Here is a 55771-nt window from a genome sequence, read left to right on the forward strand (position 1 = left end):
TTCACGCCTCGCAAAGACGGTTTTCCCTTGCGCTCGGCCACGCTTTGGCCGAATTGCCCGCGTGAATGGCGTGCGAACGCCGCAGTTCGGCGAAAGAGAGGAATGAGATGACGGTCAAGGTGGCGATCAACGGCTTCGGCCGCATCGGACGCAACGTTCTGCGCGCGATCATCGAGTCGAAGCGCAAGGATATCGAGGTCGTGGCGATCAACGATCTCGGCCCGGTCGAGACCAATGCCCATCTCTTCCGCTTCGACTCGGTGCACGGCCGCTTCCCCGGCACGGTGACCGTCTCCGGCGACACGATCGACGTCGGCCGCGGGCCGATCAAGGTCACCGCCGTGCGCGATCCCAAGGACCTGCCGCACAAGGCGCTGGGCGTCGACATCGCGCTGGAATGCACCGGCATCTTCACCACCAAGGAGAAGGCCTCGGCCCATCTCGCCGCCGGCGCCAAGCGCGTGCTGGTCTCGGCCCCCTGCGACGGCGCCGACCTGACGGTCGTCTTCGGCGTCAATGACGGCCAGCTGACGAGCGAGCATGTCGTCGTCTCGAACGCCTCCTGCACGACGAACTGCCTCGCGCCGGTCGTGCGCGTGCTCCATGACGCCGTCGGCATCGACAAGGGCTTCATGACCACGATCCACGCCTATACCGGCGACCAGCCGACGCTGGACACCATGCACAAGGATCTCTACCGCGGCCGCGCCGCCGCGCTCTCGATGATCCCGACCTCGACTGGCGCCGCCAAGGCGATCGGCCTCGTCATTCCCGAGCTCAAGGGCCGTCTCGACGGCTCCTCGGTGCGCGTGCCGACCCCGAACGTCTCGATGGTCGACTTCAAGTTCATCGCCAAGCGCAAGACCACGGTCGAGAAGATCAACGAGGCTATCGTCAAGGCCAGCAAGCGCGGCGCGCTGAAGGGCATCCTGGCCGTCACCGACCAGCCCAACGTCTCGATCGACTTCAACCACGACCCGGCCTCCTCGACCTTCGCGCTCGACCAGACCAAGGTCATGGACGACAAGTTCGTCAGCGTCGTCGCCTGGTACGACAATGAGTGGGGCTTCTCGAACCGCATGAGCGACACCGCCGTCGCCATGGCCAAGCTGCTCTGAAGCTAGCCACGAGGCGTAAGCCGTCTTATCAAGGCCACGTTCCTCCCGCAGGGCCGTGGCCTTGTTCTTATTTCAGCCAGGAACGGACCGAACATGGCCAAGATCGAGCCCACCGTGGCGCCTCCGCCGCCTCCCGCATCAGAGCCGGAGCCGACATCCGCGTCGCCGGTCGTGACGCAGTCCTCCCCGCCGGCCGCGCCATCCTACGCCGCGCCGCAGCCCACCCTGGCCCCGGCCCCTCCGATCAAGGACGCTCCGGCTTCGGCCGTCGAGCCCCGCCAGCTCGACCAGCTCTCCCGCATCGAGGAGAAGGCTGCGCGCATCGAGGAGAAGTTCGCCCGCTACGAGGCCGTCCTGACCCGCGCCGAAGCCTCGCTTGAGCGCTCCGCCGGCAAAGTCGACAGCGCGGTCGGCGCGCTCGACATCGGCGGCATCCGCAACGAGATCGCGGCGCTCCGCCAGCGCGTCGATGCGACGCCGCGCGCCGGTACGCTCTTCACGACCGCGATCGTCACCGCGGTCCTCACCGTTCTTCTCACCATCCTGGTGCTGAAGTTCGGCGTGCCGGGTCTGTTCGGGGGCTTGCTGCCGCAATGAGCTTCCGCACGCTCGACGACGCCGACCTCGCCGGCAAGCGCGCCCTCGTGCGCGTCGACCTCAACGTCCCGATGGAGGACGGCAAGGTCACCGACACCACTCGCATCGACCGCATCCTGCCGACCATCCGCGAAATGTCGGCGAAGGGCGCCAAGGTCGTCCTCCTCGCCCATTTCGGCCGTCCCAAGGGCCGCGACGAGAAGAACAGCCTGAAGCAGGTCGTCCCGGCCCTGGCGCATGCGCTGGGTCAGCCCGTCACCTTCCTGGCCGACTGCATCGGCGAGGACGTCGCCAAGGCCGTCGCAGCGGCGAAGAACGGCGAGGTCCTGCTGCTGGAGAACACCCGCTTCCACGCCGGCGACGAGAAGAACGACCCCGAATTCGTCAAGGCGCTCGCCGCCAATGGCGACCTCTTCGTCAACGACGCTTTCTCGGCCGCCCACCGTGCCCATGCCTCGACCGAGGGCCTCGCCCATCTGCTGCCTGCCTATGCCGGGCGCACCATGCAGGCCGAGTTGGAGGCACTCTCCGCCGGTCTCGACAACCCGGCCCGCCCGGTCATGGCGATCGTCGGCGGCGCCAAGGTCTCGACCAAGCTCGAGCTGCTCGGCAACCTCGTCAAGAAGGTCGACATCCTCGTCATCGGCGGCGGCATGGCCAACACCTTCCTCGCGGCGCGCGGCGTCGATGTCGGCAAGTCGCTCTGCGAGCACGACCTCGCAGTCACCGCCCGCGAGATCGAGCAGAAGGCCCAGGCCGCCGGCTGCGAGATCATGCTGCCGGTCGACGCCATGGTCGCCCGCGAGTTCAAGGCCCATCCCGGTCATCGCGTCGTCCAGATCGGCGAAGTCGCGGCCGACGAGATGATCCTCGATGCCGGCCCGCTCAGCGTCGCCGAGGTCGTGCTCAAGCTCGATGCGGTGAAGACGCTGGTCTGGAACGGCCCGTTCGGCGCCTTCGAGCTGCCGCCCTTCGACACCGCGACGGTGACCGTCGCCAAGGCCGCGGCCAAGCGCGTCAAGGCGGGCGACCTCGTTGCGGTCGCCGGCGGCGGCGACACCGTCGCGGCGATGAACCATGCCGCCGTCGCCGACGACCTCACTTACGTCTCGACGGCCGGCGGCGCCTTCCTCGAATGGATGGAAGGCAAGCCGCTGCCCGGCGTCGAGGCGCTGCGGAAGGCGTGAGCCGCTCGCTCTTCATCTTCCTGGTCCATTTAGGTGCGGCGGCGCTTGCAGGCGCCGCCGTCTTCGGCTTCCTAGCCCTCTCGGGCGCCACGATCCCGGCCTGGCTCCTGATCGGCGCCGTCGCGCTCCTCGCCACCGGCCCGGTCAACAGCGTTGCCACCGGTGCCTGGCAGCGCTGGTTCGGCTGACCAGCGCTGCCCTTGCGGCAGGGAATGTTTTGCGATGTTCTCGATCATGAGCGAGAACATCAAAGACGTTGTCCCGCAGAATCTGGTAAAAATTCAGAAGAATTTTGCTGCGTTCCGTCGCGATGTCACGGATCGCCTCGGTTGGCTCGAAACCATCCGGAAGCAGGCGCGTCGCAACATGGCTGCGATGCTGGTGATGATGCACGGCACGGCAGGCGTGTATGAGGAGCGTCTGAATCAGCTCGAGATCGATCGTATCGTGAAGCTGGAAGACCGCATGGTCGCCGTCGAAGCGCGGTTGCGCTGACAGCATTCGCGTTTTCGCCTCTTTCGCTTTGCCTCCGCCACAGTTCAGCACTAAATCCCTTCGGACAAGTCGAAACCAATCCGGAGGATCATCGTGGCCCGTATCACGCTTCGCCAACTGCTCGACCATGCCGCCGAGAACGACTACGGCGTGCCCGCCTTCAACATCAACAACATGGAGCAGGCACTGGCGATCATGGCGGCGGCCGATGCGACCGATGCACCGGTCATCATCCAGGCCTCGCGCGGCGCGCGCTCCTACGCCAACGACATCATGCTCAAGCACATGATGGACGCCGTCACCGAGATCTATCCGCATATCCCGGTCTGCGTGCATCTCGACCACGGCAACGAGCCGGCGACCTGCATGACCGCGATCCAGGCCGGCTTCACCTCGGTGATGATGGACGGCTCGCTCAAGGCCGACGGCAAGACCCCGGGCGACTGGGACTACAATGTCGGCGTGACCAGGCAGGTCACCGAGATGGCCCATCTCGGCGGCATCTCGGTCGAGGGCGAGCTCGGCGTGCTCGGCTCGCTTGAATCCGGCGAAGGAGAGAAGGAGGACGGCCACGGCTTCGAGGGCAAGCTCTCCCACGACCAGCTCCTGACCAATCCCGACGAGGCCGTGAAGTTCGTCGCCGAGACCAAGGTCGATGCGCTCGCCATCGCCATGGGCACCTCGCACGGCGCCTACAAGTTCACCCGCAAGCCCGATGGCGCGATCCTGGCGATGAACGTGATCGAGGAGATCCACAAGAAGCTGCCGAGCATGCATCTCGTGATGCACGGCTCGTCCAGCGTCCCGCAGGACCTTCAGGACATCATCAACCAGTACGGCGGCAAGATGCCCCAGACCTGGGGCGTGCCGGTCGAGGAGATCCAGCGCGGCATCAAGCACGGCGTCCGCAAGATCAACATCGACACCGACAACCGCATGGCGATGACCGGCCAGATCCGCAAGATCCTGTCCGAGCATCCCGGCGAGTTCGATCCGCGCAAGTATCTCAAGCCCGCCATGGAGGCGATGACCGCCCTCTGCAGGAAGCGGCTGGAGGAGTTCAACACCGCCGGCCAGGCCTCGAAGATCAAGCGCGTCGCGACCACCGCCGAGATGGCCAAGCGCTACGCCAAGGGCGAGCTCGACCCGACCTTCGGCAAGCAGAAGGCGGCCTGAAGACGCCAGGACCGCCAACGCAAGACCAGCCGCCGGAGCGATCCGGCGGCTTTTTTGTTGCACGGAGCCTCAATAGCCCACCGTGAAGCGACGCCTGGAGTGCTTGGCCTGCTCCAGCTCATCGACCAGCGCGACCGCATAATCCTCGGTCGAGATCGCGCTGTTGCCCTTCGCATCGACCAGCAGCTGATCGGTGCCGAGGCGGAACGTGCCGGTGCGCTCGCCCGGCTGGATCAGCGCCGAGGGCGACAGGAAGGTCCAGTTCAGCGCCGGCTCGGCCTTGAGCAGGTCGAGGAAGGCACCGCCCGCCCTCGCCTCGTCGAGATAGAGCGCGGGAAATTCCGGGGTGTCGAACAGCTTCACGCCCGGAGCCACTTCGAGGCTGCCGGCGCCGCCGACCGCGAGATAGCGCGGCACGCCGCTGTCCTTGACCGCGCCGATCAGCAGCGACGGATCGCTCGCCGAGAAATGCACGGCGCTGATCGCCACATCATGCCCGGTCAGCAGCGCTGCGAGCCCGGAGCGGTCGAAGACGTCGCCCTTCACCGCGGTGACCTGCGGCCCCGCCGGCACCTTCTCGGGGTTGCGGACGATGGCGCTGACCGCGTGGCCGCGGCTGACGAGTTCGGCGAGAATCCGCGAGCCGACATGGCCGGTGGCCCCGATCAAAGCAACTTTCATGGCACTGCCCTTTCTGGTATCCAACAGTTACTAGAGAACCGATGGAAACTAGATGGACGCGAAGACCGGAGCCGTAAAGACGGCACTTTCGCGACACCTGGTCACTTGCAGGAAACCCGCCATGCTGCACCGCCCGGACCCCTTCAACGCCCGCTGCCCGACGCGCCTGGTACTCGACCGGGTCGGCGACAAATGGGCGGTTCTGGTCATGATCCTGCTGGAGGATGGGCCATTGCGCTTCAACGCCTTGCGGCGGCGCATCGAGAACATCTCGCAGAAGATGCTGTCGCAAACTTTGAAGAGCCTGGAGCGCGACGGGCTGGTGACGCGCACGGTCTACCCGACCGTGCCGGTCACGGTGGAATACGCCCTCACCGATCTCGGCCGAACCCTTTCGGCGACCGTCGACGCGCTGAGGGTCTGGGCCGAGACCCATATCGGGGAGGTCGTCGCGGCGCAGGAGCGTTACGACCGCACAGGCTGACGGCTCTCGCGCCGATTGATCTTACGTGCCGATCTTGCCTCCGCCCTTCCGGGTGATCGCGACCACAGAAGGACGCACCGGCATGTCCGGCTTGAAGTCCGGCCAACGGGTCGAGAGATCCTCGTAATAGGAGCGTCGGCCGAATTCCGGCCAGTCCGGGCCGTCATCACCGGGATGCTGCACGGCGACGAAAGCGGTGGTGTCGTCCGGCGTGAAGCAGGGCCCGCAAAGCTCGGCGCCGTGCGGCACGCGGTAGAACAGCTTCGAGGTGCGGCGCGCCCCGCCCTCGGTGTCCACTGCCCAGAGCCCGTCGGTGCGCCCGGTCACGTCCGGCCCGTTGCCGTCGGTGGAGACCCAGAGCCGCCCGGCCGCATCGACCACGGCATTGTCCGGCATGCCGAACCAGCCATTGCGCGTCGTGTCGGTGGAGAAGCTCGCCCCGACCGCAGCGACCGAGGGGTCGCCGCAGGTCAGCAGGATCTCCCAGCGCCCGGTCGAGGCGGTGTGGTCGCCATCGGCCTCGATGATCTCGACGATATGGCCGAAGGCGTTCTTGGCACGTGGATTGGCGCCGTCGACCTGGTCGTCCTTGCGGCTCGTATTGTTGGTGAGCATCACATAGACCTTGCCGGTCACCGGGTTGGGTGTGATGTCCTCGGGCCGGTCCATCTTGGTCGCGCCCAGCAGGTCGCCGGCGCGCCGCGTCTCGATCAGCACATCGGCCTGGCTCGCGAATCCGTTGGCGGCCGTCAGCGGCCCCTGGCCGAAAACCAGCGGCAGCCAGGCAAGCGAGCCGTCCGCCGCGAATTTCGCGACGGAGAGCGTGCCGGAATCGAGCAGATCGAGATTGGCCGCGCGGTTATCGGGATCGAAGCGCCCCGCCGTGACGAATTTGTAGACATAGTCGAAGCGCTCGTCGTCGCCGAGATAGACAACGACGCGCCCGTCCTTCGCCACGATGTTGTCGGCGCCCTCATGCTTGAAGCGGCCGAGCGCAGTGCGCTTCTTCGGCACCGAATTCGGATCAAAGGGATCGACCTCGATCACCCATCCGAAGCGGTTGGCCTCGTTCGGCTCGCGGCCGAGGTCGAACCGGTCCTCGAAGCGGCCCCAGGCGTAAGGCGAGGACGGCACGGCGAGGCGCTTGTAGTTGGCCTCCTCGCGATGGCCTTCCGGCAGCTTGCCGGAGAAATAGCCGTGAAAATTCTCCTCGCCCGAGACGAAGGTGCCCCAGGGCGTCATCGCGCCCGAGCAGTTGTTGAGCGTGCCGAGCACCTTGCGGCCGCTGGAATCGGCGCCCGTCCGCACCCGCTCGGTCCCGGCGACGGGGCCGGAGAGCTGCATCTCGGTCGCGGCGGTAATCCGCCGATTATAGCGCGAGCCCTGCACCAGCGCCCATGTGCCGTCGGTGCGGCGGATCTCGGCGACCGTCGCGCCATGCGCCATCGCCTCGATGCGGAAGCGCTCCAGCGTCGCGTTCTTCATCACCGGCTTGCCGTCCTTGACCTCGACGACGCCGGGAAACATCAGATGCGGGTTGGTGTATTCGTGATTGACGAAGAGCACGCCATGAGCCGACGGATCGGCCGCGCCGGGCATCGGCAGGTAGCCGACGAAGTCGTTGTTGTAGCCGAACTGCTTGGCCTGTGCCTCCGGCGTCTGCTTCGCCGGGTCGAAGGCAGGAGCATCCGCCGTGATCGGATCGCCCCAGCGCAGCAGCACCTGCGCCTCGTAGCCCTCGGCGACATGGTGGTCGGCATCGACCCCGGCCTCGACCTCCTTGAAGGAAAAGGCAGAGGCAGCGCCCTGCGCCCTCGCCTCATCCGCAGTCTTCAGCGCCAGTGTACCGACCGTCGCCGAGATCGCCGACACGGCGAGCGCGCCTTTCAGCATGCCGCGGCGCGAGAAGCGCTGCGAGATCAACTCGCCCATGGTCGGGTTGTCGGTCGGGTTCCGCGGCTCGGCATCCTCATGCTCGAGCATGCTGGCGCCAAAGGTCGATTCGTAGCTGGTCTCGTCGCTCATCGGCGCAACTCCGCGGCAAGGACAGATTGGCATTGGAGAAAGTCGAGACATAGCCGTCGGCAGTGACGTCGGCGTGACGAAGCCCCATGCGGGCGCCGCGATCATGCCGGCAGGCTTTCCGGGGTCTTCCGGGCGGAGGCGGTTTCTGGTTGAAGGAGAGGTCTGCTTCCCCTCCCCGGCCGTTCCCGCCGCAGGTTCTCGATGTCGATCGTCTTCTCAGCGCTGGTCGCGGTCTTCGTCGGCTTCGCCGCCTCCGTCGCCGTCATCCTCGCGGCCGCACAGGCACTCGGGGCCACGGCCGACCAAACCGTGTCCTGGGTTGCTGCGCTCGCCATCGGCACCGGCCTGCCGAGCATCTGGCTGTCCTGGCGCTACCGCATGCCGATGATCTGCGCCTGGTCGACGCCAGGCGCGGCGCTGATCGCCGCCGCGAGCGGCTTCGACATGGCATCGGCAGTCGGCGCCTTCCTCGTCGCCGCCGTGCTGATGATGCTGACCGCAGCCTTCCGCCCCCTCGGCCGGCTGATCGAGCGCATCCCGATGCCGATCGCCTCGGCGATGCTGGCGGGCGTCATCTTCCGTTTCGTCGTCGCGGTTTTCGACGAGATGCGCGTATCGCCATTGATGGTGCTGTCCTTGCTCGCGATCTTCCTGGTCGCGCGGCTTCTCAATCCCTTCCTTGGCGTCATCGCGGCATTGATCGCCGGCATTGCCATCAGCTTCGCGGCCGGGTTGGCGCAATGGCCGGCGGGAGAGATCGCGCTCACCAGCCTCGAATTGGTCACGCCCCGCTTCGATATTGCCGCCATGCTCGGAATCGGCGTCCCGCTCTATCTCGTCACCATGGCTGCCCAGAACCTGCCCGGCTTCGCCGTGCTGCGCGCCGCCAGCTACCAGCCGCCGACGGCGCCGGCCCTGTTCGCGACCGGGCTCGCCTCGCTGGTCACCGCCCCCTTCGGGGCGCATATGTCCAACATGGCGGCGATCAGCGCCTCGATCTGCACCGGCGGCGATACCCACCCCGACCCGGCACAGCGCTGGAAGGCGGGCGTGATCTACGGCTTCGCCTACCTCGTCATCGCCGGCTGCACCGGGCTGCTGATCGCGCTGCTGCTGGCCCTGCCGAAGGCTCTGATCGTCGCCGTAGCGGGGCTCGGCCTCGTCGGCTCGCTCACCGGCGCGCTCGGCCAAGCGATGTCCTCGGACCGCGAGCGCTTCGCGGCCGTCATCGCCTTCGCCGTGGCCGCCTCCAGCCTGACATTGTTCGGCGTCGGCTCAGCCTTCTGGAGCCTCATTGCGGGCCTTAGCGTCTTGACATTGGACGCCGTCACGGGCCGTTTGCGCGCGAGATCATGACCATGCACAACCCCACCACCCGCCTGATGCTCGTGACGCCGCCCGTGGCGGATGCCGACGCGATGGCCTTCAAGCTGATGCAGGCCCAGGCCGGCGGCGATGTCGCGGCGATCCTGCTGCGTCTCGCCGACGGCGACGAACGCACCCGCATCGAACGCGTCAAGCGGCTCGCCGGCCCGGTCCAGGCTGGCAATGTCGCCCTCGTCGTCGAGGCCCCGGCCCTGATTGCGTCCCGCGGCGGCGCCGACGGCGTGCATCTGACCGGCGGCGCCGAGGCCATCGCGGAGGCGCGCTCCAGCCTCAAGAGCGAGCGCATCATCGGTGCCGGCGGCCTGCGCTCCCGCCACGACGCGATGGATATCGGCGAGACGGGCGTCGACTACGTCCTGTTTGGAGAGCCGCGCCCCGACGGCTCGCTGCCGCCGCTGCCCGCGGTGATCGAACGCGCCTCCTGGTGGGCCGAGATCTTCGAGACGCCCTGCGTCGCCTATGCGCCGGACGCGGAATCCGTGCCTGCTCTCGTGGAGACCGGGGCCGAATTCCTGGCGCTGGGTGCCTGGGCCTTCGACGAAGGCAGCGACATCCGCGCCCTCGTCGGTGAGGCGAATGCGGCCATCGCCGCCCGTGCCGCCCGGAAAGCCGCGCGATGAGGCGGTTGGGCCGCGGCATCGCCGGCCTGCTGCTCGCCGGCCTGTCGCTCGTCAGTCTGGCATCGACGCTCCCGGCTCTCGCCGCCGAGCGTGACGACGCCTATGCCGCCTACCAGACCGGCCATTATCGCCGCGCGCTCGACGAGGCGCTGAAGCGCATCGAGGCCGACACCAAGGACGCCGCCGCCATGACGCTGGTCGGCGAACTCTACCGGCAGGGCCTCGGCGTCCCGCCCGACCAGAAGGTCGCAACGGAATGGTATGAGCGCGCCTCCGAGCGCGGAGACATCAACGCGACCTACGCACTGGCGATGGCCCTGCTCGACGACGCGAGCGGACGCCGCGACCCGGACCGCGCCGGCACCCTGCTGCGGCGCGCGGCGGAAGCCGGCCATCCGGCGGCCAACTACAACCTGGCCCTGGCCTTGCTCGCCACCGGACAGCCGGCCGACGACGCGCTCGCCACCAAGAGCCTGGAACGCGCCGCCGAGTACGGCATCGGCGACGCGATGTATGCACTCGGCACCCTCGCCAAGCAGGGCCGCGGCATGCCCAAGAGCGACGAGAAGGCCGCCGAGTGGATGGCCAAGGCTGTCGTCACCGGTAACATCGCCGCCGAGATCGAATATGCGATCATGCTGTTCAACGGCACCGGCGTCGCCGCCGACGAGCGGGCCGCGGCGACCTTGTTCCTGCGCGCAGCCCATAAGGGCAATCCGATTGCGCAGAACCGCATCGCGAGGCTCTACCAGATCGGCCGCGGCATCGCGCCGGACTCGATCGAGGCCGCCGCCTGGCATCTGGTGGCACGCACACGAGGCCTGGACGACCCGGCACTCGATCAGCTTTTCGACCGGCTGAATCCCGAGCAGCAGGGCCGGGCCGCGCGCCTCGCCGCCAGCCGCATCGAGGGCGCGGCCTTGACGGCGCCCTGACAGGCGCGCAAGTGACCGGTTGAATTTCGATCAACCCACCACTCCCTCATCCTTCGAGACGCCGCTTCGCAGCTCCTCAGGATGAGGGCTGTATCTACAATCCGGCCTCTCGCAACGGCTGGACTATGCGCCGCAGTGGCGCGCACGAGGTTTGACATGATCCGCTCCCCCCTGATGACCGTGATGACCGACGCCGTGATGAAGGCGTCCCGCTCGCTCAAGCGCGATTTCGGCGAGGTCGAGAACCTGCAGGTCCTGGCCAAGGGCCCCGGCGACTTCGTCTCGAAGGCCGACCACAAGGCCGAGGAGATCATCCGCGCTGCGCTCGAGAAGGCCCGTCCCGGCTACGGCTTCGTGATGGAGGAGAGCGGCGTCGTCCAGGGCACCGACGAGAGCAATCGCTGGCATATCGACCCGCTCGACGGCACCCACAACTTCCTGCGCGGCATTCCGCACTGGAACATCTCGGTGGCGCTGGAGCGCGACAACCAGTTCGTCGCCGGCGTGATCTACGATGCCGCCAAGGACGAGCTCTTCATCGCCGAGAAGGGCAAGGGCGCCTATGTGAACAACCGCCGCATGCGCGTCTCGGGCCGTCGCGAGCCGGCCGAGATGCTGATCGGCATGGGCGTGCCCCATATCGGCAAGGGAGGCCATCCGCTGTTCCTGCGCGAGCTCGGCGCCGTGATGCCGCGCTTCTCGAACGTCCGGCGCATGGGCTGCGCCGCGCTCGACATCGCCTATGTCGCGGCCGGGCGCATGGACGCCTATTGGGAGCGTGGCCTCAACACCTGGGATTTCGCGGCCGGCGCGGTGATGATCCGCGAGGCCGGCGGCACGTTCGGCACGCTCGACGGCAAGCAGCCGACAATGGCGCATGACGTCATCTGCGGCAACGAGATCGGCGAGCAGGCGTTGCGAGCCGCCCTCAAGGGCGCCTGAGCGACAGAAATCCGGCACAGGAGAGGCCCCGCGGGCTTCTCCTCATATGTCGTTGATCTTTCGTGCTTGATCATCGCGACACGGGAAGCGACAGTTCCCGCGTCGATACGCTGGCGAACGGAAAGACAAGCATGCCGAATGACGATCAGGCGGCCGAACACGAGACGGTCGCGCCCGTCCGGGACGAGGTCCGCTTCTCGCGCCCGCTGCGCTACGCCATCCGCTCGCTGCTCTTTCTGGCCCTGATCGGCTTCCTCGGCTTCATCCTGCAAGCCGGGCTCGTCTCGGCCTTCATGACCAATCCCGGCCTGAACGGCCTGATCCTCGGCGCGCTGTTGGTCGGTGTGCTGATCGCGCTGCACCAGCTCTGGGGCCTCCGGAGCGAGGCGCGCGCCGCGACAAGGCTTGCCGCCGCGCCCGCCCGGGCCGAGCTGCGCCGCAATCAGGTCATCTCCCCGCTCGGGCCGGTGCTGCCGGCGCTAGAGGCTCGCAGCCTTGCTCCGTTCCAGGCGTCGAGCGTGCTCGAATCGATCGCGATCAGGCTCGACGACGGGCGCGAGGTGCTGCGCTATCTCGCCGGCCTGCTGGTCTTCCTCGGCCTGCTCGGCACCTTCTGGGGCCTGCTCGAAACCGTCTCCTCGGTCGGCAACGTCATCAAGAGCCTGCGCACCGGCGCCGAGGCCGGCGTGCTGTTCGACGAGCTCAAGGCCGGCCTCGCCGCCCCGCTCGCGGGCATGGGCCTGTCCTTCTCCTCATCGCTCTTCGGCATCGCCGGCTCGCTCATCCTCGGCTTCCTCGAACTGCAGATCGCCCAGGGCCAGCGCCGCTTCCGCAACGAGATGGAAAACTGGCTCGGCACGCGCACCGCGACCGCCGAGCCGGCGGTCACCGCGTTCCAGCCGCTGGCCGGCAACCCGCTCGCCGACCGGCTCGACAAGCTCGGCGCCGCGATGGCCGAAAGCGGCGCCAACAACCGCGCAGCGACTCAGGCGTTGGCCAACCTCGCCGAGGGCGTCCAGGGCCTTGTCCAGCACATGCGCTCCGAGCAGCAGCTGATTCGCGACTGGGTCGAGGCGCAGGCCGCGCGCGAGAAGGATTTGAAGCGCCTGATCGAACGCCTCACCGCAGACAAGCTGATGGAGCCGTGATGGCGCTCCGTCCGTTTGTCGGCCCGCATGCAGGAGCCTGACCGCGATGGCCCTCTCCCGCTCCCACCGCCGCGACGAGTTGAACTACTGGCCGGGATTCGTCGACGCTCTGTCGACGATGCTGATCGGCATCGTCTTCCTGCTCTCGGTCTTCGTGCTCGGCCAGTTCTTCCTCTCGCAGGAGCTGACCGGCAAGGACACCGCGCTGGAGCGTCTCAACCAGCAGATTTCGGAGCTCACCGACCTTTTGGCACTGGAGCGCTCCTCCAACCGCCAGGCCCAGGAGAGCCTGAGCCTGCTGCAATCCTCGCTGACGCGAGAGCAGGCCGAGCGCGGCCGCATCCAGGACATGCTCAGCGCCCAGCCGGGCAATATGGGCGCGCAGCTCGGCGAGGCGCAGAAGGCGCTTGAGGCCGAGAAGCAGCTTTCTGCCCGCGCCCAGTCGACGGTCGATCTCGTCAACCAGCAGATCCTGGCGATGCGCCGCCAACTCGCGGCGCTCGAGGAGGCGCTCGGCGCTTCCGAGGCCAAGGAGAAGGACTCCCAGACGCGCATCGCCGATCTCGGCTCGCGGCTGAACGTGGCGCTGGCCCAGCGCGTCCAGGAGCTGGCGCGCTACCGCTCGGACTTCTTCGGCCGCCTGCGCCAGGTGCTGGGCACGAGGCCCGATATCCGCGTCGTCGGCGACCGGTTCGTCTTCCAGTCCGAGGTCTTCTTCGATGCCGGCCAGGCCGTGCTGAAGCCCGAAGGGCGGGGCGAGCTCGACAAGCTGGCGGCCATCCTGGTCGATCTTGGCCGCGAGATGCCGCCCGACATCCCCTGGATCCTGCGCGTCGACGGCCATACCGACAACCGGCCGATCCGCTCGGCACAGTTTCCGTCGAACTGGCACCTCTCCTCGGCGCGAGCCATCGCGGTGGTCGAATACCTGATCAGCAAGGGCCTGCCGAGCGACCGCATCGCCGCGACCGGCTTCGGCGAGTACCAGCCGCTCGACGTCGCCAACAACGACGATGCCTGGCGCCGCAACCGCCGCATCGAGTTCAAGATCACGGAACGCTGAAGACGACCATGGCCGACAATCCGAACCGTCACGGGCGCCCTGCCCGCTTTCCGGCGGCTGCCTTCCTGCTGGCCCTCGGCGCGGGCCCGGCGCTCGCCGAGCCGAAGACGAGCATCGTCGATAACTGCGCCTATTGCCACGGGATCGACGGCATCGCCCGCGACACCGAGGTGCCCCATCTCGCCGGCCAGAACGAGCGCTATCTCTACAACCAGATGATGGCTTTCCGCTCCGGCAAGCGCCCCCACAAGGAGATGCGCTTCATGGCCCGCGACATGACGGTGCCCGAGATCGCCGCGCTGGCGGCCTATTACGCCGCTATGTCGCCGCGCTGAGCGGCCCCGGCCACGAAATGGAGCGCGCCCATGTCGATCACGGAACCCGCTGACGCAGCCGAACGCCGCGCCAAGCCCGCCGTCATCTGCTATCCGGTGCAGGCCCTGCCGCAGCCGGACATGGCGCTGCTCGGCCGCGCCCGCGAGCGGCTGACGAAGACGGACGAGGTCATCGTCGCCCCGCGCGACGCCACGACCTTCCAGGTGCCGAAGGGGCATTTTTTCCGGATCGTCGGCATCGACGGCCCGCAGGTCGGCGATCTCAATCTCTGGAACGCCGCCGACCTGTCGGAGCGCTTCTTCAGCGGCAAGACACGCCAGCTCCATGCCACCCATGTCTCGACCGGGGACCGGCTCTGGAGCAGCCTGCCCTTCCTGCGGCCGATGGCGACGATCACACACGACACCCTGTCCTGGTACGGCTTCGACGCCGATGGCGGCGGCGTCCACGACGTCATCGGCACGCGCTGCGACCCCTATACCAACCGGCTGCTGAGCGGCGGCGACTACCACAATTGTTGCCATTCCAACCTGACGCGCGCGCTCGCGAAGGCGAAGGGGCTGCCGCCGGCCGAGGTCGAGCACCATGTCCATGATGTGCTCAACGTCTTCATGTGTACCGGCTTCACCCGGGACACGCAGCAATACTTCATGAAGGCGAGCCCGGTGCGGCCCGGCGACTTCATCGAGTTCTTCGCCGAGATCGACCTGCTCGGCGCGCTCTCCGCCTGCCCCGGCGGCGATTGCAGCGCGACCCATTCCAGCGACACCGCGACCTGCTATCCGCTCAAGGTCGAGATCTTCCGCACCGAGCCGGAGCTGCTCGTGGGCTGGACCTCGCCAGAACCCAGCGCCTATCCGCGCACGCATGGGATGACGGGCTGAGCATCGTTCGATCGCGCCGGGAGGCGCTTCCCGTCATTGCGAGCGAAGCGAAGCAATCCAGGGGGGCGTAGAGCGCCGCCGCCCCTGGATTGCTTCGTCGCTGACGCTCCTCGCAATGACGGTCAGGGGTGCCGTCCCGTCTAAGCCGCTCAGGCCGCCTCCAACCCGAACTGCAGCGCCGCCAGCCGCGCATAGAGGCCGCCGCGCGCCTTGAGCTCGGCATGGGTGCCATCCTCGACAACCCGCCCGTCCTCCATCACCAGGATGCGGTCGGCCGAGAGGATCGTCGCCAGCCGGTGCGCCACGACCAACGTGGTGCGGCCCCGCATCAGCCGGTCGAGCGCATCCTGCACCGCGCGCTCGCTTTCGGAATCGAGCGCGCTCGTCGCCTCGTCGAGCAGCAGGATCGGCGCGTCCTTCAGGATCGCGCGGGCGATCGCGAGGCGCTGGCGCTGGCCGCCGGACAGGGTCACCCCGCGCTCGCCGACCACGGTGTCGTAGCCTTCAGGCAGGCTGCGGATGAACTCATCGGCCGCGGCGAGCCTCGCCGCCTCCTCGACCTCGGCCCGCGTCGCCCCGGGGCGGCCATAGGCGATGTTGTCCCGAACCGAGACGCCGAACACGGTCGGCTCCTGCGGCACCAAAGCGAAGCGGTCGCGCCAGGCTTCCGGATCCGCCTGCGGCCCCGCGACGCCATCGACCACGACGCGCCCGGAAGACGGATCGTAGAAGCGCAGCGCCAGTTGCAGCACGGTGCTTTTGCCGGCGCCGGAGGGGCCGACCAGCGCGATCCGCTCACCCGGCCGCACGCGCAGGCTGAGCTCCGACAACGCCTCGACGCTGCGGCCGGGATAGCTGAACGAGACCGCCTCGAAGGAAAGCTCCCCGCGCGGCGGCTCCGGCATCGGCTTGGGCGATGGCGGCGCCGCGATCGCCGGCTTGGTCGCGAGGATCTCGCCGAGCCGTCCGGCCGCGCCGGCCGCGGCGGAAATCTCGCCATAGACCTCGGAAAGCTGGCCGATCGAGCTCGCCGCGAGCACGGCGTAGAGCACGAACTGCGACAGCCGCCCACCGCTCATCCGCCCCTCGAACACCTCGGTCGCGCCGACCCAGAGCACCCCGACCACGCTGGCGCTCACCAGGAAGATGGCGATGCCCGAAAGCAGCGCGCGCGAGGCTGTGGCCGCACGCGAGGCGTCGTAGGCATCGTCGGACGCCGCGGCGAAGCGCCCCGCGGTCTGTCGCGAGGCGCCGAAGGACTGCATGGTGCGGATTGCGCCGACAGCCTCGGCGGCGAAGGCCGATGCATCCGCGAGGCGATCCTGCGCCGCCCGGGCGCGCCTGCGCACCGAGCGTCCCGAGAAGACCAGCGGCAGCACGATCAGCGGGATCGCACCGATCACGATCGCCGAGAGCTGCGGGCTGGTGGCGACCATCAGCGCCAGCGCGCCGATGGTCATGATGGCATTGCGCAGCGCGATCGAGGCCGTCGAGCCAAAGGTCGACTTGATCTGCGTGGTGTCGGCGGTGAGCCGCGAGATCAGGTCCCCCGCCCGGCTCGAATCGAAGAAGGCCGGCTCCAGCCGGGTCAGATGGGCGAAGACGTCGGCACGCAGATCGGAGACGATGCGTTCGCCGACCGTCATCACGAGATAGAAGCGGGCCGAGCTCGCCAAAGCGAGCACCGCGACGACGCCGATCAGCAGGATGAAGTAGTTGTTCGCCAGCTGCTGCTCGCCGCCCGAGAAGCCGACATCGATGACCCGGCGCACCGCCATCGGCAGCGCCAGCGTGGCGACCGAGGCGACGACCAGCGCCAGCAGCGCCAGCCCGATGCGCCCCTTGTGCTTGAGGGCATAAGGCCAGAAGGATGCGAGCAAGCGGAAATCGGGCCGCGGTTTTTTGTCGTCGGTTACAGCTTCGGCCACGCGACTTTGTCCTGTCCTGCTTGCACTGTCGGCCGGGCTGCGATATGTGCACGCGACTTCACGACAGGCTCATACGAATTTTTCGACGGGCCGGGCAGGCTCGCCTGCTTGTCGACCACGCCCGCTTATCGAGTTCGAGGATTTAGCCATGGCCAAGACCGGCATCCACCCCGACTACCACACCATCAAGGTCGTCATGACCAATGGCACGGAATACTTCACGCGTTCGACGTTCGGCAAGGAGGGCGACACCCTCAACCTCGACATCGACCCGACGACGCACCCGGCCTGGACCGGCGGCACGCAGCACATGCTCGATCGTGGTGGCCGCGTCTCGCGCTTCAACACGCGCTTCGCCGCCATCGGATCGCTCGGCAAGAAGTAATCTGCCTGCGAGCGGCCTTGCCCTCGCTGATCTGAATCAAACAAGGCCCGGTCTTCTCGACCGGGCCTTGTTTGTTTTGACTGTATGGGCGGCTGTCAGCCACCCATGATCCGGATGCGCTGCCGCGCCGGCCGCCTCAGAAGGCCATGCCGAGTTTCGCCTTGAGGCTGTCGAGCTGGTTCTGGACCGGATTCGCCCTTTCGCTGGGCGCCTGCTTGCCCGACATCTGGCCCTCGAGATGACGGATGCGGGCCTGCATGCGGAATGAATGCCCCATCAGGTCGCGCAGGCCCTGCGGCAGGCGCTCGACCTCGACCGCCGGCGCAGTGGCGAGTTGCTCGGGGATCCTCACCTTGTCGTTCTCGGCCTGCGCCTGCTCGGCGGTCATCTCGCCTTCGGCCACCGCCCGCTGCACCAGAAGCCAGGAGGCGATCTGCATCAGCCGCGTCGTCAGGCGCATGCTCTCGGTGGCATAGCTCAGGGCAACCTCGCGCGGCAGCGCCGCCGATTCCGCCCGGCCGTCGCCGTCGAGATAGGCGGCCGTCCGCTCGACAAGCCCCATGCCCTCGCGAAACAGCGCCATGAACGCATCGGATTTGACGAAGCCGCGCGCGAAGGAAATCGCTCCCTCGTCGGCATCGGGCTCGAGCATCAGCAGGTCTGTCATTACGGTGTCTCCTATCGACACAACATCGTGCTTGCCTGGCACGCGTCGCGGTTCTTTCCACCGATGTCGCAAAGATAACGCCGCTGCTCCCGCGCCGCGCTGGTAAGATGTGGTTAACCTTAACGCGGATAGAGAACACAAAAAAGAGCCGCCTCGGTCGGGCGGCTCGAAGGTCAACAGGGAGGCGTCAAACAGAGAGGGCAGGAGCCACTCGCATCCAGACAATCCGGACAGCCATATTCATACTTTGGAATCGTTAAGGAGCGCTTAACGCGCGCCGCCAGGCCGCACTCCTCAGTCCGGTTTGCGGAAGAACGCGTCCGCTGCGTTGCGCGACGCCGCCTTGCCGGTCCTGGCCTCGGCCAGCCGTTCGATCTCGGCCTTCAGCGCCTCGATGCGCTGGTCGATCTCCGCCAGCGAGAGCATCGACAGATCCTGCCCGATCTCATGCACGGCCTTGGGTTTCGGACGATCATCATCGGGAAAAAGCGACATCCTGACCTCCATCTGCGCGGGCGGCGGCAGACTAGGACCGAAAGCCGGCCCGCGCCACTCGCCTTCCCGCAGCCCAGCGTGCTTTTTCTTGGACACCTGCCCCGGCCTCGCCTATAACGCGCGCCATCCTGTTCATCGTCGATGATTTGGATGGCCGGCCGGGAAGGCCGGTCGGCGCATGAGAACCCTTGTCCGCGACGCCGATCCGGCCCGTTCGCCGGCTTTCGAGATTCAGGAGACAACCCGTGTCGAATCCCCCGCTGATGCCGAAGGCCACCGCGGTCTGGCTGGTCGAGAACACGTCCCTGACCTTCGAGCAGATCGCGGAGTTCTGCAAACTCCACCCGCTCGAGGTGCGCGGCATCGCAGATGGCGAGGTCGCCGCCGGCATCAAGGGCCTGGACCCCATCACCTCGGGCCAGCTCACCCGCGAGGAGCTCGAGCGCGCCGCCAAGAACCCGGCCCACCACCTCAAGCTCGCCGAGCGCAAGGTGAAGGTGCCTGAGGTCAAGCGCGCCAAGGGGCCCCGCTACACCCCGGTCTCGAAGCGCCAGGATCGCCCGAATGCGATCCTCTGGCTGCTGCGCAACCATCCCGAGCTCAAGGACGCACAGATCATCCGCCTGATCGGCACGACCAAGTCGACGATCGCCCAGATCCGTGACCGCACCCACTGGAACGCCCAGACGCTGACGCCGATCGACCCGGTCAGCCTCGGCCTCAGCTCGCAGATCGATCTCGACTTCGAGGTCGCCCGCGCCGCCAAGGACCGCCCCGCGGCGCTGGCTGAGGTCGGCTCGACCCTGCTCCCGGCCGAAGAGACCACCGCGCCCGAGCCCGCTCCGCTGAGCCAGACCTTCGCCGACATGAGCAAGCCGAAGCGCGAGGAAGAGGCGGCGATCGACGTCGATTCCGTCTTCGCCAAGCTGAAGCAGATGAAGCGTCCGGTGGACGAGGACGACGAGGGCTGAGGCCAGCCCTGCCGCTCGTCATGCTCGGGCTTGCCCGATCATCTCGGAAACCAAGGCGTTTTGCCCAAAGATTCTCGGGTCGAAGCTTTGCTTCACCCGGGAATGACGATCGAGACTACCCGAGTCCCCTGCCCTTCAGCACGCTGTCGATCTCGTCGAGCACGGCCGGATCCTCGATCGTCGCCGGCATCGCATAATCCTCGCCATCGGCGATCTTCTTCATCGTCGCGCGCAGGATCTTGCCCGAACGCGTCTTCGGCAGCCGGTTTACCGTCACCGCGATCTTGAACGCCGCCACCGGCCCGATCCGCTCACGCACCAGCGCGACCAGCTCCTTCTCGACCTCGGCCGGCGACTGGCTCGTGCCGGCCTTCAGCACGACGAAGCCGCAGGGCTGCTCGCCCTTGAGCGCATCGCGGATGCCGACCACCGCGCATTCGGCCACGGCCGGATGGGCCGCCAGCACCTCCTCCATCCCGCCGGTCGAGAGCCGGTGGCCGGCGACATTGATGATGTCGTCGGTGCGGCCCATGATGAAGACGTAGCCGTCCGCGTCGATGAAGCCCGCATCCGAGGTGTTGTAATAACCCGGATAGGTCGTGAGATAGGCCTCGCGGAAGCGCGCATCGTCGTTCCAGAGCGTCGGCAGCGCGCCGGGCGGCAGCGGCAGCTTGAGCACGATCGCGCCCATCATGCCCGGTGCCACCGGCCGGCCGCCCTCGTCGAGGCACTGCACGTCCCAGCCCGGCAGCGGCACGGTCGGCGAGCCGTGCTTCACCGGCAGCAGCCCGAGCCCCAGCGGGTCGCCGACGATCGGCGAGCCGCTCTCGGTCTGCCACCAATGGTCGATCACCGGCACCTTCAGCAGTCCCTCGGCCCATTTCAGCGTTTCGGGATCGGCCCGCTCGCCGGCAAGGAACAGCGCCTTGAAACGGGACAGGTCGTGCCCGGCGATATGCTTCCCCTCCGGGTCTTCCTTGCGGATGGCGCGGAAGGCGGTCGGCGCCGTGAACAGCACCTTGACGCCATGCTCGGCGATGACGCGCCAGAAGGCGCCGGGATCGGGCGTGCCGACCGGCTTGCCCTCATAGAGCACACTGGTCGCGCCCTGGATCAGCGGCGCATAGACGATGTAGCCATGGCCGACGACCCAGCCGACATCGGAGGCGGTGAACATCACCTCGCCGGGCCCGACGTCGAAGAGTTGGTCCATCGTCGCCTTGAGCACGACCATGTGCCCGCCATTGTCGCGCACCACGCCCTTGGGGCGGCCTGTCGTTCCGGAGGTGTAGAGGATGTAGAGCGGATCGGTGGCCGCGACCTCGACGCATTCGGCCCGGCGACCGGCAGCCTTCGCGGCCGCGACCAGTGCGCGCCAGTTCCTGTCGCGCGTCGCATGCATCGAGGCTTCCACCTGCGGCCGGTTGAGCACGACGCAGGCATCCGGCTTGTGCCTGGACATAGCAATCGCGGCGTCCAGCAGCGGCTTGTACTCGACCACGCGCGTCGGCTCGACGCCGCAGGTCGCGGTCAGGATCACCTTCGGCTCGGCATCGTCGATGCGCGTCGCCAGTTCCTTCGCGGCGAAGCCGCCGAACACCACCGAATGCACTGCACCGATGCGCGCGCAGGCAAGCATCGCGAAGACCGCCTCCGGGATCATCGGGATGTAGATGATGACGCGATCGCCCTTGCCTACCCCGAGGTCCTTTAGCACGGCGGCCAGCGTCGAGACCTCGTCCAGCATCTGCGCATAGGTGAGCTTGGCTTTGGTCCCGGTGACGGGGCTGTCATGGATCAGCGCGACCTGGCCGCCGCGCCCGTCGCGGACATGGCGGTCCAGCGCATTGAAGCAGGTGTTGCAGGTCGCATCCGGAAACCAGCGGCCATAGACGCCCTGCCCGGCGTCGAACGCCCGCTGCGGCGGCCTGATCCAGTCGATGCCCTTGGCGATATCGAGCCAGTAAGCTTCGGGATCGGCCTGCCAGCTTGCATAGGTCTCGTGATAACCCTCGGCGGGACGGGTGGAGGCCGCATGGGAGCCATTCATCGGAAGCGTTCCTCTGCGCCGGCTTTCATCCTAAAGCCCCACGGCGAGCCGGCATGGGCGGGGCGGTTTGGCGCGAATCCTGCGCCCTCCTCCCGCCGCGAGGCAAGCTTTCGCTGCTACGACTTTCGCTGACCTCTGCATCCCTCTCCCCGACTTCTCGGCGCTGCCTCGCTCATGTCCCTGGATCTCGCCTTCTTCGCCGCCATGGTTCCGGCCGTCATCCTGATGGGACTGGCCAAGGGCGGCTTTTCAGGTCTCAGCCTGCTCTCGTTGCCGCTGATGGCACTCGTCGTCTCGCCGGTGACGGCCGCTGCGATCATGCTGCCGCTGCTGATTGCACAGGATGTCGTGACGGTCTGGTCCTATCGGCGCGATTTCGACAAGCGCAACCTCGCGACGCTGGCACCCGGCGCCCTGCTTGGCGTGCTGGCAGGCTATCTGCTGGCGGCCAGGGTTTCCGACGCCGCGGTCGGCCTCGCCGTCGGCATGATCTCGATCGGTTTTGCGCTGCGCCGCATGCTGGCCGGCAAAAGTGGGACGCCGGTCGTCCGGCGCGCGAACTGGGGCGCCGGCGGCTTCTGGGGCCTCGTCTCCGGCTTCACCAGCATGATCGCCCATGCCGGCGGGCCGCCCTTCCAGATCTACGTCATGCCGCAGCGTCTGCCGCCCGCCGTCTTCGTCGGCACCGGCGCGATCTTCTTCGCAGCGATGAACGTCGTGAAGCTCATCCCCTATCTGGCGCTCGGCCAGTTCAGCGCGCAGAATCTGACCGCCTCGGCGGCGCTGCTGCCGGTCGCGGTGGCCGCCACCTTCGCCGGCGTCTGGCTGGTGCGCCGCGTACCGGCCGAGCGATTCTACGGCATCATCTACTGGCTCCTGCTGCTGGTCGGCGCCAGGCTCGTCTTCGTCGGGCTGCAGGGTTTGTTCTTCGCGTGACGGCGCGGTGGCGCCGGGAGCGTCTTCGTCGGAATGGCTAGTTACAAGCGGCCGCCGGGCGAGCTAGACCGAAGGCGTGGGGAAGGACGCTCCGATGACCAGCTCAGCCTATGATACCGATCTCGACCGCAACCCGGCCAACTACCAGCCGCTGAGCCCGCTGCCCTTCCTCGAACGCGCCGCGGCCGTCTTTCCGGATCGCACCGCGATCATTCACGGCCCGCTCCGCCGCAGCTATGCAGAGTTCTATGCCCGTGCCCGCCGGCTCGCCTCGGCGCTGGTGCGGCACGGCGTCGGCAAGAACGACACCGTCGCGGCCATGCTGCCGAACACCCCGGCCATGCTCGAATGCCATTACGGCGTACCGATGGCCGGCGCCGTGCTCAACACGCTGAACACCCGCCTCGACGCGGCGATCATCGCCTTCTCGCTCGACCATGGCGGCGCCAAGGTGCTGATCACCGACCGCGAGTTCTCTGGGACGATCAAGCAGGCGCTGGCCCTCTGCAAGGTCAGGCCGCTGGTCATCGACTATGACGACCCGGTCTATGACGGTCCGGGCGAGCGCCTCGGCGGCATCGAGTACGAGGATTTCCTCGCAGGCGGCGACCCCGATTTCGACTGGCCGATGCCGTCAGACGAATGGGACGCGATCGCGCTGAACTACACATCAGGCACGACCGGCGATCCCAAGGGCGTGGTCTACCACCATCGCGGCGCCAATCTGCTCGCGACCTCCAACATCATCACCGGCAATCTCGGGCGGCATCCGGTCTATCTCTGGACGCTGCCGATGTTCCACTGCAACGGCTGGTGCTTCCCCTGGACGATCTCGGTCGTCGCCGGCACCCATGTCTGCCTGCGCCAGGTCCGCGCCAAGGCGATGTATGACGCGCTCGCCGACCATGGCGTCACCCATCTCTGCGGCGCGCCGATCGTGATGTCGGCCCTGCTCAACGCCACAGCCGACGAGCGTCGCGACTTTCCCCAGACCGTGTCCTTCTTCACCGCCGCCGCCCCGCCGCCCGAGGCCGTCCTCGCCAGCATGAAGCAGGCCGGCTTCGAGGTGACGCATCTCTACGGGCTGACCGAGGTCTACGGCCCCGCCGTCGTCAACGACTGGAACGGCGACTGGGACACCCTCTCGCCCGGCGAGCAGGCGGCGAAGAAGGCCCGCCAGGGCGTGCGCTATCCGGCGCTGGAAGGGCTCGATGTGCTCGACCCCGAGACGATGCAGCCCGTCCCGCGCGACGGCACGACGTTGGGCGAGGTCATGATGCGCGGCAATGTCGTGATGAAGGGATACCTCGGCAATCCGAAGGCGACGAAAGCGGCCTTCGCCGGAGGCTGGTTCCACACCGGCGATCTCGGGGTGCGCTATCCCGACGGCTACATCCAGCTCAAGGACCGCTCCAAGGACATCATCATCTCAGGCGGCGAGAACATCTCCTCGATCGAGGTCGAGGACGCGCTCTACAAGCACCCAGCCGTCCAAACGGCCGCGGTCGTCGCCAAGCCGGACGAGAAATGGGGCGAGACGCCTTGCGCCTTCGTCGAACTCAGGCCCGGCCAGACCGCGACCGAGGCCGAGATCATCGCCTGGTGCCGGCAGCACCTCGCCTCGTTCAAATGCCCCCGCACGGTGGTCTTCACCGAGATCCCCAAGACCTCGACGGGCAAGATCCAGAAATTCCGGCTGCGGGAGATGGCGCGCGCGTTGTGAGCGCCTCCGTCAGAACCCGGCGCGCCTGATCGTACCGTCGGGCGTGGAACTATCGACCGCCTGCGGCACCACGGTGGAGAGCCGTTCCAGCAGCTCCTCGCGGGAAAGGCCGGTCTGCCGCGTGATCGCCGCGATGATCTCGGGCCCCAGAGCCCGCTCGATATCAGGCGGCGCGACGTCCTGATTGGGTCCCTGGCGGACCCAGGAATCGGCCTTGTCGCCTTGCCCCGACTGCGTGAACCGGTCCACCAGTTCGCCGAGCCCGCCACCGAGCATTCCCCCGAGGCCACCTAGAAGCCCGCCCTCAGGCTGCCCCAGTTGCGGCGAGCCCGCCGGGCCGCCGGGCACTGCATCCGTGCCGCCCGGCTGCTGCGTCGCGCCGCGCAGCCATTCGCCGATCTTGTCGCGGTTCTGATAGCCCGCGACGGCGAGCAGGCCGAGCAAGGCAGTCAGCGACGGAAAGCCGCCCTTCGCATTGTCGTCCATCATCATCACTCCCGGATGGCTGGAAGGAAACGGATCAAACGGCGCTTCTGCGGTTGCTGAGCATCGCCCAGACCGCGAGAACGATGATCGCGCCGACCACGGCCCCGATCAGCCCGGCCCCCTCGCCGGCGCCGTACCAACCGAGCGCCTGCCCGAGATAGGTCGCGACAAACGCCCCCACGATCCCGAGGATCGTCGTCAGAATGAAACCGGACGGCTCATTCGAGCCGGGCATGATGAATTTGGCGATGATACCCGCCACGAAGCCGATGATGATCGTCCAGATGATGCCCATGGCAAACCTCCGCTGTCATCGCACGCTGCTGTCGAACTGCCGACCCGGCCTGGAGGTTCCATTTGGTCGCCGCAATTGTGGCAAAGCTGGGCCGGCGGGGCAGCACAGCATCCCGGACCACCGGCTTATCGGATCGGAGCATAAAAAAACCGGCCCTTATTTACGGGGCCGGCCGCTCTGTTGTCGTCACATTCACCCGGGCCACATCTGCCCGGCCATGCTGCTTAATGCAGTGTCGAGTCCGGCATCGTTTGCCGCACGCGCTCGATCTCCTCCTTCAGCACCAGCTTCTTGCGCTTCAACTCGCTGACGCTGAGGCCATCGGCAGAGGGGCTCGCGACCGCCTGGGCGATGGCCTCCTCAAGCTGGCGATGCTTGCGCTCGAGTTCGACGAGATGGGTCTGCAGCGACATCTGGATCCTCCTGATGAGCATGTTGACTCAGGCAGTCTGACATAGAGCCGGCTTCACGTCTGCGGTCATACTTCGCAATGGCCATGCGACGTGTTGTCATTCCGACCGGCTCCTTTCCGCGACGCGACGAATGCGACGCGTCGCTCTGCGCTGGCGTCCACGCTCTTGCGGGGCGCCCGGCGTCTCCGCATAGTCACGACCAATCGCGGCGATGATGGGACGACGATGGGATTCGAGTTGAGCCCGGAAGAGATCGAGGCCTTCACCGCCGAACTTGCGCGCCTTCGCGAGGAGCATCGCGACCTCGACAGCGCGATCGATGCGCTGGAACGCGTCGGCGCGATCAACCAGATCCAGGTGCAGCGGCTGAAGAAGCGAAAGCTGTACCTCAAGGACCGGATCTCGCAGATCGAGGACGCGCTGACGCCGGACATCATCGCCTGAGCCTGGCGTCGATCTTTTGTCGCAGGGAAAAACTCTCTGGATTTCAATCGATTTATATGCGTTGAAGCGACGATAAACGCACCCCGCCCCCGTCTCGGCGTCCCCTTGCGGAAACGCTCTGCCGGCACTCCGTTGCCGACCTCCCGCAGGTGCGCTACAGGCAAGGGCAGAGCATTTTATCCGGGAACATATGATGGCCAGCGACGGACACCACGCCGACGATATTCCGCAGATGGACTACCGGGAGCACGACCGCACCTATCACGGCTTCATTCATTTCGCCGAAGTCGGCACCGTGGCCTGCCTCGCCATCGTGGCGGCACTCGCGGTCGGCGGCACCAAAGGTGCCTGGGGCTTCGCGATCATCGGCACGCTGCTGACGCTGGTCGGCACCGGCATCGGGCTCGCCTCGAAGTCGATCGGGTGGAAGGCGACGGCCGTGCCGTTCGTCCTGCTGCTGCTGGCGCTGGTGCTCCTGCCCGCCGCCTCCCACTAGAGCCCGCACACGAGTTTCCGAGAGGGTCCGCCCATGCGTATTGCCGTGCCAGCCGAAACGCAGGGGGCGGAAGCCCGCGTCGCAGCGACACCGGAAACCGTGCGCAAATTCATCGGCCTCGGGGCCGAGGTCGTCGTCGAGAAGGGCGCCGGCCTCGCCTCCGGCATCACCGATGCCGACTATGAGGCCGCCGGCGCTAAGCTGGCCGCCAACGCCGCCGCGACGCTCGCCGACGCGGCAATCGTACTGAAGGTTCGCCGCCCGGCCGAGGCCGAGATGGCGGCGTTGCCGGCCGGTGCACTCGTCATCGCGACGATGGACCCCTATGGCAACGAGCCGGCGCTGGCGTCGCTCGCCAGGGCCAATGTCGCCGCCTTCGCGATGGAGTTCATGCCGCGCATCACCCGCGCGCAGGTGATGGACGTGCTCTCCTCCCAGGCCAACCTCGCCGGCTATCGCGCCGTCATCGACGGCGCCGCCGAATATGGCCGCGCTCTGCCGATGATGATGACCGCAGCCGGCACCGTTCCCGCCGCCAGGATCTTCATCATGGGCGTCGGCGTCGCCGGCCTGCAGGCGATCGCGACCGCGCGTCGCCTTGGCGCCATCGTCACCGCGACCGATGTGCGCCCCGCCACCAAGGAACAGGTCGAATCGCTCGGCGCCAAGTTCCTCGCCGTCGAGGACGAGGAGTTCAAGCAGGCGCAGACCGCCGGCGGCTACGCCAAGGAGATGTCCAAGGAGTATCAGGCCAAGCAGGCCGAGCTCACGGCGAACCACATCGCCAAGCAGGACATCGTCATCACCACGGCGCTGATTCCGGGGCGCCCTGCCCCGAAGCTGATCTCGACCGCGATGGTCGAGAGCATGCGGCCGGGCTCCGTGATCGTCGACCTCGCGGTCGAGCGCGGCGGCAATTGCGAACTCGCCAAGCCCGGCGAGGTCGTGACCACGCCCAACGGCGTCAAGATCGTCGGCCATCTGAACGTGCCCGGCCGTCTCGCCGCGACCTCGTCGCAGCTCTACGCCAAGAACCTCTTCGCCTTCGTCGAGACGCTGATCGACAAGGCCGAGAAGAAGCTCGCGGTGAACTGGGACGACGAACTGGTCAAGGCGACCGCGCTGACGCGCGACGGCGCCGTGATCCATCCTAATTTCGCGCCCAAGCCCGAGCCAAAACCCGAGCCGGCGCCAGTGACCGAGACCGAGTCGAAGCCTGTCGCCGAGGGGAACGTGACCAATGGCTAATCCGACACCCGAGCAGGCCCTCGAACAGGCCCGCAACGCCGCTGCGCTGGCCAAGCAGGCCGCCGAGCTCGCCGAGCGCTATGCCGAGCAGGCGGCCGCGGCCGCGAGCGTCGCGGTCGGCGTCGACCCGACCGTCTTCCGCCTCGCGATCTTCGTGCTCGCCGTCTTCGTCGGCTATTACGTGGTCTGGTCGGTCACGCCGGCCCTGCACACGCCGCTGATGTCGGTCACCAACGCGATCTCCTCGGTCATCGTCGTCGGCGCCCTGTTGGCGGTCGGCGTGGAAGCGCTGCCCGCGCTCGGCGACGGCCCGGTCTGGGCCAAGATCTTCGGATTCGTGGCGCTGGTCCTGGCCTCGGTCAACATCTTCGGCGGCTTCCTCGTCACCGAGCGGATGCTGTCCATGTACAAGAAGAAGGGCTGAGCGCCGATGGCCGCGAACCTCTCCGCCCTTCTCTACGTCGTCTCCGGCGTTCTCTTCATCATGGCCCTGCGGGGCCTGTCGCACCCGACGACCTCTCGCCAGGGCAACCGCTACGGCATGGTCGGCATGGGCATCGCCATCGCCACGACCATCGTCTTCTTCCCGCCGTCCGGGTTCTCGGGCTGGCTGCTGGTCGCGGCCGGTATCGGCATCGGCGGCGGCATCGGCGCCTATATGGCCAGGCGCGTGCAGATGACGCAGATGCCGCAGCTGGTCGCCTTCTTCCATTCGCTGGTCGGCCTCGCCGCCGTGCTGGTGGCGGCCGCCGCGCTCTACGCGCCGAGCGCCTTCGGCATCGGCAATGTCGGCCAGATCAAGGGCGCGAGCCTGTTCGAGATGGGTCTCGGCGTCGCCATCGGCGCGATCACCTTCACCGGCTCGATCATCGCCTTCCTCAAGCTCGACGGGCGCATGAGCGGCAAGCCGATTATGCTGCCGCAGCGCCACGGCATCAATATCGGCCTCGGCATCGCGCTCCTCGTGCTGCTGCTGATCTTCCTGAAGACCGAGAGCCATGTCGTCTTCTGGCTGATCGTGCTGGTCTCGTTCGCGCTGGGCGTCCTGCTCATCATCCCGATTGGCGGCGCCGATATGCCCGTCGTCGTCTCGATGCTGAACTCCTATTCGGGCTGGGCCGCGGCCGGCATCGGCTTCACGCTCGGCAACATGGCGCTGATCATCACCGGCGCGCTGGTCGGCTCGTCCGGCGCGATCCTGTCCTACATCATGTGCAAGGCGATGAACCGGAGCTTCATCTCCGTCATCCTCGGCGGCTTCGGCGGCGACGATGCCGCGGCCGGCGCCGGTGGCGCGGTCGAGGCCCGTCCGGTCAAGCAGGGCTCGTCGGACGATGCCGCCTACATCATGAAGAACGCCGGCAAGGTCATCATCGTGCCGGGCTACGGCATGGCGGTGGCCCAGGCGCAGCACACGCTGCGCGAGATGGCCGACCTGCTGAAGAAGGAAGGCGTCGAGGTCAAATACGCCATCCACCCGGTCGCGGGCCGCATGCCCGGCCATATGAACGTGCTTCTGGCCGAGGCCAACGTGCCCTATGACGAGGTCTTCGAGCTCGAGGACATCAACTCGGAATTCGGTCAGGCCGACGTCGCCTTCGTCATCGGCGCCAACGACGTCACCAACCCGGCCGCGAAGACCGACAAGGCCTCGCCGATCTACGGCATGCCGATCCTCGACGTCGAGAAGGCCAAGACCGTGCTCTTCATCAAGCGCGGCATGGCCGCCGGCTATGCCGGCGTCGAGAACGAGCTGTTCTTCCGCCCCAACACCATGATGCTCTTCGGCGACGCCAAGAAGGTCACCGACGAGATCGTCAAGGCGATGGCGCACTGAGCCTGAGCATCGGCGGCCTCGTCATGAGAACGCTGCAAAGGGCCGGCTTCATGCCGGCCCTTTCGCTTTGTCCGGCGCCGCTCTTGCGATGATCCTACGTTTCCTGAAGCACGGCCTCTTCGTCGCCGCCTGCGTCTATATCGGCCTCCTCCTGCTGCTCTATCTCCAGCAGCGCAACCTACTGTTCCCGCGCGATCCCTCGCGGGTTCCGGCCGCCACCACCGGGATTCGCGGCATCGAGGAGGTCACTCTGACGGCCGCCGATGGCGAGCGGCTGGTGGCATGGGTGGTGCCCCCGCAGCCTGGCAAGCCGGTCCTGCTCTATTTCCACGGCAATGGCGGCAATCTAGGCCAGCCCGGCCGGATCGAGCGCTTCCGCAACCTGACGGCAGACGGCACCGGGCTGTTCGCCCTGAGCTACCGCGGCTATGGCGGCTCGACCGGGAGCCCGAGCGAGGCCGGCCTGCATCTCGACGCAAGGGCGCTCTACGGCGCCGCTGCAGAGCGGTTCGGCGCGGCCCAGCTCATAGCGTATGGGGAATCGCTCGGCACCGGCGTTGCGCTCAAGCTGGCGGCCGAGGTGCCGCTCGCGGCCGTCGTGCTGGAGGCGCCCTACCTCTCGGCGGCTTCCGTCGCACAGCGCGCCTATCCGTATGTGCCGGTGCGCCTGCTTATGCTGGACCCGTTCCGCTCGGACGAGATCGTCGGGCGTCTGCGCCTGCCACTCCTGGTGATGCACGGCACCCGCGACGGCGTCATCCGCTTTGCCGAGGGCGAGGCGCTATACGGCCTCGCCAACGCACCGAAGCGCTTCCTGAGCTTCCCGCAAGGCAACCACGGTAACCTCGCCGCCTTTGGCGCGCTGGACGAAGTCAGGCAGTTCCTCGGAGAGGTCGCGGCCGGAACGCTGAAAGGCGCGGAAAGCCGCACGATCGAATAGGCGAAATGCTCGGGACGAAGCCGAGCATGACTTGGGCCATCAGCTCCTGAACAGCCCGCCGCCACCGCCGCCGAGGCGGGACTGGCCAGAGCGGGCCGTGGCGTTGTTGCCGTCGAGGCTTAGCGCGCGCTGATAGCTTTCGGCGGCTTCCGCCTTCTTGCCGAGCTTCTCATAGGCGAAGCCCCGCCCGGCCCAGGCATCGGCGTTGCGGTTGTCGACATTGAGCGAGGCGGTGAAGTCCTCCAGCGCCGCATCATACTTGCCGAGAGCGTTGAGGCTCTGGCCGCGGGCCGTATAGGGCGGAGCATTGTACGGATTGCGGTCGATCACCGAATCGAAATCGGTCACCGCATGCTGGTGCTGGCCTTCGCGCTGATAGACCAGCCCACGGGCATGGAATGCTTCCGCCGATTCCGGGTTCAGCCGGATCGCGGTGTTGAGGTCGGAGAGCGCCTGCTGGCTGTTGCCCTGGGCACGCAGCAGGTTGGCGCGTGCGATATAGGCCGGGGCGTAGTTCGCATTCGCCGTGGTTGCACGGTTGAAATCCTGCAGTGCCGCGTCGCCACGCCCGCTCTGGCGCAGGGCCAACCCGCGATTCGTGTAGGCCGAGGCGAGGTTCGGGTCGAGCTGGACCGCCTTGGTGAAGTCGGCGATCGCATCCGAGAAGCGGCCGATGCGGGCATAGGCCGCGCCGCGGGTGTTGTAGGCGCCGGGATCGTTGGGGTTGCGCGAGACGACTTCGGTCAGCGAGCCGATATTGACCTTGGCATCGGCTGCCGAAGCGGTGTCGAGCTCGGCGACGGGCTGCCCCGTCATCGTCGAGACGGTGTCGCAGCCGGCGAGCGCCAGGGCCATGCCCGCTGCAGCCACCAGGCTCCTGGCTTTTGCGGCCTTGCCCTGCCGGATCTTGCCGGCCCCGCGCCCGCTCCGCTCGTTCGTGACAGCCATCATGCTTCGTCCTTCGGTCCGGTTCTGCTTCATCTGCCAAGCGGCCCGTCCGGGCCGATACGGCGTCGTCGCGCTCCCCAACCGACAGCGCCCCGGAGAACAGAACGCCGCTTTGTGCCAAAGGTTTGGTTAACGGCGTCCGAAAAGCAACAACGCCCGGAGGCGGCTCCAGGCGCTGTTGATGATCGTGGTGGTCAGGCAGCGTGTCGTGCCGCCGACGCAATCAGGGACGCTTCGGCTTCACCGGCGCCGGCAGCAGGCCTTCACGCTGGAGCTTCTTGCGCTGCAGCTTGCGAGCGCGACGGACCGCCTCTGCCTTCTCACGCGCCTTCTTCTCGGAGGGCTTCTCGTAATGGCCGCGGAGCTTCATCTCGCGGAAGACGCCCTCGCGCTGCAGCTTCTTCTTGAGGGCGCGGAGAGCCTGATCGACATTGTTGTCGCGAACGAGAACCTGCACGTGAAACGTCCGTCTTTAGCGGGTTGATCAAAAAAAGTCGGGCGGCGTCCCTGCGGTGCAGAGCGCTCGGAGGATCGTGCGGATAACAGAATTCAATCCGCCTGTCCACGCCGCAAGATTGCGAGAAACGGGGAGAACACAAGTTCTCCCGTCGACGCCCGGCTCTAGGCCTGCTCGGGCGAAACCCGCGTGACATGGCCCATCTTGCGGCCGGCCCGCGCCTCGCGCTTGCCGTAGAGATGCAGATGCGCGCCGGGCTCGGCCAGGAGATCGCGCCAGCGCAGCGCGGCATCGCCGACCAGGTTCTCCATCTCGACACGGCCGCGCCGTCTGGCCGAACCGAGCGGGAAGCCGCAGACCGCACGGACATGCTGATGGAACTGCGAGGTCTCGGCGCCCTCGCTGGTCCAGTGACCCGAATTATGCACGCGCGGCGCGATCTCGTTGACGACCACGCTCTCCCCCGCCCCCTCGCCGACGACGAACATCTCGACCGCGAAGACGCCGACATAGCCCAGCGCCTCACCGATCTGCCGGGCGGCCTCGATGGCGTCGGCCTCGGTCCCCGCCGTCACCTTTGCCGGAATGCGGGTGAAGGCGAGGATATGGTCGCGATGCTCGTTCTCGCAGAGATCGAAGGCGGCGAAGCTTCCATCGCTGCCGCGCGCCGCGACGACCGAGACCTCGCGCGAGAAGGTCACGAAGCCTTCCAGCACCGCCGGAGCCTGGCCGATCGCCCGGTAGGCCTCGTCGAGGTCGGTCCCCGGCAGAATCTTGACCTGCCCCTTGCCGTCATAGCCGAAGCGGCGGGTCTTCAGCACGCTGGGGCGGCCGAGCGCGGCAACCGCTGCCTCCAGATCGGCCAGCGAATCGACGGCACGGAACGGCGCGACGGCGAGCCCGAGATCGGCGACGAACGCCTTCTCGCTCAGCCGGTCCTGCGTCACGGCGAGCGCCCGCGCGCCGGGATGTAGCGGCTTGCGCTGGCTGAGGAACGCGGCCGTCGCGGCCGGCACGTTCTCGAACTCGTAGGTCACGAGATCGACGGCCTCGGCGAAGCGGGCAAGTGCCGCCTCGTCCTCATAGGCGCCGACGGTGTAGGCCGCAGCGACGTCGAAGGCGGGGTTCTCCGGCTCGGGCGCGAAGATATGGCTCCTGATGCCGAGATCGGACGCAGCGAGCGCGATCATCCGTGCGAGTTGCCCGCCACCGATGATGCCGAGGACGGCGCCGGGGCCGAAGCTTTGGAAGACCGGCGCGCTCACGCCTCGTCCTTCGCAGGATGCTCGGCGATGGCCGCGCTCTGGCGGGCGCGATAGGCGTCGAGGCGTTCGGCCAGCGCCTCGTCGGAGAGTGCCAGGACCGCGGCGGCGAGCAGCGCCGCATTCACCGCCCCTGCCCGGCCGATCGCCAGCGTGCCGACCGGGATGCCGGCCGGCATCTGCACGATCGAGAGCAGGCTGTCCTGACCTGAGAGCGCCTTGGATTCGACCGGCACGCCGAAGACCGGCAGCGGCGTCAACGAGGCGGTCATGCCTGGCAGATGGGCGGCGCCACCCGCGCCCGCGATCACCACCTTGAAGCCTTCAGCCTTCGCGCTGGTCGCGAAATCGACCATGCGCTGCGGCGTACGATGGGCGGAGACGATGCGGTCGTCATGGGCGATGCCGAGCGCGTCAAGCGTCTCGGCGGCATGGCGCATCGTCGCCCAATCGGACTGGCTGCCCATGATGATGGCGACGGGCGGAGACATCTTGGCCATGGCGGGAAAGGCTTCCGGAACGCGATGGAGGAAGCGCGCGATCTAGACCGCCGGACGCTGCGAAAGCAAGCACCGAATCGCCCGCAACCCCTTGCGGGCCCGAGAAAACTGCTCAACCGGAGGCGACCAGCCCGGCTCGCGCCAGAGCCGATGCCTGGTCGGCCGAGACCTTCTCCACCGAGAAGCCCTCGATCTCCGCTTCGAACAGCCGGTGGAAGTTCAGTTCCGCGTCGAGATGCAGGAAGACGCCGCCAAGCCCGATCGCGGCACGATCCATGAAGACGAATTCGCGCGGCACCGTCACCGGCCCCTTCTGCTTCAGGGCCTGATGTACCTGGAAGGCCTGCTTGCGGCCGTACTCGGCCGGACTAACCCCTTCGGCGATGCGCCGGACGCGGTCCTCCAGCAGCGGCTCGTAAATGAAGCGCGCCCAGATGTTCAGCGTGTCGACGAGATCCTTGGTCAGCCCCTTGAAGCCCCAGGTCTCATAGGCATGGACGACGCGCGCATCGTCCCCCTCGCGCAGGCCGCGATAGAGGTCGACCACGCCGCCGACGAAGGAGGGCGGGAAGATGCGGATGCAGCCATAGTCGAGCAGGTTGATGCCCGCCGCCTCGCCGCCTTCCGAAAAGACCGTGTAGTTCCCGAGATGCGGGTCGCCATGGATCACGCCGTGATGGCTGAAGGGCCGCCACCACGCCTTGAACATGGCCGTCGAGATGCGGTCGCGCGCACCTTGCGGGTCCTGCTTGTGGGTCAGGATGCCATCGCCCTCGAGCCAGCGCATGGTCAGCAGGCGCTTGGTCGAGAGGGAGGCCTCGAGGCTCGGCACGCGCACCTCCGGCGTCTCGCCGAGCATCTCCTGATAAAGCGCGATGTGCTTCGCCTCGCGCTGGTAGTCCAGTTCCTCACGGACCCGCGCGCCGATCTCCTTGGCGATCTCCGTGGTGTCGATGATCGGGTCCATGCGCCGGTGCAGCGCGAACAGGATCTCGAGCTGGGAGAGATCGGCCTCCACCGCCGATTCCATATCCGGATATTGCAGCTTGCAGGCCAGCGTAGCGCCTTCGCGCGATGTGGCGCGATGCACCTGGCCAAGCGAGGCAGCGGCGGCGGGCTTCAGGTCGAACTCGGCAAAGCGCTCGCGCCAGTTCGCGCCGAGCTCGGCCATCATCCGGCGCTTGACGAAGGCCGCTCCCATCGGCGGCGCCTGCGACTGCAGCTTCTGCAACTCGGCGGCATATTCCGGCGGCACCACGTCGGGGATGGTGGCGACGAGCTGCGCCACCTTCATGATCGGGCCCTTCAGCCCGCCCAGCGCCTTGGCCAGCGCCTCGGCATTGGAGGCGTTTCGCCCATCCATGCCGAACAGCCGCGTGCCCGCGATCCGCGCCGCGACGCCTCCGACATTGGCCCCGACCCGGGCATAGCGGGCCGCACGGGCGGAAAAGCGGTTGGCTTCGGAATCGCGTTCGGACATGGCACCTCGGTCTTTCGGATCGCCCACCTCATTTAGGACGTGCCGGGTCCAAACCCAAGGCGGTGGCCGGAACGGCCGGGCCGTCATTGCGAGCGCAGCAAAGCAATCCAGGGGACCGGACTGTACCGTCCGGCCGTGCCACCCTGGATTGCTTCGTCGCTGACGCTCCTCCCAATAACGGCTGCTAGCGCAGCATCCTCGGCAGCCAGAGCGTCAGGTCCGGCCAGAGCGTGATGATCGCCAGCGCCGCGAAAAGCGGGATGTAGAAGGGCAGTACCGCCTTCAGCACCGACGGCATCGAGGTCTTGGCGATGTCCGAGAGCAGGAACAGCGCCAGCCCCATCGGCGGCGTCAGCAGGCCGATCATCAGATTGAAGACGAAGATGATGCCGAGATGCACCGGATCGACGCCCGCCATCATCAGCGGTGCCGCGACCAGCGGCGCGACCAGCAGCGTCGCGGTCGTGCTGTCGAGGAACATGCCGACGACGAGCAGCAGCAGGTTCACGATCAGCAGTAGCATCAGCGGATCGGTCGAGATCGCGAGCAGGCTGCGCGTGAAGGTCTGCGGCAATTGCTCGACGGTCAGTATCCAGCCGAACAGCGCCGCGGCCGAGACGATGACCAGCACGGCGGAGGTGGTCTTCACCGTGTCGAACAGCGCAAAGCGCAACCGCGGCCAAGTGATGCCGCCATAGAAGAAGATCGCGATCAGCAGGATGTAGACGACGGTGATCGAGGCCGCTTCCGTCGGCGTGAAATAGCCGCCCAGCATGCCGCCGACGAGCAGGAGCGGCGTCATCAGCGCGGGCGCGGCCGGCCAGAACGTGTTCCACAGCTCCTTGAATGTCGGCCAGCGCTTGGAACGCGGATGGTTGTGGCGCTTCGCCAGCCAGGCGACCGTCAGCATCAGCAGCGCGACATAGAGCAGCGCCGGCATGATGCCCGCGACGAGCAGTTGCACGATCGAGACGCTGGTGACCGAGCCGTAGATGATCAGCGGGATCGAGGGCGGGAAGATCGGCCCGACCACCGCCGAGGCGCCGGTGATCGCGGCCGAATAGGCGCGGGTGAAGCCGGCCCGCACCATGGCGCGGATCTCGATGCGACCCAGCCCGCCGATATCGGCAAGCGCCGCGCCCGAAGTGCCGGAGAAGACGAGCGAGCCGATGACGTTGACCTGCGCCAGACCGCCCGGAACGCGGCCGCCGAGCGTATGGGCGAAGCGGTAGATATGGCTGGTGATGCCGCTCTGGTTCATCAGGCTGCCGACGAAGATGAAGACCGGCACGGCCACGAGCGGAAAGGAATCCAGCGCATAGGTCATGCGCTGCGCGACGAGCTCGATCGGGAAGCCCGACAGGAACACGTAGAGCAGCGCCGGCACCGCGATGGCGACGACGACCGGGAAGCCGAAGATGAAGAGCGCCACGAAGGCGAGGATGATGGTGATCGACATCGGCCGGTGCTCTCAGTGCTTCATGTCGTCGGGCAGGTCGAGCTCTTCTTCGGGCTCGTGCTCCTGCGGGAAGGTGACGTAGAGCGGCCGCCCCTGGATGATCTTGACGGTCTGGATCGCACATTCGAGCGCGCTCATCGCGAAGCTGACGAAGGCGGCGCCGAGGAAGATCCAGTAGGGAATGCCGAGGGTCGGCGTCGAATTGTCGAGATTGCCGCCGATGGCGACGAAGGCCGCGATCGCGATCGCCGCGAAAGTGGCCGTCGCCGTGATGGCCCCGGCGATCTTGGCGACCCGCACGACGCCGGCCGGGAAAAGCCCGACGATCTCCTCCATCCGGATATTGGCGCCGGCCGAGACGACATAGGGCAGCGCCAGGAAGACCGAGCAAATCAGCATGAATCGCGCCAGTTCCTCGACGCCGATGATCGGCGTGGCGAAGATCTCGCGCGAGACCACCTGGATGAAGGGCAGCGTCACCATGGCGACCAGCATCGCCAGGCTGCCCCAACGGAATACCCAGCGCAGCGGTTCTATGGCCCGGTCGATCGCATAGCTGCGGCTGTCCGCTGCGGCGATATGGGCCGGAGCGTCGAAGACGATATCGGAGGTTTGCACGAGTGCCTCGCAGGCGGGCGAAAGGATGGGGGCGGCTGGAGCACCGGCTGGACCGACGCCGCGCGCCCGTGGGGCGTGCGGCGCGATCCGGGAGGGCCGGGGCTCGGCGCCCCGGCCCTCGATTTCACTTCACGGCGGCAATGCGCGCCGTGATCGGAGCCCAGGTCGGGAAGTCGGCAGTGACCTGCGCGCCGACCGACTTGCGGAACTCGTCGACCTTGAGCCCCTCCTTCTCGGTGACGAAGGTCATGCCCTTCTTCTTGAGCTCGTCGATCAGCTGGACCTCGGCCTCGAGGCCGAGCTTCAGCGTCTCCTCGCCGACCTCGGCCGCGACCGCGGCGACGATGGCGCGGTCCTTCTCCGGGATCGACTGCCAGGTCCTCTCGTTGATGAAGACCGGCAGCACGTTCTGCATGTGCCCGGTCAACATCACATGGGTCTGCACCTCATAGAGCTTGTTCGCGTTGATCATGGTCAGCGGGTTTTCCTGGCCGATCACCATGCCGGTCATCAGCGCGGTCGGCAGCTCGCCGACCTCGACCGGCGTCGGCACCGCGCCCATGCCCTTGATCATCGTCGTCCAGAGCTGCAGCGGCACGCCGCGGAAGCGCTTGTCCTTGAGGTCGGCCGGCGAATACACCGCCATCTTCGCGGTCATCTGGCGCGCGCCGCGGTAGAGCCGGCCGATGATGCGGATATTGGCCTGCTTGACCAGCTTGTCCGACATCTCCTTCATGATCTCGGACGAAGCCGGGTCGGTCGCGGCCATGGCATGGGTGCCGTCGCGATAGACGAAGGGGGCGGCGAAGGCGGCGATGTCCGGCATCAGCCGCGACAGCGACGCGAATTCGTGATGAGCCAGCGGGATCGCGCCGCTGCGGACGCCGTCCACGGTCTCCGACGCGCCGCCGAGCTGCGAGTTCGGGAAGACCTGCACCTTGACGCGGCCTTCCGTGCCCTTCTCGACCCGCTTGGCGAACTCCTCGGCGTACCAGTACTGGATGTCGCCTTCCGAACCGACATGGGCATAGCGGATCGTCACCTGGGCCGCGACCGGAGCCGCCAGCCCGAGCGAGAGCGCGAGCGCCGCGGCGAAAGTCTTCAGGGTCTGCCTCTTGTTCATGCGTTCCTCCTCGTTTTCTGATCCGGCTTATTCTGTCGTTGCCTGGTGCGTCACAGCCGGTAGATGCGCACCGCGTTGTCGTGGAAAAGCCTGTCGCGCTCGGCCTCCGTGTGCTCCGCCGTGGCGGCGAGAAACCCTGAGAAGATCGTGTCGAAATCGCCGACCAGCCCATCGACGGGGAAATTGCTGGCGAACATCGCCCGCTCGCTGCCGAAGATCGCGATCGCGTCGCGGATCACCGGCGCATTCGCCTCGACCGTCCAGGGCAGGCCGGGCCGCCCGATGCCGGAGATCTTGAGCGCGATGTTCGGCTGGGCGGCCGCGACTTCGAGCGCGCTGCGCCAGGCGGCGAGCGCCTCCGGGCTGCGGTCGGACGGCAGCGCCGTGTGATTGACGATGATCTGCGTCGCCGGGAAATCCCGCGCCAGTTCCGCCGCCGCATCGAGATGCCACCACGGCGTCTGCAGGTCATAGGAGAGCCCGTGCCGGGCCATCAGGGCATAGCCCTTGCGCCAGGCGGGATCGTCCATCGAGCCGGCCGCGCCGCGCTTCGCATCAGCCTGCGAGGCGGCGGCCGTCGGCTTGTGCCGCACGCCGCGCACGATCGGCAACGCGGCATGCGAGGCCAGGAGCGCGCCGACCTCGGGCTGTGCGAAATCGCACCAGGCCACCACCGCACTCGGCACACCCGTCTCGGCCGCCACGCCGGCGACCCAACGGCTCTCCTGCGCAGCAAGATCACGATTCCACTCGGCCTCGACATAGACCGATCCGGTGACCGGCCAGCCGGCCGTGTCCTTCCGGTAGTCGGCGGGCATGTAGTTGCGGCACATCGCCGAATAGTCGCCGTAGCGGAACGGGATGCGCTCGCCCTTCAGCCAGGGCAGGTCGTTCGCCAGATCCCAGACATGGTGATGCGCGTCGATGACGCGCTTCGGCCGCGGCGGCAGGGCGGTCACAGCCTGCTCCTCGTCCTGAGCCTTCATGCCTTGGCCTTGGCGCGTTCGGCCGCGTCATGCTCGTAGAGCTTCACCACCGCGGCGGAATCCGTCATCTCGTGGCCGAGCCCGACATAGTCCTTGTAGCGCTGCACGCCCTGCCCGATCACGCGCAGGTCGAGCCCAAGCCCCTCGGCGAACTCCTTGACGGCCTTGAGGTCCTTCAGCAGCTGCCGCGCATAGCTCGCGGGCGGCTCGAAGGCGCGCTGCTGCATCTGCGGATAGAGCCGCTGCAGCAGGCTGGAATCGGCATGGCCGCCGGCGAGGCATTGCGGCAGGCGGGCAGCATCGATGCCGGCGGCCTCGGCCAGCATCAGCGCCTCCGCCATCACGACATAGCCGGTACCGACGATCGCCTGGTTGATGATCTTCGTGGTCTGTCCGGCGCCGACCGGCCCCATCAGCGTGAGGTTGCCGGCCATCTGCTCGATGATCGGCTTCGCCCTGTCGAAATCGGCCTCGGAACCACCGGCCAACACGGTCATGCCGCCATTGCGCGCGAGCTGTGGCCCGCCCGAGACCGGCGCGTCGACCCAGCCCGCACCGGTCAGCGCCTTCAGCTTCGCCGCGACCTGGCGCGTGCCCTCTGGATCGGCCGTCGAGAAATCGATCACCAGCGAAGGCCCGGCGCCTGCAGCCGAAACGCCGTCCTCGGCAAGGATGCAGCGCTCCACCGCCTGCATATGCAGGACGCAGAGCATGACGACGTCGCTCGCCGCGGCTACGGCAGCCGGCGATTCGGCTGCGACCGCGCCATGCGGCACCACCGTATCGAGCCGCTCGGGCTCCAGATTCCAGACCGTCACGGGATAGCCGAGATCGAGCAGGCGCCGCACCATGGCTTCGCCCATGATGCCAATGCCGAGGAAACCGATGCGCGGGCGGGCGGCGGCGCTCATGCCGTCGCTCCCGGATCGGCATGCGCCGGGCCGGCGCAGGCCAGCATTCCTCGTCCCTGCAGACAGGTCATAGCATCTCTCTCCCTGATCGCTGCCGGTCTGCCTCTCGGGTTACCGATCGTCTTTATTCTGTATACCGTATGCTGCACCGCAGAGTTCCGTCAAACCCTACCGAACGGAAACTTTGTACAATCCGTTTCTCCGGACACACGGAGACCGCCCGGATTCCTGAGCCGTCATCCTGAGGATGCAGGAAGGAGTGTCTCGAAGATCTTCCGAGAAGCATTGAGCGTTTCCGGAACACCACATCGCCTCGGGCCCCGGGCCCCATCGGAGGGCTCCGGGGATGACGGTGGAGCCCGGATCAGCACTGCTCCGCAGCTTGCCGGGCTGGCTCTCAGCTGCCGTTATTCAGCCGCGTGGCGCCCGGCGCCCAGCAACCCCTTCTCGGCCAGTTCCCGGCGCAGTTCCTCGCCATGCTCGTCCAGCAGCGGCGGGGGCATCCGGATCTGCTGCGGCGTCTCGCTGAGCTTCACCGGGAAACCGAGCGCCTTGAATTCGCCCTCGGCCGGGTGCGGCACCATCTTGACCATCTCGCGCGCCACGGCCTGCTCGCTGACCACCGCCTCGGCATAGTCGAGGATTTCGGTGGCCGGCACGCCGGCTTCCAGCAGGACCTCGACCCATTCCTTTCGGGTGCGGGTGATGAAGGTCGGCGCCATCGCCTCGATCAGCGCGAGACGATTGGCGATGCGCGCCGCATTGGTCGAGAAGCGCTCGTCCTGCTGCAGGTCCTCGCGGCCGATCGCCTTGAGCAGCTTCGTCCAGAGCCCCTGATTCGCCGCACCGATCACGAACCAGCCATCCGAGGCGGCCACCGCCTGATAGGGCGCCGACATCCGGTTGGCCGAGCCGATCGGCGCCGGAATCTTGCCAGTGCCCCAGAGCTCCGTCGTCTCCCAGACCGACAGCGCCATCGCCGCCTCGAACAGCGACGCATCGACATACTGGCCCTGGCCCGAGCTCTGGCGCCCGATCACGGCGCTGAGCACCGCATAGGCGGTAAACATGCCGGCCCCGAGATCCGCCACGGGAATCGAGTTCTTGGACGGCTCCATGCCGGGCAGGCCATTGGCGCTCATCACGCCGGAGACCGCTTGTGCCATCAGGTCGAAGCCTGGGCGCTGCGACCAGGGCCCGGTCTGGCCGAAGCCGGAGATGCTGGCATAGATCAGCCGCGGATTGATCTTGCGCAGCGTCTCGTAATCCATGCCGAGGCGGCCGGCGACGCCGGGGCGGGCATTTTCGACCAGGATGTCGGCGGTCTTCACCAGCGCATACAGCACCTCCCGGTCGGCCTCGGTCTTGAGGTCGAGCGCGATGCTGCGCTTGTTGCGATTGAGGGCTAGGAAACCCGGGCTGTCCACGCCCTTGAGGCGGAATCCCATCGACTGGCGGGTCGAATCACCCGTTCCCGGCGGCTCGATCTTGATCACGTCGGCGCCCATATCGGCCAGCAACATGCAGCAGAACGGTCCGGCCATGACCTGCGAAATGTCGAGTACCCTGAGGCCCGCGAGCGGCTGCGCCATCTGAAGCTATCCTTCCAAATTGCCGCCGGCCGCAATCAGGGGCCAGCGCGGTGATCCAGTGCCATGTCCAGCACGCGCGCGACATGCAGCGCCTCGCGCGCGGCACCATCATATATCTGATGGCGGCAACTCGTGCCGTCGGCAACGATCAAATCGCCCGCGCCGGCCGTGCGAACGGCAGGCAGCAGGGAGAGTTCCGCCATGGCGATCGAGACGTCGATCGTCTTCGCACCATAGCCGAAGGCACCGGACATTCCGCAACAGCTCGATTCGATCGGCTTCACCTCCAGGCCGGGCACCGCCCGCAGAGTCGCCTCGACCGGCCCCATGGCGGCAAAAGCCTTCTGGTGGCAATGGCCGTGGAGATGGGCCACGCGCCCGCCCTGGTCCCTCAGCGGCAGGCTCGTCTTCCCGGCCTTGAGATCGGCCGCCAGCAATTCCTCGATCAGGAAGGCGGCGCTCGCCACCGGCGCGACCTCGGCCTTGGGCAGGATCGCGGAGAACTCGTCACGGAAGGTCAGCAGGCAGGAAGGCTCCAGCCCGACGATGCGCGCGCCCTTGGCGACGAAGGGCGAGAGCGCATCGAGCGTGCGCCGCGCCTCCTTGCGCGCCTCGTCCACCAGACCGGCCGCGAGAAAGGTGCGTCCGCAGCAGAGCGGCCGGCCGCCATCCTGAGGCTCGACCTTGTGCAGGCGGTAGCCGCCCGCCGCCAGAACACGCTGGGCCGCCTCCAGGTTCTCGCGCTCGAAATAGCGGTTGAAGCTGTCGCCGAAGAGCACGAGATCGCGCCCGTCGCCCTTCACCTCCGCGACCGTCGCGGCCTTCCCGCCTTGCTGCCAGGGCTTGCGCCAGACCGGCAGCGAACGCCGCGCGCTGAAGCCGAGCCAGCGCTCACTCAGCTTCGCCAGCAGCGGAATCCGGTCGCGCAGGTTCATCAGGGCCGAGAGCCTCGCCGCCCAGGGCGCGTAGCGCGGCAGATAGGCGATCAGCCGTTCTTTCAGCGGCAGCCCGTGCTTGGCATGGTAATGGCTCAGGAACTCGATCTTCATCCTGGCCATGTCGACGCCGGTCGGGCAGTCGCGCTTGCAGCCCTTGCAGGAGACGCAGAGGTCGAGCGTCTCCTTCATGTCCTCGGAGGTGAGGGCATCGGGGCCGAGCTGGCCCGAGATCGCGAGCCGCAGCGTATTGGCCCGCCCACGCGTGACATGTGTCTCGTCGCTGGTGACGCGGTAGGACGGGCACATGGTGCCACCGGACATCTTCCGGCAGGTGCCGTTGTTGTTGCACATCTCGACCGCGCCGCCGAGGCCACCCCAGTCCGACCAGTCGAGCGCCGTCTCGGCCGGAACCGGCGTGGCGTAGCCGGGTGCGAAGCGCATCAGGCTGCGGTCATCCATGGCGAGCGGCCGCACGATCTTGCCGGGATTGAGCCGGTTCTCGGGGTCGAAGCCGTCCTTGACCTGCTCGAAGGCGCGCGTCAGCTTCCCGCCGAACATCGGCTCGACGAATTCCGAGCGCGAGATGCCGTCGCCATGCTCGCCCGAGAACGAGCCCTTGAAGCGGCGCACCAGCTCGCAGGCCTCCTCGGCGATGCCGCGCATCGCCCTCACCCCGGCCTCGTCCTTCATGTTCAGGATCGGGCGGACATGCAGGCAGCCGACGGAGGCATGCGCGTACCAGGTGCCGCGCGTGCCATGCCGCTCGAACAGCGCCGTCACCGCGTCGGTGTAATCGGCGAGATGCTCCAGCGGGACGGCGCAATCCTCGATGAAGGAGACCGGCTTCCCGTCGCCCTTCATCGACATCATGATGTTGAGGCAGGCCTCGCGCACTTCCCAGACCGGCTTTTGCCGGGCGGGCTCGACCACCTCCACCACGGCGTCGGCAAAGCCGTGATCGGCCATGCACTGGTCGAGCCGCTTGAGGTCGCGCCTCAGCGCATCGAGATCGTCGCCGGCGAACTCGACCAGCAGCAGGCAGTTCGGCGTGCCCCTGGTGATGTCGGCGAGCGTGCGCACGAAGAGCGGGATGTCGGCGCCGAGCACCAGCACATTGTTGTCGACGAGCTCGACGGCGACCGGCCCCAGCGCCACGATATGCTGCGTCGTCTCCATCGCCGCGCGGAAGCTGGGGAAATGACAGACGCCCATCACGCGGTGCTGCGGCAGGGTCGAGAGCTTCAGCGTCGCCTCGGTGGTGATCGCGAGCGTGCCTTCCGAGCCGACCAGCAGATGCGAGAGGTTCGGCCGCAGCGGCAAAAGCTCGTCGAGATTGTAGCCACCGACGCGGCGCTGCACCTTCGGGAAGATCGCCTCGATCTCGGCGCGATGCCCGTCCGCCAGCGCCAGCATCCGCGTCATCAGGTCCCGCGCCCGGGCCGAGGCATTGTCGCCGACCGGCCCCTCGCCCAGCGCGAAGGCCTCGCCGTCATGGAACATCGCCTTCATGGCGAGCACGTTGTCGACCATCTTGCCGTAGCGCAGCGAGCGCGCGCCCGACGAGTTGTTACCGGCCATGCCGCCGAGCGTGCAGCGGCTGGCGGTCGAGGGCTCGACCGGGAAGAACAGCCCGTCTTTCTTCACATGCGCGTTCAGCGCCTCGAGCACCATCCCGGGCGCTACCGAGACCGTCCGCGCCGCCGGGTCATAGGCGCGGATCGCGTTGAAATGCCGGGTCATGTCGAGGATCAGCGCGTCGCCGATCGGCTGGCCGTTCTGCGAGGTGCCGCCGCCGCGCGCGATCACCGGCACGCCATGCTCGGCCGCGATCGTCAGCGCCGCGGCGATGTCGGCCTCCGACTTCGGAAACACCACGCCCTGCGGGATGATCTGGTAGATCGAGGCGTCGGTCGCGTAGCGCCCGCGCGTGAAGGCGTCGAAACGGACCTCCCCTTCCAGAGCCTTTTCGAGGCGGCGTTCGAGCCCGAGATTGCGAGCGTGAGATTTTCCGAGAGCAGCCTGGGTCATTCTGTTGTCTCGCCTTTGGCGATGGGCGCACGTCATTGCGAGCGTAGCGAAGCAATCCAGAGAGACGCAGAGCGCCGCAGCCCCTGGATTGCTTCGTCGCTACGCTTCTCGCAATGACGGATTCATCCTACTCGGCCGCCTTGGCTTCAATCGGCCGCCCGCGCCGGCCGGCCGCACCGATCATGTCCGAGATCGGCCCCCAGAGCAGCAGCAGCATGGCGAGCACGACCAGCGTGGCGACGAGCCCGTTGGCCCAGAACACGTTGAGCGAACCGGCCGAGCCGAGCAGCGCCTGCCTGAACGCGTCCTCCGCACGGTCCCCCAGCACGAGTGCCAGGACCAGCGGCGCCAGCGGGTAGTCGAGCTTCTTGAAGACGTAGCCGACGACCCCGAACAGCAGCATCAGCCAGATGTCGAAGATCGAGTTCGAGATGGTGTAGGCGCCGATCGCGCAGATGATCAGGATCACCGGCGCGACATAGGAGAACGGCACCCGCATGATCGCGGCGAACAGCGGCACTGTGGCGAGCACGATCACCAGGCCCGCGACGTTGCCGAGATACATCGAGGCGATCAGCCCCCAGACGAAGTCCTTCTGCTCGACGAAGAGCAGGGGGCCGGGCTGCAGCCCCCAGACCAGGAGGCCGCCGAGCAGCACCGCTGCGGTGGCCGAGCCGGGAATGCCGAGCGCCAGCATCGGCAGGAGCGCCGCCGTGCCGGCCGCATGGGCCGCGGTCTCCGGCGCCAGCACGCCCTCGATCTCGCCCTTGCCGAAATTCTTGCCCTGCTTCGAGAAGCGCTTGGCGAGGCCGTAGCCCATGAATGAGGCCGCGATCGCGCCGCCCGGCGTCACGCCCATCCACATGCCCACAACGGACGAGCGCAGCAGCGTCGCCCAGTAGCGCGGCAGCCCGGCCCAGGTCCGCAGCACGACCTTGAGGTCGATCTTCGCCTTCTTGCCCTTGAAGACGAGGCCTTCCTCGACCGTCAGCAGGATCTCGCTGACACCAAACAGGCCGATCACCACGATCAGGAAGTCGAAGCCGCGCATCAACTCCATCGAGCCGAAGGTCATGCGCAGGTCGCCCGAGATCGAGTCGAGGCCGACCGCCGCAAGCAGGAAGCCGATGCAGAGCGAGGCCAGGATCTTCGAGCGATTGTCCCGCCCCATGCCGATGAAGGAGCAGAAGGTCAGGAGGAAGACCGCGAAGAACTCGGCCGGGCCGAAGCGCAGCGCGAACTGTGCCACCAACGGCGCGACGAAGGTGATCAGGATGACGCCCGAGATCGCGCCGATGAAGGAGGCGGTGAAGGCCGCGGTCAGCGCCTCGGCCGCCCTGCCCTGCACCGCCATCGGGTAGCCGTCGAAGGTCGTCGCGACCGACCAGGCCTCGCCGGGGATGTTGAACAGGATCGAGGTGATCGCGCCGCCGAACAGAGCGCCCCAGTAGATCGACGACAGCAGGATGATCGCCGAGGTCGGATCCATGCCGAAGGTCAGCGGCAGCAGGATCGCGACGCCGTTCGGCCCCCCGAGCCCGGGCAGCACGCCGACGATGATGCCGAGCACCACGCCGATCGCCATGAAACCTATGTTGTGCCAGGACAGGGCGACCTGGAAGCCGGCCATCAACGAGGCGAAATCATCCATCGTCTGAAACCTCAGTAGCCGAGCGCGGCTTCGAGCGGGCCTTTGGGCAGCGGCACGCGGAACTGGAGCTCGAACACCCAAAAGCAGATGAGCGGCACGAGCACGGCGGTCAGCCCGATCGCGTACCAGCGGGAGGTCGCGACGATGCTCATGAAGACCACGATGAAGATCGTCGAGGCGACATAAATCCCGAGCGGCTGGATCAGCGCGACGAACAGGATGAGCGGCCCGAGCACCCGCGCAACCTGCCCGAGCTGCTCATAGGTGACGAAAATACCTTCCGGCGGCGAGCGGAAGGACTGCACCAGGATGAAGAGCGAAGCGGCGAGGAACAGCCAGCCGACCCGGGCCGGGAAGAAGCCGTTCTCCGGGCCGTTGTCCCAGCCGGCGCCGCGCCCGTAGGAATCATAGAGCACGACGAAGGCGAGGCCGATCAGGATCGCCGCGACAGCACGCTCGACGGGGCGGCGCGACAGACCGCGCGGCGTCGGCTCTGTTTCGGAGGAGTGCGTCATTCATCGTCCCCGCGTCGTCATCCCGGACGAGCCGCGCAGCGGCGCCGATCCGGGATCCATGCCTGAGCCGTTCCGGAATGGATCCCGGCTCTCCGCCTCGTTCCGGCCGGGATGACCCCGTGCCTCAGAACCGCGGTCTCACTTGGCCAGCAACCTCACTTGGCCATGAAGCCGGCTTCGCTCATCAGCCTGGCGTGCTTGGCCTCGTCCTCCTTGAGGAAGGTCACGAAGGCCTCGCCGTCGCGATAGTCAGGCATCAGCGCGCTGCGGGCGAGATAGTCCTTCCATTCCGGTGTCTCGGACACTTTCTTGAACATGTTCACATAGAAGGCCTGCTGCTCCTTGGTGACCTTGCCGGGCATGAACATGCCGCGCAGCATGGTGTAGGTGACGTCCAGCCCCTGCGACGTGCAGGTCGGGATGTCGGCCCAGGATTTCCCGTCGGCGACCTTTTCCGTGTAGGTCATCGGCTTCTCGGCGAAGACGCAGAGCGGCTTGGTCGCGCCGCCGCGCCAGTTGGCGACGTCCTCGGCCGGGTTGTTGGTCGTGGCCTCGACATGGCCGCCCGAAAGCTGGGTCGAGGCCTGGCCGCCGCTGTTGTGCGGGATATAGGCGAGCTTGGTGCCGCCGGCCTTCTCCATCGCGAAGACGATCAGGTTGTCCTCGCGCTTCGACGAGGTGCCCCCGACCTTCATCGGCGGCGAGGCCTTCTTGGCCGCGGCCATCAGGTCGCCGGCATTCTGGTAGGGCGCCTTGGCATTGACCCAGAGCACGAAGCTATCCTGCGCCATCATCGCGACCGGCGTGTAGTCGGTCCAGTTCAGCGGCAGCTTCGTCGCCATCGGCGTCATGAAGATGCCGCTCGACGTCGTGATCAGCTTATGCGGGTCGCCCGGCGACTTCTGGATCTCGAGCATCCCCTCCGCGCCGCCGGCCGCCGGCTTGTTGACGACGATGATCGGCTGCGAGGTCAGGTTGTGCTTCTGGATCACGCCCTGGATCGTGCGCGCCATCTGGTCCGAGGCGCCGCCCGCCGAGAACGGGACCACGATCTCGATCGCCTTTGTCGGCTCCCAGGCAAAAACCGGCGTGGCGCCGACGAGAAAAATTGCGGATGCGGCAAGCCAATGCTTCGTCATGGTGGTCTCCTCCCAAGGTCGCGCTCTGACGGCGTCTGAGGAGGAACCTAGAAGCAATTAATTTTGCATTCAATCCGAAAAACGCATCGAAGCGAAATGCCTATCTTCTTGCGCCTCGAAACGCACTGCTTGATGCAATGCCGAAGGCGACAGGGATCTTTCAGCCCTTGGCCTCGGCCTGAGCCGCCTTGCGCTTGTTGCGCAGATGCTGGAACAGCAGGTCGCTCAGCTCGCTGCCGGCCCGGCGACGCAGGGCATCGAGGATCGCCTCATGCTCGCGCATCGCCTCGCCCCAGCGGTCGCGATCGGTGGCGAGGTTGGCCGAATAGCGCACCCGCCTGATCCGCCCGGCGAAACTCGCATAGGTCGCGCTCAGCACCGCATTGCCCGCCGCCTCGACGATCATGCGGTGGATATCCTGGTTGCAGCGGAAATAGTCGTGCATCTCGCGCCGCAGATAGAAGCGGTACATGTCGTGATGCACCCGTTCGATCTCAGCGACATCCGCATCGCTGACGCGCTCGCAGGCCAGTCGCCCCGCCAGCGCCTCGAGCCCACCCATCACGTCGAAGAGCTCGCGCAGATCATCAGCACTGAGCGCACGGACGCGGGCACCACGATTGGGCAGCAGCTCGATCAGCCCCTCGGCCGCGAGCACCTTCAGCGCCTCGCGCAACGGCGTTCGCGAAATGCCGAAGCGGTCGCAAAGGAGTCGCTCGGGAATGCGCGCGCCATCATCGAGATTGCCCTCGACGATGTAGTCGCGCAGCGCCGCCAGCAGCTCGTCATGCAAAGTCGCTGGCGCGCGCGCAGCCTCGGCGGGGATGACCCCGGCGGGCTCCGCCGTCACGTCGCTGCCGTTTTGCGTGTCCAGAACCATGCTCATTGCCCCGTATCGCTAGTCCAGCCGGATACCGCTGTCGAGACCTTCCCGCGTCAAATTGAGCGCGATCGGTAGATTGCCAAAGACAAAAATGAATGCAATTTATGCCGAACAAGCGGGCGTGCAGCGTTGCAGGCGTGCCCGAGCGTCGAAGGAGGAAGCACCATGAGCGCGCAACAGGGACGGCATTTCCTGCACATTCCGGGGCCCAGCCCGATCCCGGACCGCATCCTGCGCGCCATCGCGATGCCGATCATCGACCATCGCAGCGCCGAGTTCGCGGTGCTCGGAAAGCAGGTTCTGGACGGCAGCAAGGCCGTCTTCAAGACGAAGCAGCCGGTGGTGATCTACCCCGCTTCAGGCACTGGCGCCTGGGAAGCGGCCATCGTCAACACGCTCTCGCCCGGCGACACGGTGCTGATGGCCGAGACCGGCCATTTCGCCACGCTGTGGAAACAGATCGCCACCCGCTTTGGCATCGAGGTCGAGTTCATCCCCGGCGACTGGCGCCGCGGCGCCGATCCGGCCGCGATCGAGGCCAGGCTGTCCGAGGACAAGGCCCGTAAGATCACCGCCGTGATGGTCGTCCACAACGAGACCTCGACGGGCTCGACCAGCCGCATCGCCGAGATCCGCAAGGCAATCGACGCAGCCGGCCACCCGGCCCTCTTCATGGTCGACACCATCTCCTCGCTCGCCTCTGTGGACTACCGGCATGACGAGTGGCAGGTCGACGTCACGGTCTCGGGCTCGCAGAAGGGGCTGATGCTGCCGCCGGGGCTGAGTTTCAATGCGATCTCGGAAAAGGCGCTGGCTGCCTCGAAAACCAACAAGCTGCCGCGCTCCTACTGGGACTGGCAGGAGATGGTGAAGATCAACGCCACCGGCTTCTTCCCCTACACGCCCGCGACCAACCTGCTCTACGGGCTGAAGGAAGCGCTCGCCATGCTGCAGGAGGAAGGCCTCGACAACGTCTTCGCCCGGCACAAGCGCCTCGCCGCCGCCTGCCGCGTCGCGGTCGAGACCTGGGGGCTGGAAGTGCTCTGCCAGAACCCGGCCGAGCATTCGCCCGTGCTGACCGGCGTGCTGATGCCGCCGAGCCACGATGCCGACCGTTTCCGCAAGATCACGCTGGAGAAATACAACATCTCGCTGGGCTCCGGCCTCGGCAAGGTCGCCGGCAAGGTCTTCCGCATCGGCCATCTCGGCGAGTGCAACGAGCTCGCGCTGCTCGGCGCCCTCTCCGGCGTCGAGATGGGGCTGGCCGCGGCCGGCGTCCCGCATCGCAGCGGCGGCGTGCAGGCTGCGATGGCGATGCTCGAAGGCCAGACCGAGGCCAATGCGCCGAAGGCAGTGGCCTGATCTTCACTCAGCTCGCCGCGCCCTTCGGCCAGTTGTCGCGGATCCAGCGCGTCAGCCCGTCCTCGTCGACCTCGCCCGCCGCAAGGGCGAGGATCGCGGCGGCGGCCATCGCCGGTTCGACATCGAAATCGATATCGTTGAGGCCGAGAAAAACGATCATGCAGCCGAAGGCAGCGCGCTTGTTGCCATCAATGAAGGGATGGTTCCGCGCGAGGCCGAAGGCATAGGCTGCTGCCAGCGCAGCAAGGTCCGTCTCGCCATAGACATATTTGTTAGGTGCCCGCGCCAAGGCCGATTCAAGCAAGGCCCGATCCCGTAATCCGGCTGGACCACCGAACAAGGCGAGCTGCTCTGAATGGATATCGGTCGCGAGCGGGACATTGATCCAGACCGGCTCGCTCACTTCGCGAGTTCGCGATAGGTCGCTGCATACTTCTTGAACGATCTGCGCGCGATCTCCATCCCCCGAGCGTGAACGTCGTCATAGGGAACGAGCTTGACCTCGCCTCCCGGCTGATGGACCACCGTGAAGCGATCCCCTTCCGACAACCGGAAACGCGCGAGGATATCCTTCGTCAGGATGATTCCGAGTGAGTTGCCGATCTTGCGAAGCTGGACGACATCGCTAGCAACCTCGCCAGATGATGGCTGAACGTTTTCGTTCATGGCGACCTCCGTAATACGTTTCGTATAACACAAGAGGTCGCGATTGCCCAACTTGATGCCCTGTTGTCTTGCAACGTCCAGCTGATCCACGCCTAATCCCTACGCCCGAGGGATGGTTTGGCCGGAAGGACAATGATGCTCGAACGCCGCGCGACCTATCGCGAGACAGTGGACGCCTTCGCCTGGCGGGTCCCCGAACGCTTCAACATCGGCGTCGCCGCCTGCGACCGCCATGCCGATGGCAGCGGCAAGCCTGCGCTGATCTACGAGGATGGCGAGAACGGCATCGCGACCATCTCCTTCGACGAACTGAAACGCGCCTCGAACAAGCTCGCGAACATGTTGCGCGGCCATGGCATCGGGCCGGGCGAGCGCGTCGGCATCCTGCTGCCGCAGCGGCCGGAAACCGCGATGGCGCATCTCGCCGTCTACAAGCTCGGCGGCATCGCGCTGCCGCTCTTCATCCAGTTCGGCCCCGAGGCGCTTGAGCACAGGCTGCAGCACAGCGGCGCCGCGGCGCTGATCACGGATGGCGAGAACATCGGCAAGGTCGAGGAGATTCGAGACGCTCTCCCCGATCTGAGGCGCATCTTCGTCATCGACGGTGCCGGCACAGGCCATCTCGACTTCGCGACCGAGATGGCAAAAGCTTCGGACACCTTCGCGCCCGTCGATACCCGCGCCGACGACCCGGCCCTGATCATCTACACCTCCGGCACCACCGGTAAGCCAAAGGGCGCGCTCCATGCCCATCGCGTCCTGCTCGGCCATCTGCCGGGCGTGCAGGTGCCGCAATCCTTCTTTCCTCAGGCCGGCGACCTGTTCTGGACCCCAGCCGACTGGGCCTGGATCGGCGGCCTGCTCGATGTCCTACTGCCGAGCCTCTGTTGCGGCGTTCCCGTGCTCGCCTCGCGCGCCCGCAAATTCGATCCCGAGGCCGCCTTCGCGCTGATGGCGCGGCACAAGGTCCGGAACGCCTTCCTGCCTCCGACGGCGCTGAAGCTGATGCGCCAGGTCCGCGATCCTCGCCGTTTCGGTTACGCGATGCGCTCGATCGGCAGCGGCGGCGAAACGCTCGGCGCCGACATGCTCGACTGGAGCGCTGAGACCTTCGGCTTCGCCGTCAACGAGTTCTACGGCCAGACCGAGGCCAACCTGCTCGTCGCCAATTGCGAAAGCTTGTTCCCGATCAGGCGGGGCTCGATGGGCCGCGCAGTGCCGGGCCATCGCGTCGCAGTCGTCTCGGCCGAAGGCGAGCCATTGCCTCCGGGCGAGGCCGGGCTGATTGCGGTCGCCAGGCCCGATCCCGTGATGATGCTGGAATACTGGCGCCAGCCCGAGGCGACGGCGGCAAAATTCGCCGGCGACTGGCTGCTCACCGGCGACACCGGCACCTGCGACGAGGACGGCTATTTCTGGTTCCAGGGCCGCGACGACGACATCATCTCCTCGGGTTCCTACCGCATCGGCCCGGGCGACATCGAGGACTGCATCATCCGCCATCCGGCTGTTCTGATGGTCGCGGTCGTCGGCGTGCCGGATCCGGTGCGCACGGAGGTGGTCAAGGCCTTCGTCCTGCCGAAGCCCGGCGTTATGCCGACGGAGGAACTGGCCGCCGAAATCCAGGCATTCGTGCGAGAGCGGCTGGCGGCATATCAATATCCACGCGAGGTCGAGTTCGTGACGGAGCTGCCGATGACCGCGACGGGCAAGATCAGGCGGAAGGATCTGCGGGATATGGAGGCAGTACGGAAGCGGGAGGGGTGAAGGAAGGGCGCGGGGAAGCGAAGGTCAATTCACCTCCAGCACCAGTTCGAAGGTCATCAGCACCGGGTTGTCGCCGCGCTTGAGCCGCCCGCTCGCCATGGCGCCCGTGAAATCGACCAGCGCGACGTCGATCTCGGCCTCGCCGCCGACGATCCGCCCGGACGTGATCGCGACCTCCGTGGCGAAATTCTCGACCGCCCCGCCATCCTCGAAGCGCGCCCCGATGGTCGATCCGACGCCGCCATGGATGACAGCCTCGCGAATCTGACGCTCGGCGCAGAAACCCTCCAGAGCCTCGCAGAAATCGACGTTCGGCTTCACCCTGAGCGCGAAGAAGCGCCCGTTCCGTGTCGCATCGAGCAGCCCCGCGGGCTTCGGCCCGAACAGCTTGAAATTCGTCTCGCTGTCCGGCTCGGCGACGAAGGCCGCCCCGTCGAGCCCGACGGCCGGCAACGTGATCGGCTCGGCGACCATCGTCTCGTCTGGCAGGACATGCCCGCCGCCGCGCTTGCCGTCGCCCTCGGTCCAGAGACCATGGGCATGGAAGAAGGGCACGCCATCGCGCTGGCCGAAGGTCATCGCGCCAGTCTCGATCCGCGCCACGCCCGCCGGCCGAAAGGTCTCGCTGTAGAAGGCCGCATGCTCCGGCGTCTTCGCGAGCGCCGGCATGACATAGGCGAAAGGCGCGAGCGCGAGCCCGTCGAGCTTCGCCACGCCCGAGGTGAAACCCGCCGCCGCGAAGCTGCGGCGCACGGCTTCGAGCAGTGGCAGCCCGGCCTGCAGCGTCACCGGGAAGGCGAGCCCATGGGTCTCGACCCACTGGATGCGCTCCGCCGTACCGATGCCGGGCTGCTCGATTTGCCTCACGACGCCTTCCCCTTGAGCCATTCGAGCTCGCCGCGCGCTTCCAGCTCGTCGCGGACGAGGCGCTTGGGCACCTTGCCGTAGCCCGATTTCGGCAGCGCCTCCCAGAAGAAGAAGCGCTTCGGCATCTTGTAGCGGGCGATCTTCTCGGAGAGGAAACCGGCGATCTCGGCCTCGCTCGCCTGTTCCCCGGCCCGGCAGACGCAGACCGCGACACCGATCTCGCCCCAGACAGGATCGGGCAGGCCGAGCACCGCGACCTCGACGATCGCGGGGTGCGTCAGGATCTTCTCCTCGATCTCGCGCGGATAGATGTTCGATCCGCCGGAGATGTACATGTCCGAGGCGCGGCCGGTGATGTAGACGAAGCCTTGCTCGTCCATATGGCCGAGATCGCCGGTGCGGAACCAGCCGTCGCGGAACGACTTCGCATTGGCTTCGGGGTTGTCGTAATAGCCGGCGAAGACGGCGGGGCCGATGACGCAGATCTCGCCCTGCACGCCCGGCTCGACCTCCTGCCCCGCATCGTCCTGGATCTGCACCTGCATGCCGGTGCGGGCGAAGCCGCAGGTTCCGGCGCGCGCATCAGGTCCGTCCTCGGCTTCGTGCAGATAGGTCGGCAGAACGGTGATGTTGCCGGTGACCTCGCCCAGCCCGAAATACTGCACCAGCACCTTGCCGAGCTTGCCGAGCGCCCGCTTCTGGTCCTCGCGATACATCGGCGCACCGGCATAGATGACGTAGCGCAGCGAGGAATGGTCATGGCTGTCGACCGCGGGATGCTCGACCAGCATCTTCAGGATCGTCGGCACCGTGAACAGGCTGGTGACGCGATGGCGCGCGATCAGCCTGTACGCTTCGTCGATGTCGAAGCGCTCGGTCGGCAGCAGGATCGTCGCCGCGCCGCGCGCCGCCAGCATCAGCTGGTGCACGCCGGCGCCGTGTGAGAGCGGCGCGACCACCAGCGAGCAATCGGCATCCGTCGTGCCCGGCACGAGATCGCAGAGATGGTTGGTGATGACGAAGCCCATCTGGCCATGGGTCAGCACCGCCGCCTTCGAGCGCCCCGTGGTGCCGGAGGTGAAGAAGAACCAGCAGGGATCGTCATGCTCGACGGCGACGTCGGTGACGCGCTCGCCGCGATGCCGCGCGATGACCTCGCCGACCTCGGCCTCGCCGAAGCTGCCAGCCCCGATGCGCCAGGTGAAGTCCGGCGCAGGTGTCGCTGCCGCAACCGCCGCCGCATGTTCGGGGAAATCGCCATGACAGAGGCAGGCCTTCGCTCCCGACGAGGTCGAGAGATAGGCGACTTCGTCCGGCAGCAGCCTGAAATTCGTCGGCACCCAGACGGCACCGAGCCGGAAGGTCGCGAACATCGAGACGAACATCGCGTCGCAGTTCTTGGAATGGACCAGGATGCGGTCCCCTTTGCCGATGCCGCGCGCCCGCAGGCCCGCGGCAAGCGCGGAGACCTGCGCGTCGAGCTCGGCCCATGTCAGCGTCAGCTCGCCCCAGATGAAGGCCGGCCGCTCCGCCAGGCGCCGCGCATTCTGGGCGGCGATATGGCCGATATTCATCACCCGCCGCGTCATTGGCGCGACACCGCCGCGAGGAGGGGAAACAGTTGGTGCAGCCACGTCAGTTACTCCCATGGCGAGAGGCGAATGAATCGATCTTCGAGATGGCTCCGGCGCCCATATCAATCGCGCGGTCGTCCCGGGCGAAGCGCAGCGCAGAGCCGGGAGCCATTCCGGAAGGGGTCAGGCATGGATCCCGGGTCTCCCGGAGCCTGTCCTTGGGCCGGCCGAAGGTCGGACCCGAGGGGTCGCCCAGGATGACGCGCGCCTTGAATTCAACCCGAAGTGAGCTTCGAAACAAGGCGCCGCCCGTCACGCACGCCTCGCTTCGATCGGCACAGGCCGGCCCACGACCTTGCTTTGCGACACGAACATCTCGGCCAGCAGGCGCTCCATCCGCGCCACCTCCGGTGCGAGATGGCCCGCGAGCTCCTCCTGTCGCGCCGGCTGCATGCGGCTGTCGATCGCGGCCAGGCTGAGCGCTCCCGCGACGCGCCCGTCGGGATAGCGGAAGGCGACGCCGATGCCCCAGGAACTGGCGACGAGGCGACCCGGATTGACCGCAAAGCCGCGCTGCCGCGCCAGCGCGAGATCGCCGCGGATGAACTCGGGCGCGAAGCCCGGATATTGCGTCATCAGGACCGGCGCATTGGC

At 67.1% G+C, this 55771-nt stretch carries 57 protein-coding genes (1 of these 57 cut by a window edge); 27 read left to right on the plus strand and 30 right to left on the minus strand.

Features of this window, described 5'->3' with window-relative positions; all coding sequences use genetic code 11:
• Window positions 1-107: 107 nt before the first annotated feature.
• The 6 genes from gap to fba all read left to right on the plus strand — a co-directional run bounded on the left by gap (window position 108) and on the right by fba (window position 4573).
• On the plus strand, window positions 108-1118 hold the full coding sequence (gene gap, locus ASE63_RS04910; RefSeq protein ID WP_056797403.1) for a type I glyceraldehyde-3-phosphate dehydrogenase: 1011 nt from the start codon (window positions 108-110) through the stop codon (window positions 1116-1118).
• A 93-nt stretch (window positions 1119-1211) separates the two neighbouring features.
• A complete protein-coding gene (locus ASE63_RS04915) occupies window positions 1212-1715 on the plus strand; it encodes a hypothetical protein (protein WP_056797405.1) in 504 nt (167 codons plus the stop codon).
• The gene (locus ASE63_RS04920; RefSeq protein WP_056797408.1) at window positions 1712-2902 is read left to right on the plus strand and encodes a phosphoglycerate kinase; all 1191 of its coding nucleotides are present in this window, start codon (window positions 1712-1714) and stop codon (window positions 2900-2902) included. Before ASE63_RS04915 ends, ASE63_RS04920 begins: the two co-directional genes overlap by 4 nt.
• Window positions 2899-3090 carry a hypothetical protein gene (locus ASE63_RS04925; RefSeq protein WP_056797410.1) on the plus strand — a complete coding sequence of 64 codons (192 nt, stop codon included), beginning with the start codon at window positions 2899-2901 and terminating at the stop codon, window positions 3088-3090. Before ASE63_RS04920 ends, ASE63_RS04925 begins: the two co-directional genes overlap by 4 nt.
• A gap of 46 nt (window positions 3091-3136) precedes the next feature.
• Entirely contained in the window at window positions 3137-3397 is a 261-nt protein-coding gene (locus tag ASE63_RS04930; RefSeq protein WP_156410199.1) for a hypothetical protein, read from the plus strand.
• Window positions 3398-3490: 93 nt separating this feature from the next.
• Window positions 3491-4573, plus strand: a complete 1083-nt coding sequence (fba, locus tag ASE63_RS04935; protein ID WP_056797416.1) for a class II fructose-bisphosphate aldolase — start codon at window positions 3491-3493, stop codon at window positions 4571-4573.
• Between the two features lie 69 nt (window positions 4574-4642).
• On the opposite strand, the gene ASE63_RS04940 is transcribed toward fba, so the two are convergent.
• Window positions 4643-5254 carry an NAD(P)-dependent oxidoreductase gene (locus tag ASE63_RS04940; RefSeq protein WP_056797421.1) on the minus strand — a complete coding sequence of 204 codons (612 nt, stop codon included), beginning with the start codon at window positions 5252-5254 and terminating at the stop codon, window positions 4643-4645.
• A gap of 124 nt (window positions 5255-5378) precedes the next feature.
• On the opposite strand from ASE63_RS04940, the gene ASE63_RS04945 reads away from it, so the two are divergent.
• Window positions 5379-5738, plus strand: coding sequence for a helix-turn-helix domain-containing protein (locus tag ASE63_RS04945; protein ID WP_156410206.1), 360 nt, complete (start codon window positions 5379-5381; stop codon window positions 5736-5738).
• A 21-nt stretch (window positions 5739-5759) separates the two neighbouring features.
• Here ASE63_RS04945 and ASE63_RS04950 read toward each other — a convergent pair whose 3' ends face one another.
• Window positions 5760-7763, minus strand: a complete 2004-nt coding sequence (locus tag ASE63_RS04950; protein ID WP_056797427.1) for a PhoX family phosphatase — start codon at window positions 7761-7763, stop codon at window positions 5760-5762.
• Window positions 7764-7964: 201 nt separating this feature from the next.
• On the opposite strand from ASE63_RS04950, the gene ASE63_RS04955 reads away from it, so the two are divergent.
• The 8 genes from ASE63_RS04955 to ASE63_RS04990 all read left to right on the plus strand — a co-directional run bounded on the left by ASE63_RS04955 (window position 7965) and on the right by ASE63_RS04990 (window position 15077).
• Window positions 7965-9119, plus strand: a complete 1155-nt coding sequence (locus ASE63_RS04955; RefSeq protein ID WP_056797431.1) for a benzoate/H(+) symporter BenE family transporter — start codon at window positions 7965-7967, stop codon at window positions 9117-9119.
• 2 nt (window positions 9120-9121) lie between these two features.
• Window positions 9122-9769, plus strand: a complete 648-nt coding sequence (locus tag ASE63_RS04960; protein ID WP_056797434.1) for a thiamine phosphate synthase — start codon at window positions 9122-9124, stop codon at window positions 9767-9769.
• Window positions 9766-10704 carry a tetratricopeptide repeat protein gene (locus ASE63_RS04965; protein WP_056797437.1) on the plus strand — a complete coding sequence of 313 codons (939 nt, stop codon included), beginning with the start codon at window positions 9766-9768 and terminating at the stop codon, window positions 10702-10704. Before ASE63_RS04960 ends, ASE63_RS04965 begins: the two co-directional genes overlap by 4 nt.
• Window positions 10705-10860: 156 nt before the next feature.
• Window positions 10861-11646, plus strand: coding sequence for an inositol monophosphatase family protein (locus tag ASE63_RS04970; protein WP_056797439.1), 786 nt, complete (start codon window positions 10861-10863; stop codon window positions 11644-11646).
• Between the two features lie 131 nt (window positions 11647-11777).
• Complete coding sequence (locus ASE63_RS04975) at window positions 11778-12794, plus strand: hypothetical protein (RefSeq protein WP_056797708.1); 1017 nt, start codon at window positions 11778-11780, stop codon at window positions 12792-12794.
• Between the two features lie 46 nt (window positions 12795-12840).
• Window positions 12841-13857, plus strand: coding sequence for a peptidoglycan -binding protein (locus ASE63_RS04980; protein WP_056797442.1), 1017 nt, complete (start codon window positions 12841-12843; stop codon window positions 13855-13857).
• Window positions 13858-13865: 8 nt separating this feature from the next.
• Complete coding sequence (locus ASE63_RS04985; RefSeq protein ID WP_056797444.1) at window positions 13866-14192, plus strand: c-type cytochrome; 327 nt, start codon at window positions 13866-13868, stop codon at window positions 14190-14192.
• A gap of 30 nt (window positions 14193-14222) precedes the next feature.
• Window positions 14223-15077, plus strand: a complete 855-nt coding sequence (locus ASE63_RS04990) for a DUF1989 domain-containing protein (protein ID WP_056797446.1) — start codon at window positions 14223-14225, stop codon at window positions 15075-15077.
• A gap of 149 nt (window positions 15078-15226) precedes the next feature.
• On the opposite strand, the gene ASE63_RS04995 is transcribed toward ASE63_RS04990, so the two are convergent.
• Complete coding sequence (locus ASE63_RS04995) at window positions 15227-16957, minus strand: ABC transporter transmembrane domain-containing protein (protein ID WP_056797448.1); 1731 nt, start codon at window positions 16955-16957, stop codon at window positions 15227-15229.
• A 196-nt stretch (window positions 16958-17153) separates the two neighbouring features.
• Between ASE63_RS04995 and rpmE the strand changes: the two genes are divergently transcribed.
• Window positions 17154-17390: a 50S ribosomal protein L31 gene (gene rpmE, locus ASE63_RS05000; RefSeq protein WP_056797451.1), complete on the plus strand. Its 237-nt coding sequence runs from the start codon at window positions 17154-17156 to the stop codon at window positions 17388-17390.
• A gap of 136 nt (window positions 17391-17526) precedes the next feature.
• On the opposite strand, the gene ASE63_RS05005 is transcribed toward rpmE, so the two are convergent.
• Together ASE63_RS05005 and ASE63_RS05010 are read right to left on the minus strand one after the other, a co-directional pair.
• On the minus strand, window positions 17527-18057 hold the full coding sequence (locus tag ASE63_RS05005) for a DUF1465 family protein (RefSeq protein WP_280137434.1): 531 nt from the start codon (window positions 18055-18057) through the stop codon (window positions 17527-17529).
• Window positions 18058-18351: 294 nt separating this feature from the next.
• Entirely contained in the window at window positions 18352-18552 is a 201-nt protein-coding gene (locus tag ASE63_RS05010; RefSeq protein ID WP_056797714.1) for a DUF1192 domain-containing protein, read from the minus strand.
• A gap of 245 nt (window positions 18553-18797) precedes the next feature.
• Here ASE63_RS05010 and ASE63_RS05015 point away from each other — a divergent pair, with 245 nt between their 5' ends.
• Window positions 18798-19523 carry a cell cycle transcriptional regulator TrcR gene (locus tag ASE63_RS05015; protein WP_056797453.1) on the plus strand — a complete coding sequence of 242 codons (726 nt, stop codon included), beginning with the start codon at window positions 18798-18800 and terminating at the stop codon, window positions 19521-19523.
• Between the two features lie 115 nt (window positions 19524-19638).
• Here ASE63_RS05015 and ASE63_RS05020 read toward each other — a convergent pair whose 3' ends face one another.
• Window positions 19639-21573 (minus strand): propionyl-CoA synthetase, encoded by a 1935-nt coding sequence (locus ASE63_RS05020; RefSeq protein ID WP_056797456.1) that lies wholly within the window; start codon window positions 21571-21573, stop codon window positions 19639-19641.
• Between the two features lie 174 nt (window positions 21574-21747).
• Between ASE63_RS05020 and ASE63_RS05025 the strand changes: the two genes are divergently transcribed.
• Together ASE63_RS05025 and ASE63_RS05030 are read left to right on the plus strand one after the other, a co-directional pair.
• Window positions 21748-22509: a sulfite exporter TauE/SafE family protein gene (locus tag ASE63_RS05025; protein ID WP_056797458.1), complete on the plus strand. Its 762-nt coding sequence runs from the start codon at window positions 21748-21750 to the stop codon at window positions 22507-22509.
• 94 nt (window positions 22510-22603) lie between these two features.
• The gene (locus tag ASE63_RS05030) at window positions 22604-24232 is read left to right on the plus strand and encodes an acyl-CoA synthetase (RefSeq protein ID WP_056797461.1); all 1629 of its coding nucleotides are present in this window, start codon (window positions 22604-22606) and stop codon (window positions 24230-24232) included.
• Between the two features lie 9 nt (window positions 24233-24241).
• On the opposite strand, the gene ASE63_RS05035 is transcribed toward ASE63_RS05030, so the two are convergent.
• The 3 genes from ASE63_RS05035 to ASE63_RS05045 all read right to left on the minus strand — a co-directional run bounded on the left by ASE63_RS05035 (window position 24242) and on the right by ASE63_RS05045 (window position 25426).
• Window positions 24242-24718: a YidB family protein gene (locus ASE63_RS05035; RefSeq protein ID WP_056797716.1), complete on the minus strand. Its 477-nt coding sequence runs from the start codon at window positions 24716-24718 to the stop codon at window positions 24242-24244.
• Window positions 24719-24752: 34 nt separating this feature from the next.
• Complete coding sequence (locus ASE63_RS05040) at window positions 24753-25013, minus strand: GlsB/YeaQ/YmgE family stress response membrane protein (protein WP_056797464.1); 261 nt, start codon at window positions 25011-25013, stop codon at window positions 24753-24755.
• Window positions 25014-25237: 224 nt separating this feature from the next.
• Window positions 25238-25426, minus strand: a complete 189-nt coding sequence (locus tag ASE63_RS05045; RefSeq protein WP_056797719.1) for a DUF465 domain-containing protein — start codon at window positions 25424-25426, stop codon at window positions 25238-25240.
• Window positions 25427-25651: 225 nt separating this feature from the next.
• Between ASE63_RS05045 and ASE63_RS05050 the strand changes: the two genes are divergently transcribed.
• From ASE63_RS05050 to ASE63_RS05075, 6 genes are all read left to right on the plus strand, one after another.
• Window positions 25652-25870 carry a DUF465 domain-containing protein gene (locus ASE63_RS05050; protein WP_056797466.1) on the plus strand — a complete coding sequence of 73 codons (219 nt, stop codon included), beginning with the start codon at window positions 25652-25654 and terminating at the stop codon, window positions 25868-25870.
• Between the two features lie 193 nt (window positions 25871-26063).
• The gene (locus tag ASE63_RS05055) at window positions 26064-26366 is read left to right on the plus strand and encodes an aa3-type cytochrome c oxidase subunit IV (RefSeq protein WP_244491278.1); all 303 of its coding nucleotides are present in this window, start codon (window positions 26064-26066) and stop codon (window positions 26364-26366) included.
• Window positions 26367-26399: 33 nt separating this feature from the next.
• Window positions 26400-27614 carry a Re/Si-specific NAD(P)(+) transhydrogenase subunit alpha gene (locus ASE63_RS05060; protein ID WP_056797471.1) on the plus strand — a complete coding sequence of 405 codons (1215 nt, stop codon included), beginning with the start codon at window positions 26400-26402 and terminating at the stop codon, window positions 27612-27614.
• Window positions 27607-28038 (plus strand): NAD(P) transhydrogenase subunit alpha, encoded by a 432-nt coding sequence (locus tag ASE63_RS05065; RefSeq protein WP_056797474.1) that lies wholly within the window; start codon window positions 27607-27609, stop codon window positions 28036-28038. The genes ASE63_RS05060 and ASE63_RS05065 overlap by 8 nt, the downstream gene beginning before the upstream one ends.
• A 6-nt stretch (window positions 28039-28044) precedes the next feature.
• Window positions 28045-29451, plus strand: a complete 1407-nt coding sequence (locus tag ASE63_RS05070) for an NAD(P)(+) transhydrogenase (Re/Si-specific) subunit beta (RefSeq protein ID WP_056797477.1) — start codon at window positions 28045-28047, stop codon at window positions 29449-29451.
• A gap of 88 nt (window positions 29452-29539) precedes the next feature.
• Window positions 29540-30391, plus strand: a complete 852-nt coding sequence (locus tag ASE63_RS05075; protein WP_056797480.1) for an alpha/beta hydrolase — start codon at window positions 29540-29542, stop codon at window positions 30389-30391.
• Between the two features lie 39 nt (window positions 30392-30430).
• Here the strand turns inward: ASE63_RS05075 and ASE63_RS05080 are convergent, their stop codons facing one another.
• The 16 genes from ASE63_RS05080 to ASE63_RS05155 all read right to left on the minus strand — a co-directional run bounded on the left by ASE63_RS05080 (window position 30431) and on the right by ASE63_RS05155 (window position 48878).
• On the minus strand, window positions 30431-31246 hold the full coding sequence (locus ASE63_RS05080) for a tetratricopeptide repeat protein (protein WP_244491289.1): 816 nt from the start codon (window positions 31244-31246) through the stop codon (window positions 30431-30433).
• 316 nt (window positions 31247-31562) lie between these two features.
• Entirely contained in the window at window positions 31563-31796 is a 234-nt protein-coding gene (rpsU, locus tag ASE63_RS05085) for a 30S ribosomal protein S21 (RefSeq protein WP_054140900.1), read from the minus strand.
• 164 nt (window positions 31797-31960) lie between these two features.
• Entirely contained in the window at window positions 31961-33061 is a 1101-nt protein-coding gene (locus tag ASE63_RS05090) for a 5-(carboxyamino)imidazole ribonucleotide synthase (RefSeq protein ID WP_056797483.1), read from the minus strand.
• Window positions 33058-33558: a 5-(carboxyamino)imidazole ribonucleotide mutase gene (purE, locus tag ASE63_RS05095; RefSeq protein WP_056797486.1), complete on the minus strand. Its 501-nt coding sequence runs from the start codon at window positions 33556-33558 to the stop codon at window positions 33058-33060. Before purE ends, ASE63_RS05090 begins: the two co-directional genes overlap by 4 nt.
• Before the next feature lie 112 nt (window positions 33559-33670).
• Window positions 33671-35038, minus strand: coding sequence for an AarF/UbiB family protein (locus ASE63_RS05100; protein WP_056797489.1), 1368 nt, complete (start codon window positions 35036-35038; stop codon window positions 33671-33673).
• 184 nt (window positions 35039-35222) lie between these two features.
• The gene (locus ASE63_RS05105; protein ID WP_056797492.1) at window positions 35223-36497 is read right to left on the minus strand and encodes a TRAP transporter large permease; all 1275 of its coding nucleotides are present in this window, start codon (window positions 36495-36497) and stop codon (window positions 35223-35225) included.
• A 12-nt stretch (window positions 36498-36509) separates the two neighbouring features.
• A complete protein-coding gene (locus tag ASE63_RS05110) occupies window positions 36510-37115 on the minus strand; it encodes a TRAP transporter small permease subunit (protein ID WP_056797495.1) in 606 nt (201 codons plus the stop codon).
• A 124-nt stretch (window positions 37116-37239) separates the two neighbouring features.
• Entirely contained in the window at window positions 37240-38238 is a 999-nt protein-coding gene (locus ASE63_RS05115) for a TRAP transporter substrate-binding protein (RefSeq protein WP_056797499.1), read from the minus strand.
• Between the two features lie 50 nt (window positions 38239-38288).
• Complete coding sequence (locus ASE63_RS05120; RefSeq protein WP_056797501.1) at window positions 38289-39224, minus strand: amidohydrolase family protein; 936 nt, start codon at window positions 39222-39224, stop codon at window positions 38289-38291.
• Complete coding sequence (locus ASE63_RS05125; RefSeq protein WP_056797504.1) at window positions 39221-40135, minus strand: NAD(P)-dependent oxidoreductase; 915 nt, start codon at window positions 40133-40135, stop codon at window positions 39221-39223. The genes ASE63_RS05120 and ASE63_RS05125 overlap by 4 nt, the downstream gene beginning before the upstream one ends.
• 407 nt (window positions 40136-40542) lie before the next feature.
• Complete coding sequence (locus ASE63_RS05130; protein ID WP_056797507.1) at window positions 40543-41727, minus strand: CoA transferase; 1185 nt, start codon at window positions 41725-41727, stop codon at window positions 40543-40545.
• Window positions 41728-41762: 35 nt separating this feature from the next.
• Entirely contained in the window at window positions 41763-44693 is a 2931-nt protein-coding gene (locus ASE63_RS05135; protein ID WP_082609671.1) for an FAD-binding and (Fe-S)-binding domain-containing protein, read from the minus strand.
• A gap of 127 nt (window positions 44694-44820) precedes the next feature.
• On the minus strand, window positions 44821-46344 hold the full coding sequence (locus ASE63_RS05140; protein WP_056797513.1) for a tripartite tricarboxylate transporter permease: 1524 nt from the start codon (window positions 46342-46344) through the stop codon (window positions 44821-44823).
• A gap of 11 nt (window positions 46345-46355) precedes the next feature.
• A complete protein-coding gene (locus ASE63_RS05145; RefSeq protein WP_056797516.1) occupies window positions 46356-46859 on the minus strand; it encodes a tripartite tricarboxylate transporter TctB family protein in 504 nt (167 codons plus the stop codon).
• A 155-nt stretch (window positions 46860-47014) separates the two neighbouring features.
• On the minus strand, window positions 47015-47998 hold the full coding sequence (locus ASE63_RS05150; protein ID WP_056797519.1) for a tripartite tricarboxylate transporter substrate binding protein: 984 nt from the start codon (window positions 47996-47998) through the stop codon (window positions 47015-47017).
• A 160-nt stretch (window positions 47999-48158) separates the two neighbouring features.
• Complete coding sequence (locus ASE63_RS05155; RefSeq protein WP_082609685.1) at window positions 48159-48878, minus strand: GntR family transcriptional regulator; 720 nt, start codon at window positions 48876-48878, stop codon at window positions 48159-48161.
• Window positions 48879-49046: 168 nt separating this feature from the next.
• On the opposite strand from ASE63_RS05155, the gene ASE63_RS05160 reads away from it, so the two are divergent.
• The gene (locus tag ASE63_RS05160; protein WP_056797522.1) at window positions 49047-50243 is read left to right on the plus strand and encodes an aminotransferase class V-fold PLP-dependent enzyme; all 1197 of its coding nucleotides are present in this window, start codon (window positions 49047-49049) and stop codon (window positions 50241-50243) included.
• A gap of 7 nt (window positions 50244-50250) precedes the next feature.
• Here the strand turns inward: ASE63_RS05160 and ASE63_RS05165 are convergent, their stop codons facing one another.
• On the minus strand, window positions 50251-50646 hold the full coding sequence (locus ASE63_RS05165; RefSeq protein ID WP_056797525.1) for a type II toxin-antitoxin system death-on-curing family toxin: 396 nt from the start codon (window positions 50644-50646) through the stop codon (window positions 50251-50253).
• Complete coding sequence (locus ASE63_RS05170; RefSeq protein ID WP_244491279.1) at window positions 50643-50999, minus strand: AbrB family transcriptional regulator; 357 nt, start codon at window positions 50997-50999, stop codon at window positions 50643-50645. The genes ASE63_RS05165 and ASE63_RS05170 overlap by 4 nt, the downstream gene beginning before the upstream one ends.
• A 45-nt stretch (window positions 51000-51044) precedes the next feature.
• On the opposite strand from ASE63_RS05170, the gene ASE63_RS05175 reads away from it, so the two are divergent.
• Window positions 51045-52676 carry an acyl-CoA synthetase gene (locus ASE63_RS05175; RefSeq protein WP_056797729.1) on the plus strand — a complete coding sequence of 544 codons (1632 nt, stop codon included), beginning with the start codon at window positions 51045-51047 and terminating at the stop codon, window positions 52674-52676.
• 24 nt (window positions 52677-52700) lie between these two features.
• On the opposite strand, the gene ASE63_RS05180 is transcribed toward ASE63_RS05175, so the two are convergent.
• The 3 genes from ASE63_RS05180 to ASE63_RS05190 all read right to left on the minus strand — a co-directional run.
• On the minus strand, window positions 52701-53543 hold the full coding sequence (locus ASE63_RS05180) for a DUF296 domain-containing protein (protein WP_056797530.1): 843 nt from the start codon (window positions 53541-53543) through the stop codon (window positions 52701-52703).
• A complete protein-coding gene (locus tag ASE63_RS05185) occupies window positions 53540-55192 on the minus strand; it encodes an acyl-CoA synthetase (RefSeq protein WP_082609672.1) in 1653 nt (550 codons plus the stop codon). The genes ASE63_RS05180 and ASE63_RS05185 overlap by 4 nt, the downstream gene beginning before the upstream one ends.
• A gap of 237 nt (window positions 55193-55429) precedes the next feature.
• Window positions 55430-55771, minus strand: partial view of an IclR family transcriptional regulator gene (locus ASE63_RS05190; protein ID WP_056797536.1) — the end only. It continues 507 nt past the right edge of the window; the window shows 342 of its 849 coding nt (coding positions 508-849); its start codon lies off the right edge, out of view — the gene reads right to left on this strand; its stop codon occupies window positions 55430-55432.

Origin of the sequence: Allobosea sp. Root381 (assembly GCF_001429395.1) — a bacterium.
GTDB lineage: Bacteria > Pseudomonadota > Alphaproteobacteria > Rhizobiales > Beijerinckiaceae > Allobosea.

What these genes read in the sequence shown, in the direction of transcription:
- gap (WP_056797403.1), top strand. Translation starts at nt 108, where the DNA reads ATGACGGTCAAGGTGGCGATCAACGGCTTCGGCCGCATCGGACGCAAC.
- ASE63_RS04915 (WP_056797405.1), top strand. Translation starts at nt 1,212, where the DNA reads ATGGCCAAGATCGAGCCCACCGTGGCGCCTCCGCCGCCTCCCGCATCA.
- ASE63_RS04920 (WP_056797408.1), top strand. Translation starts at nt 1,712, where the DNA reads ATGAGCTTCCGCACGCTCGACGACGCCGACCTCGCCGGCAAGCGCGCC.
- ASE63_RS04930 (WP_156410199.1), top strand. Translation starts at nt 3,137, where the DNA reads ATGAGCGAGAACATCAAAGACGTTGTCCCGCAGAATCTGGTAAAAATT.
- ASE63_RS04940 (WP_056797421.1), bottom strand. Translation starts at nt 5,254, where the DNA reads ATGAAAGTTGCTTTGATCGGGGCCACCGGCCATGTCGGCTCGCGGATT.
- ASE63_RS04950 (WP_056797427.1), bottom strand. Translation starts at nt 7,763, where the DNA reads ATGAGCGACGAGACCAGCTACGAATCGACCTTTGGCGCCAGCATGCTC.
- ASE63_RS04955 (WP_056797431.1), top strand. Translation starts at nt 7,965, where the DNA reads ATGTCGATCGTCTTCTCAGCGCTGGTCGCGGTCTTCGTCGGCTTCGCC.
- ASE63_RS04960 (WP_056797434.1), top strand. Translation starts at nt 9,122, where the DNA reads ATGCACAACCCCACCACCCGCCTGATGCTCGTGACGCCGCCCGTGGCG.
- ASE63_RS04965 (WP_056797437.1), top strand. Translation starts at nt 9,766, where the DNA reads ATGAGGCGGTTGGGCCGCGGCATCGCCGGCCTGCTGCTCGCCGGCCTG.
- ASE63_RS04970 (WP_056797439.1), top strand. Translation starts at nt 10,861, where the DNA reads ATGATCCGCTCCCCCCTGATGACCGTGATGACCGACGCCGTGATGAAG.
- ASE63_RS04975 (WP_056797708.1), top strand. Translation starts at nt 11,778, where the DNA reads ATGCCGAATGACGATCAGGCGGCCGAACACGAGACGGTCGCGCCCGTC.
- ASE63_RS04980 (WP_056797442.1), top strand. Translation starts at nt 12,841, where the DNA reads ATGGCCCTCTCCCGCTCCCACCGCCGCGACGAGTTGAACTACTGGCCG.
- ASE63_RS04985 (WP_056797444.1), top strand. Translation starts at nt 13,866, where the DNA reads ATGGCCGACAATCCGAACCGTCACGGGCGCCCTGCCCGCTTTCCGGCG.
- ASE63_RS04990 (WP_056797446.1), top strand. Translation starts at nt 14,223, where the DNA reads ATGTCGATCACGGAACCCGCTGACGCAGCCGAACGCCGCGCCAAGCCC.
- rpmE (WP_056797451.1), top strand. Translation starts at nt 17,154, where the DNA reads ATGGCCAAGACCGGCATCCACCCCGACTACCACACCATCAAGGTCGTC.
- ASE63_RS05005 (WP_280137434.1), bottom strand. Translation starts at nt 18,057, where the DNA reads ATGACAGACCTGCTGATGCTCGAGCCCGATGCCGACGAGGGAGCGATT.
- ASE63_RS05010 (WP_056797714.1), bottom strand. Translation starts at nt 18,552, where the DNA reads ATGTCGCTTTTTCCCGATGATGATCGTCCGAAACCCAAGGCCGTGCAT.
- ASE63_RS05020 (WP_056797456.1), bottom strand. Translation starts at nt 21,573, where the DNA reads ATGAATGGCTCCCATGCGGCCTCCACCCGTCCCGCCGAGGGTTATCAC.
- ASE63_RS05025 (WP_056797458.1), top strand. Translation starts at nt 21,748, where the DNA reads ATGTCCCTGGATCTCGCCTTCTTCGCCGCCATGGTTCCGGCCGTCATC.
- ASE63_RS05030 (WP_056797461.1), top strand. Translation starts at nt 22,604, where the DNA reads ATGACCAGCTCAGCCTATGATACCGATCTCGACCGCAACCCGGCCAAC.
- ASE63_RS05035 (WP_056797716.1), bottom strand. Translation starts at nt 24,718, where the DNA reads ATGGACGACAATGCGAAGGGCGGCTTTCCGTCGCTGACTGCCTTGCTC.
- ASE63_RS05040 (WP_056797464.1), bottom strand. Translation starts at nt 25,013, where the DNA reads ATGGGCATCATCTGGACGATCATCATCGGCTTCGTGGCGGGTATCATC.
- ASE63_RS05045 (WP_056797719.1), bottom strand. Translation starts at nt 25,426, where the DNA reads ATGTCGCTGCAGACCCATCTCGTCGAACTCGAGCGCAAGCATCGCCAG.
- ASE63_RS05050 (WP_056797466.1), top strand. Translation starts at nt 25,652, where the DNA reads ATGGGATTCGAGTTGAGCCCGGAAGAGATCGAGGCCTTCACCGCCGAA.
- ASE63_RS05055 (WP_244491278.1), top strand. Translation starts at nt 26,064, where the DNA reads ATGGCCAGCGACGGACACCACGCCGACGATATTCCGCAGATGGACTAC.
- ASE63_RS05060 (WP_056797471.1), top strand. Translation starts at nt 26,400, where the DNA reads ATGCGTATTGCCGTGCCAGCCGAAACGCAGGGGGCGGAAGCCCGCGTC.
- ASE63_RS05065 (WP_056797474.1), top strand. Translation starts at nt 27,607, where the DNA reads ATGGCTAATCCGACACCCGAGCAGGCCCTCGAACAGGCCCGCAACGCC.
- ASE63_RS05070 (WP_056797477.1), top strand. Translation starts at nt 28,045, where the DNA reads ATGGCCGCGAACCTCTCCGCCCTTCTCTACGTCGTCTCCGGCGTTCTC.
- ASE63_RS05075 (WP_056797480.1), top strand. Translation starts at nt 29,540, where the DNA reads ATGATCCTACGTTTCCTGAAGCACGGCCTCTTCGTCGCCGCCTGCGTC.
- ASE63_RS05080 (WP_244491289.1), bottom strand. Translation starts at nt 31,246, where the DNA reads ATGGCCCTGGCGCTCGCCGGCTGCGACACCGTCTCGACGATGACGGGG.
- purE (WP_056797486.1), bottom strand. Translation starts at nt 33,558, where the DNA reads ATGGCCAAGATGTCTCCGCCCGTCGCCATCATCATGGGCAGCCAGTCC.
- ASE63_RS05100 (WP_056797489.1), bottom strand. Translation starts at nt 35,038, where the DNA reads ATGTCCGAACGCGATTCCGAAGCCAACCGCTTTTCCGCCCGTGCGGCC.
- ASE63_RS05105 (WP_056797492.1), bottom strand. Translation starts at nt 36,497, where the DNA reads ATGTCGATCACCATCATCCTCGCCTTCGTGGCGCTCTTCATCTTCGGC.
- ASE63_RS05115 (WP_056797499.1), bottom strand. Translation starts at nt 38,238, where the DNA reads ATGAACAAGAGGCAGACCCTGAAGACTTTCGCCGCGGCGCTCGCGCTC.
- ASE63_RS05120 (WP_056797501.1), bottom strand. Translation starts at nt 39,224, where the DNA reads ATGAAGGCTCAGGACGAGGAGCAGGCTGTGACCGCCCTGCCGCCGCGG.
- ASE63_RS05125 (WP_056797504.1), bottom strand. Translation starts at nt 40,135, where the DNA reads ATGAGCGCCGCCGCCCGCCCGCGCATCGGTTTCCTCGGCATTGGCATC.
- ASE63_RS05130 (WP_056797507.1), bottom strand. Translation starts at nt 41,727, where the DNA reads ATGGCGCAGCCGCTCGCGGGCCTCAGGGTACTCGACATTTCGCAGGTC.
- ASE63_RS05135 (WP_082609671.1), bottom strand. Translation starts at nt 44,693, where the DNA reads ATGACCCAGGCTGCTCTCGGAAAATCTCACGCTCGCAATCTCGGGCTC.
- ASE63_RS05140 (WP_056797513.1), bottom strand. Translation starts at nt 46,344, where the DNA reads ATGGATGATTTCGCCTCGTTGATGGCCGGCTTCCAGGTCGCCCTGTCC.
- ASE63_RS05145 (WP_056797516.1), bottom strand. Translation starts at nt 46,859, where the DNA reads ATGACGCACTCCTCCGAAACAGAGCCGACGCCGCGCGGTCTGTCGCGC.
- ASE63_RS05150 (WP_056797519.1), bottom strand. Translation starts at nt 47,998, where the DNA reads ATGACGAAGCATTGGCTTGCCGCATCCGCAATTTTTCTCGTCGGCGCC.
- ASE63_RS05155 (WP_082609685.1), bottom strand. Translation starts at nt 48,878, where the DNA reads ATGGTTCTGGACACGCAAAACGGCAGCGACGTGACGGCGGAGCCCGCC.
- ASE63_RS05160 (WP_056797522.1), top strand. Translation starts at nt 49,047, where the DNA reads ATGAGCGCGCAACAGGGACGGCATTTCCTGCACATTCCGGGGCCCAGC.
- ASE63_RS05175 (WP_056797729.1), top strand. Translation starts at nt 51,045, where the DNA reads ATGCTCGAACGCCGCGCGACCTATCGCGAGACAGTGGACGCCTTCGCC.
- ASE63_RS05185 (WP_082609672.1), bottom strand. Translation starts at nt 55,192, where the DNA reads ATGGGAGTAACTGACGTGGCTGCACCAACTGTTTCCCCTCCTCGCGGC.